Raw genomic sequence first — 57671 nt, 5'->3', positions numbered from 1 at the left:
TTCCCGGCGTAGCAGGATGTAGATCCGGAAATAGCCGTAGCGCATCCGCGCTGCCGCCAGATCATGAATCCGCAGCCTGAGCGGCGCCTGATCCGGCTTGTGCGACAGGTACCGCACCGACGAGCGATCGACGCCGAGCGCGAGGCAGCTGCGCCGCTCGCTCACCCCATGGGACGCCTGGACGTGCGCGACGATCTCGCGCCGCCGCCCAGGCGTCAGAGCTTTTTTGCCAGAACATCCTGCAGGATGTGCTTGTCGAGACTGAGGTCGGCGACCAACTGCTTGAGCTTGCGGTTCTCGTCCTCGAGTTGCTTCACCCGCCGCAACTCGCCAACGCCGAGCCCGCCATACACCTTCTTCCAGCGATAGAAGGTCTGCTCCGAAACACCCATCCGGCGGATGACCTCGGCGACAGGCGTACCCGTCTCCGCCTGCTTCAGCGCGAACGCAATCTGCTCTTCCGTGTAGCGCGTCTTCTTCATGTCCCAGCTCCTTGCTCACAGGCATCAAAGGGCCGGAAAACTCTCACTCAGCATGGATGAAAAAACAGGGAGGACGTCAAAACAAACTAAAGAACTGCCGACGCATCGCGACCCGCGACGACAACCGAGTGCTCCAGCGCAGACTGTCCGAAATATGTATACATTTTCGGACAAAGGCCATTCGATTAGTAAGTCAGATATGACTTTTAAATTGCGATATATCGTCAGATATGACTTACAGGCCTTGCGCTAACTCGGCTTCTTCGTGCTCGAAGGCAGGTTCAAAGGTGCGCACCTGCGCGCTCGTGATCCCGGCGTCGCGCAACGCGCCGCGCCAGTGTTGTGCGACTGTGTTTGCCAAATCCCGGATCAGCGCGCGTGCGTCCGGCGTCTCGATCTCGAAAAACTCGCAGGCATCTAGAGCAAGCGCGATCGATCGGTCATGGGCGCCGCCTTCGAAGATCGCCGTTTCGAGATGCGGATTGCGGTCGGGTGCCGGATTGACGTCGAACATTGGCGACAGACGCCATTGCCCACGGCCGGTATAGAGAAAGCCGTGATTCTTAAGGTGATCATCCTTGTTCGACACCAGGATGGTGAAGATCAGGCGGCGATAGAGTTCGATGAAATCCCGCTCCGGGTCGGCGGAGTGGCCGCGCATGAAATCGACGATCTCGGTATAGGAACCGAGCCGAACCGATTTGTCCGATCTTGTGCGCAGGCAGGCCGTTACGCTCCTCCAGGCGGCCCTATCCGATGCACTCGACCTCGACGCGCAGACGAAGCAGGCCCATTGGAATGTGCGGGGACCCCAATTCCTCCAATTGCACGAGCTGTTCGATAAGCTCCATGACGAGGTAGAAGGCTTCGTCGACCTCCTCGCCGAACGGATCACGACGCTCGGCCATACTGCCGACGGACGTGTCCAGACCACCGCTGCCTTGTCCACGCTCTATGTTTACCCGCTCGAAGCGCGTCACGGCGAAGCCCATCTCAGAGCGCTTTCAGCGAGCCTCGCGTCATTCGGTGCACGAATGCGCGCCGGGATTGCTGCAGCGGAATCCGAGGGCGACGCCGATACCGCCGACATTTTTTTTACCGAGATTTCGCGCGGCAGCGACAAGCAGCTCTGGCTGATCGAGGCCCATCTGCTGGACGACTGACTCCCACCCGTTCGGCCACCAGGCCGACGGAAGGTCCGGGTTGCAGTGCTCCGTCTCTGCCGAGGGCTACGATCCTCCCTTGCTGATCTGCGAGGCGCCAGATCCGGGCCGCGCGCGTGACGATCGGCGAAAGCAACCAGGTGGCGAGCATTGATGCCTGCACCACCCTTAGCCCCCTCCGCCCGCTCGAACGTGTCGGCAATAGCCGCGCAATCGTTGCTGGTTCGCAGGCCATGCGAGGCGCCATGCTAAAGACACCTGCGTTCGCTCAGCGCTGAGCCACCTTGCGGTCGAGGAAGTCGTGGATCAGCGGCGCCATCTCCGCAAGGCGATCCTCGAGCGCGAAATGGCCGCTCTCGAACAGATAGAATTCTGTATCGGGCAAGTCTCGCCGATAGGGATAAGCGGCCTCGGCCGGGAAAATCTTGTCGTTCCTGCCCCACAGGATGATCGTCGGTGGTTTGCGGTCCCTGAAGAACTTCTGGAATTGCGGGTAGAGCGAAACATTGGTGCGATAGTCGTAGAACAGGTCCATCTGGATTTCGCGGTTGCCGGGCCTGTCGAGCAGCGCCTGGTCATGGACCCAGTTGTCCGGACTGATGCGCGCCGCATCGCCCATGCCGTCGGTATATCGGAACTTCGTGACCTCGGGAGAGAACAGGCCGGCCAGTGCCATATGCGTCTCGGGCGTCCCCGCGGTCCAATAGGCCTTGATCGTGTGCCAAGCATCGCCCAATCCTTCTTCATAGGCATTGCCGTTCTGCACAATCAACGCGCTGACCCGCTCGGGATGCTTCAGTGCGAGCCGGCAGCCAACAGGCGCACCAAAGTCCATCAGATAGAGGGCGTAGCGCTTGGCGCGGAGGCGCTGGACCAGCGTATCAATCATGTCGGCATAATGGGCGAACGAATAGGTGAATTGGGTGTGATCCGGCGCGTCGCTCTGGCCGAAGCCGGGATAGTCCCGCGCGATGACCCGATATTTGTCTGCCAGATAGGGGATCAGGTTCCGGAACATATGCGAGGAGGTCGGAAAGCCGTGCAACAGCAGCACGACGGGGCCGTTGGCCGGCCCAGCTTCGCGGTAGAAGACTTTCACGCCGTCGTTCCGTCCGGTAGTGAACGACGACGGGCGCAGGTGTGGCCGTGGGGCCAACAATGCCTTGCGCGCGCGCTTGGTGCGCCAACGAGAGACTCAAAAGAATGGGCCCCAGAGCAGCAGCTATATTCTTCATAATTCCTCCTGAGCATCGCTCCATCGCGGTCCCGGATTTCTCAACCCGTGGGAATGCGGCTCCGGCGCGTCGCGGACTCCTATGCGGTCGGATGGAAAGCGGTTGCCTCCGGGAATGCAGATCGCGGTCAACTTGGGAAGCGACGGCACGGCCGCTTCAAATCTCGAGAGTTTCACCATCTGCAGGGATGAGCAGCCGCTGTTCGTATCCATCCCGTTTCGAGAAGGCGCGCAGATCGGCTCGGCTGAGGATGCAGTGGTTGAAGGCTTCCATGTGGCTGGCAATCAGCACGGCGTTGGGCGCGGCCCGATGCACGGCAAGGACGTCGGAAGGACCCATGATGATCGGATCGAGTCCGATCACCGTCGCCATGCCAGCGTTCAGTACGATGACATCGGGAGCGTAACGGGCAATGGCGCGCTCGACTTCAACGTTCCAGATCGTGTCGCCGGCAACATAAAGGGTCTTGTGAGCGGGATGGCTCATGACGAAGCCGCTGACGGGGCCAAGAATCTGCGGCAGTGCCTTCAACGTCGCGTCGGTGCCGTGCTGCCCGCCCGTGCGGCTTAGACTCACCCCGCGAAAATGGGTTTGTTCGGTTAGCACCCGCGCGTCGGAAAAGCCGGCCCCCTTGAGTTGGGTGGCGTCCTCGGCATTCTGAGCGAAAATGGGCAGCGACTTGTTGAGCTTGGCCTTCGCCACCTCGTCCCAATGGTCGGGATGCAGGTGTGTCACGATGACGGCGTCCACGTCGACGATCGGGGCGAGCGGCATGGGCAGCGGCACCAGCGGGTTGCGTCGCTGGCTGTTCGCCGTCCCTTCGAAACCCGGATAAGCGTCTTTGTCCGCCAGCACGGGATCGACGAGGAAACGAACTCCACCATAGTCAATGCGCAGGGTCGCGTTGCGTATCTGGATCAGGCTCGCGCTCCGGGTGGAACGCTCATGAGCGGCAATCGCCGGCGCGCTCCGGGCCGCCAAAGCCGAGGCAAGCACCGCTCCACCGCCCATCGTGAGCGCCTGGCGGCGCGTAAAAGCAATCCGAATGTGCGAAGCATCGGCCATCTAGCATCCCTTCAGCCCATATTCCGATCAGATCCACGAGATAAACAATCGTCAGCTGCGTTTCCGGGCGGTCGGCGCGGCGCCCCGCCCGGAACGTTGCGGCTATTGGTCGTCGGCGGCCGAAGCCTCGATGAAGGCGGCGACATCCTTGGGGTGGGAAAGCATCACGGCATGGCTGCTGTTGATCTCGGTCACCTTGGCCTTTGCCCGGGTCGCCATGAAGCGCTGCGTGGTCGGCGAGACCATATGGTCCTGCTTCGGCAGCATCCAGCGGACCGGCTTGTCCCGCCAGGCCGCGCTGGTGAGCTTGGTTTGCACTGCGGCGATGCCCCAGGGAACCTGGGCCACCGCCATGAAGCCGGTGATCGAGATATCGACATCAGCAGCGAAAGCGGTCGGGAATTTGGCGGGATCGACGATGATGAAACCGTCAGCCGGCGGCAGCAACGGCGGACCGGACTCGCCCGGCACCGGTCGGGTCGCCAGCTCGAACACGGATTCCCCGACATCAGGCGCGAGCGCCGCGATATAGGCGAGGCTCTTCACCTTGGGATCGGCGCCCGCCTCGGTGATGACGGCACCGCCATAGCTGTGCCCGACCAAGAGAACCGGCCTCGTCGCCTTAGCAATAACCTGGCGCGTTGCCTCGACATCGCCCTCCAGCGTGACTGTCGGGTTCTGGACGACCAGCACCTCATAGCCGTCGTGTGTCAGGATGTCGTAGACCTGCTTCCAGCCCGAGGCATCCACGAAAGCGCCATGCACAAGCACGATCGAAACGGGCTTGTCGGCAGCACGGGCGTCGGCTGGTACGGTTGTCGAAGTGGCCATGGCTAGCAAGACTCCAAAAAGGGTGCGTTTCATTGCGTGTCTCCAAGGTTTTAGGGGTGCGCGCCCCCCGGCCCGGGAGAGGGCGGAGGAGGCGGGGGACGCGCGCGTCGCTCGCGATCGCGGATCGCTTGCGTGCGAGGGGGCAGGTCGCGACGCGTTGGCGATCCCGGGCGGCGACGAGGGCTTTTGCGATCGGATGATCCGAACGCGTCTTTCCGCTTGGCGATCAGTTCCCGACCTTCGATGACATGGACGTCGAAGCAACGGCCGTTTCAGGCCCCCAACAACTGCCCGGCGCTTCGACGCGGGATGCGTCGGCACCCCGAACCAGTATTTCGCCTCTGCTCATGCCGTCCTCCGTCGACTTAATTTACGCAGCCCTTTTACCCCGAGAACAGCCAGGCGTTGGTCAACCGTGGTAAGTTTCGGTGAAGTCGGGTGGCGGTGGTCGTGTTCACCAGCCCCGCAACATCGCTTCGTTCAGCAAGGTAAAAGGCGGTCAATTCCCGTGAGGTTCCTGGAAGGTTATCGACGCGGGCACTTGCAGTCTTAAGTTCTAGTAACCAGTTCTTGAGGCTTCGGCGCATTTTGAAATGGAACGGATTGATGACGGCGACGCGCATCCTACTGTTTCGGTCGTTCGAACCGCTGTCGCATGCCTCAAACTCGCTTGCTCCACTGCCAATTTGGTTGCGCAGCCTGGGCCGAACTCCGGGGATGTTCACCTGTTGTTCGTTGACCGCCCGACGCGGGTCGGCAACCTCTCCCAAAAACGCCAGGACCGCTTCTGCGGCCGATGGACCGGCGATCCGGTTGGGCTTGCGGCAGCACAAAGATATCCATTGGACTGTGGACGATGGTGTGCTGCGCAGGATGTGGCGGATGGCGCAAACGCCGGATGGCTTTCTCTGGTTCGCAGCCAACGGAGGGTTGAGCCGCTTTGGCGGTGTGACGTGTGAGCGCGTGCCGCCACCCGGCCCCGCCGGGCTTGCCCATGGCCGGAACGGCCGCAAGGTACTCAGCGTTCCTATCCCGCGTCACATCCAATTCCGCTGTCATTTGAAAGGTGGACGACCAAAGGGTGCGTTGCGGTACGCCACGCTCCGCCGACGACGCGAAGCTGGAACCCCGTCGATACGTGGCTCGCATTGTAGCCGCGAACAGCGATGGCAGGCGGAACCACACTGGTGCCAACTTGTCTTTCGAGACTCTCCAGACCTTGTTTGATAGCTGGCCTTCTTGCCTCCTCTGCGGAGTCGCACTGATCGGCCTGTCATGGCTTGCATATGCCTTGCGGCTGCGCTCAGTAGCCAGCCGGATGCGCGCGCGTATGAACGAACGCATCGCTGAACGTGCCCGTATCGCTCGCGAACTGCACGACGCCCTGCTCCAGTCGGTGCAGGCGCTGACGCTGCGCTTTCAGCTTGCGGTCGATTATCTCCCGAAGGACGAGCCTGCACGGCCTGTGCTTGAAGCTGCGATCGACCAGGCTGATCAGCTCATCGCCGAAGGACGCGATCGGATTCGCGACTTACGCACCTTCGAAGAAGGCGACATGGAGAAGGTTCTCTGTGACATCGTCGCTCGGCAGGCTTTTACCGCCCCTGTCGAGATGTCCGTGACCAGTTCGGGCGCAACCCGGCCCCTCGACCCACTTGTGTTCGACGAGATCATACGAATCACCCATGAAGCGATTTCCGATGTCCGGCGCCACGCGAATGTCACCAAGCTGGTCGTCGAGATCGGATATGGCAGGTCTTTCACGATAAAGGTGGCAGACGATGGTGCGGGCATCGAACCGGAAATATTGTCTCGGGGCGCGCGCACGGGCCATTACGGTCTGCCCAACATGCGTGAGCGAGCCATCAAATTGGGGGGCGACCTCATAATTCATCGAGGTACCGGTGGAGATACGGAACTTTTGCTGACAATCCCGGGCCGGATCGCCTATGATGAAGGCAGGTTTGGTCTCTTTGCCGGGTTCCGGACAACAAAATGACGCTGGCTGCCCCTGCCCCAATCCGCGTGCTCATCGTCGACGACCATCAGATGGTCCGCGACGGGATTGCCGCTTTGCTCAATCGCCAGCAGGACATGGCGGCCGTGGGCGAGGCCGCTGACGGCTTGGAGGCAGTCCACCAGTTTCGCGCCTTGTCACCCGACGTGACCCTCATGGATTTGCAGATGCGCGAAATGGGCGGCGTCGAAGCGATCAAAGCGATCCGTGGTCTTGCCCCGGGTGCCCGCATCCTTGTCCTCACGACCTATCCGGGTGATGCTCAGGCCGTCCGCGCCATGCGAGCCGGAGCCGCCGGCTATCTGCTCAAAAACTGCATTCGGCGGGAATTGATCGACGCCATCCGCTCAGTCCACACCGGACGCCACGCGATCAGCCCCGACATTGCGCACGACCTCGCCGCCCACGCTCTCGACGAACCGCTGACGGATCGCGAAGTCGCGGTCCTTCGTCTCGTCGCCGAAGGGCATGCCAACAAGCAGATCGGCCGCGTGCTCCACCTGTCGACCGATACCATCAAGGCACATCTAAAAACGATCTTCGCAAAGCTCGGAGTAGACGACCGCACACACGCGGTCACTGTCGCGACCCGCCGCGGCTTCTTCGAGCGCTAGGTGCAATATCCTTCGCCGAACGTCCGAACCGGGCATATGAAACGGTAGCCGCGGCCGATGACTGTCGCGATGTAGAGCGCTTCGGCATGCCGCTCGCCCAGCGCGCGGCGCAGCGCAGCCATATTCGTCTTCAAATTGCTTTCATCGACAAAAAGCGAGGGCCAGACTAGGTTGATCAGCTCTCGCTTGCCAACCACCTGGCCCGGACGTCCGACGAGGACAGTCAAGATGTCGAAGGCGCGCCCCCCGATCCGTACAGCCCGTCCGTCATGGGCCAGCAATTGGCGCTCCGGTTGCAGAATGAAAGGACCAAAGGCAAACGATCTAGGCTGAGGGGCTTGTTTTTCCGATATATTCACGAGTGGGACAGGTGCGTCTGGCGGTCCTGACACGGACGCGGGCGTGACATGAGGTATCATCGGTAGCGGCCTTTCTGATTGATCGGACACTATTGCCGAGGCAGCACAACCTGCCGTTATCACCGCTTCCGCAATTCGCTTCGTCCGATCAGAACCTATCTTGCTTGCTCCGGTGACGCATCGCTCACTCGGGTGCCAATCACTACCCGATGGGGTAACGGCCGAGGGTAGGCGAAGGTGGCGCGATCGACCGAGAAACTCTGCAAGCGCTCTTTGCCGGAATTCACGGGCCTTAACTCATGTCCCGATCGTGAAGGCTTTATGCTCGCGCCCCGCGAACCTGCTCCATCTCGGACTCGTCATCGTGGGCTCAATTATGGCTTTGCAGGGCAAATGGGCGTGGATCAGGTCCGAGGCGGCGCTCCTTACGGCGCAACGACAATTGCCGGTTTCGATGGCGGCCGCGCACCAGGTGCGGACGAACTCGACGGGGCCGAATATCTCGGCCGCCGGGTTGCGAGTGTCACGTCCCGGCTCTTCGCCTAACAGGAGGGTTAGCCATGAATGACCAAGTCAAGACCATCGCCATCCTGACTGCCCTCCCCGGCAAGGCTGAGGATCTGCGCGCGCTCCTCGAGGGCATGATTGCACCCAGCCGTGCCGAACCGGGCAATCTGCGCTACGATCTCTGGGGCGATCGTGCCGATCCTGAAAAGTTCGTTCTGGACGAGCTTTACACCGATGCAACGGCCCTTGCAGAGCATCGCGCTTCTGCCCATTTCCAGGCCTATCTCGGCCAGGTGAATGCCCTAGCGGAGCGGCTGGCGCTAAGCCTCGACGCGCTAGCAGTGCGCTGAAAGGCGAGAGGACATCTTCCCGTCGTGCCTGGTTCCGACGGCGTGGCTCGGCAATATGTTTCGCGCGATCCCGCAGGAGGAGGCGCTCGCCACGGTGGAGGCCGCCTGGAAGGTGCGCATAGGCTGGTTCGATGACGCGGCATTCTATGGCGCCGGTTGTCAGGACGAGCGTGGGGCTGGCGCCGAAGAAAGAGCCGCCAAGCGCTGCGGGAACGATTGGCCCGACTCAAGGCTAAAGGGGCGGAGTTGCGCGCGAGACTTGCTTGCTGCGAGGCGCCTCTCGCGCCGGCACCGGGCTTCGACCCTTTGGCCATTGAGCTCCCGAAGATTCACCACGTTTCACCGGCCCTGATCGGCCGATGATGTTATCAGCATTTTCAACATGATTTGAAGAAGCGCCGCTGGTCGCAACCAGAACCGCTCAGTGCGAGCGGCAATAGTTTTCGAGCCTGCAGGTTGCGCGACAGCAGGGTCATGGTGGCACTGCGGCGACGCCCAGGCCAGGCCGACCGCTTCGCGGCAGGTCTTTCCCGAAGATTTCAAGGAGAACTCCGATGACCAAACATGTCCTCTTCATCGTGACCAACGCGGCCGTGATCGGCCCCTTCAATCGGAAGACGGGCTTCTTCTTCGCCGAAGTGGCGCATCCCTTTGATGTGCTCGACGAGGCCGGTATCGCGGTGGAATTTGCGTCTCCAGCGGGAGGGTGGACACCTTTTGATGCCTATGACGAGAGCGATCCGGCCCAGAAGGCTTTCTTTGAAAGCAAGGCTTTCCGTCGGCTTAACCGAAGCCGCAAGCTCGCAGCGGTCGATGCCGCCGACTATGACGCTATCTTGCTTCCCGGCGGTCTGGGGCCCATGGTTGACATTCAGCGGAATGCCGATGTCCAGCATGCTATCGTCCGTGCCTGGACCACCAACAAGCTGGTGACGGCCGTCTGCCACGGGCCGTGCGGCCTGCTGGGCGTCGACGTAGGTGACGGCAAGCCGTTCGTCCATGGGAAGAAGCTGACCGGCTTTTCGAAGGCTGAGGAATATGACTATGCCCGCGAAGACGTGCCTTACGAGTTGGAAGACGCGCTGAGGGCGGAAGGCGCCGTCTACTCGTCCGTCGCCAACTGGCAGCCGCACGTCGTCGTTGATGGCCGACTGATCACGGGCCAAAATCCGGCCTCCGCGACCCAGCTCGGCAAGGAACTTGTCGCCGCACTCAAATGAGGCGCGTGAACTGAGGCCGCGTCAATCGGGAAACGCCACCACGGCCGGACCTCTTCGAAAAATTGCGGGGCGCCAATCTCGTCCTGTTTCAAAGGCGGAAGCCTCGCCACCGTCCGGGCGAGATGATGGCCCGTCTGCTCGCCACATGAGCGACCTGTGAATTGGCATCCTAAGTGCTGAGATCGGAGCCCGGCTATTGCGCAATCGGCGCCAGGGCTATTCCGCTGGTCGACGCCGGACGACGGATCCGGGGAACGGTACAGAATGAAAGGTCCAGACAATGGCACTTAAGGAAATCCTGCCCGGAAAGCTCGGTTTCGGCGCGGCGCCGCTCGGCAACATGTTCCGCGCGATCCCGGAAGAGGAAGCGCTCGCGACGGTCCAGGCCGCCTGGAACGATGGCATCCGTTATTTCGACAATGCGCCCTTCTATGGTGCGGGCCTCGCCGAAATCCGCATGGGCGAGGCGCTCGCCGGGAAGGCGCGCGAGGATTATGTGATCAGCACAAAGGTCGGCCGCGTCATTCTCGACGAGATCGAGGAGAGTCCGCGCGACAATGGCGAGAAAGGCGATGTGTTCGCCAACGGCCGACCGAACAAGGTGATCAACGACTATAGCGAGGACGGGACCTATCGCTCGATCGAGGAGAGTCTGAAGCGGCTCAAGACCGATCATATCGACATCGCCTTCGTCCACGATGTCGCCCAGGATTTCTATGGTGACGAATGGCTGAGCGTCTTCGAGACGGCACGGCGGGGCGCGTTCCGTGCCCTCGACCGAATGCGGGACGAAGGCGTGATCAAGGCTTGGGGGCTGGGCGTCAATCGGGTCGAGCCGATCGAGCTGCTGCTCGACCTCGACGAGCCGCGTCCGGATGGCTTCCTGCTCGCCGGCCGGTACACGCTGCTCGACCATGATCGCGCGCTTCAGCGCGTGATGCCAAAGGTCGCCGAGCGCGGGCTCGGGATCGTTGTCGGCGGTCCTTACAGTTCCGGCGCGCTCGTGGGCGGCCCGAACTTCGAATATGCGCCCGCGACACCGGCGATACTTGCCAAGGTCGCGGCGATCAAGGCGATCGCCGACCGATACGGCATCAGCATGAAGGCTGCGGGGCTTCAATTTTCCCTCGCCAATCCCGCGGTCGCAGCGGTGATTCCGGGCGCCAGCCGTCCCAGCCGCATCGCCGAGGATAGTGCGGCGCTGGCAGAACAGGTCCCCGCAGGCTTCTGGCGCGAATTGCGGGCGGGAGGCCTGGTCAACCCAGCCGCCCCGCTCCCCATCGCGGACTGACGGTCGCGTCAGCCGGAACATTCGCTCACGGCCGATGCAGGCGCTTCGGCCGAAGGGCGGCTCGCGTCGAAAAGATCGACGCGTCTCGAACGGACAGGAGAAAGACCGTGCATGACCCTGAAGGAAACAAAGCTGCAAGCCTTGGCCGCCGCGAGCTCTTGTCGACGGCTGGCGCCGCAATGGTCGCCGGCGCCGTCGCAGCCGGACCGGCGCCAGCGGCCTCAGCCCCATCGCGGGGCGTTGACGGCATGTCGTCGGCCGCGCGTAACAGTGGTCCGCTCGGCGCGCGTCTGCAGGGTGTCCAGCATTTCGGGCTGACCGTGCAGAACATGGAACGCGCCTATGAATTCTACACGCAGGTGCTGGGTGGCACCGAGGTCTTCCGGCATGGCGATTTCCAGGGCGACCCGGTCCACAACACGCTGCTCGCCGATCAGGACATCCGCGCCAACGAATTGCACGTCGACCCGCAGACGATCGGCGTGCCCAATCTGCGCGACGGCGACCAGCGGTTGGACGTGCGCTTCATCCAGTTCGACAATGTCGTCGTCGAGTTGCTGCAATATCGCAATTCGGACGAGCCCATGGGTGGCCCCAACAGTTTCGCGCCGCCGCTCGCGAACATGAGCCCGGCCTATCCGCGCATGATGCACATCTGCTTCTATCTGCGCGACGATGTCGACTTCAACAAGTTCATCGCCGATCTGGAAGCGGAATCCGCGCGGCGCGGAATGGACCAGGTCCGGGCCAATCGCACGATCCGGGTCCGCACCGATGCGGAGCGCAAGGCGGCGCCCCAGAGCGCCAACACCAACAAGGTGACCGAGGCGCCATCGGACGGTTGGGAACTGATCTACTGCAAGGGCCCCGAGGGCGAGCAGCTCGAGTTCGTCAAGGCACTCGGACCGGTCAAGCAGCGCTTCGCCAACGCACTCGCCAAACGACAGCAGGCGCTCGCCGGCGCCCAATGATGCCCCTCTGCAGAGGAGATTGACGATGACCATCAAGATCATGCCGATCGGCTTGGCGGCTTGTATCGCGGCGATGACCGCGAACCCGCTGACGGCGCGCGAGGCTGTGGGCATCCCCTATGCCGACATTCCCGCCGGCGCCTATTCGATCGTCGCGCAAGTGCGCGCCAAGCCGGGCAAGGAAGCCGAACTGCGCGCAGCCACGCTGCCGTTGGTCGCGCTGGTGCGCAGCGACCCCAAGGACCTCGTCTATTTCCTGCAGGAGGACCGGGCGGCGCCGGGTCACTTCATCTTCTACGAGATCTTCGCCAGCGTGGCGGATTTCGAGGCTCACAATGCGATGCCCTATGTGAAGGACTGGTTCGCCAAGCTGCCCCAGCTCACCGAGGGCGGGGTCGACGTGATGCGCATGGAGGTTCTGGGGCACGGCCAGCACTGATGCCCTGCGCGACTGGGGCTCCCCTTGGGCCCGGTCACGCCTCCTCTCACCCCTCCTCGAGGAAACGCTGCATGCGCGGCACCGTGAAATCAAGAAATGCCCGGACGCGCGCAGGCAGCAATTGCGCACCCCGGAACAGGGCGTGGATGTCGTCGACCTCGCCGCCTTCCATATCGGCGAGAATCTCGACGAGCTCGCCTGAAGCAATGGCTGTGCGCAAATGATAGTCCGCGGTTCGGACAATCCCGATCCCGGCGATGGCCATGCGGCGCAGTGTCTCGCCATTGTTCGCGAGAAGGTTGCCGCTCAGCATGCGCTCGACGATCCGGCCGCCCTCGCGCATCGGCCAGACCGGCATGGCGCGGCGGAAGTTGAAGCCGAGACAATTGTGATGGGCGAGGTCCTCCGGCACCTGAGGCTTGCCATGGCGGGCGAGATAGGCTGGCGAGGCGACGATGCGGCGACGGGTCTCGCCGATCCGGCGGGCCATCAGATTGGAATCGGCGAGCTTGCCGACGCGGATCGCGACATCCGTGCGATCAAGATAGAGATCGACGAGATCGTCCGACAGCGAAAGGTCGACCGTGATTCCCGGAAAGGTGCGAAGAAACTCAGGCAGGATCGGCTCGAGCGCCGCTGTGCCGAACGTCACGGAGGCGGTGACGCGAATCATCCCTTCTGCTTCCGCCCCGCCTTGCGCGATCTGCTGCTCGGTCTCGTCGAGCGAGGCGAGCAGTGCGAGACTGCGTTCATAGTAGAATTGCCCTTCGGGCGTGAGCGCCAGCCGGCGCGTTGAGCGTTCGACCAGGCGGACGCCGAGCCGCGCTTCCAGCCGGGCGATCAGCTTCGACACGGTGGAGGGCGTCATCAGCATGAGCCGCGCCGCTTCGGAGAAGCTGCCCGCCTCCACCACGCGCACGAACACCAGCATCTCGCCCGCACGATTGTCCATCTCGCACCTGTGCCTTGCGTTCTCAGATCGACGGCGAGCTTAACGGCGCGGCGCGTCAATGTCGTCCCATCTGTGAAGCTAGCGATCAAATCCGGTGGGCCCATGCCGTGAAAAAGCCGGACCTGCCAGGACACACAGTTCAGGTCTTCAATCGAGTTACGCGACATGCCGGCACCCTCTTGTCGACAAGCAAAAGAGGCTCCCATCGGCTTATGAACCGGTGTCAGCTTGAGCGGCTCGGATAGGTGGCCCGATCGCGTCGGCTTTGACTGTTCCTCGCACAGACGCGCGGTGCGGAGGCGTCAGCTCACAACAGAACATTGATCCCTCGTCGGAGACGCCGGTTCGTGCTCGACGGCTTGAACGCGATCGTGCAACATCGGGCGTCAACACCATGGGGCTCGGGCATGGCTGTTTTCGAGACGTATTCTGAAGTGATCCCCCACGCGCTCCGGCAGCGCGGCGTCGTCGCTGTATGCGTCTCCTAAATGCAATCCTGTTGTGGGCGATGGTTCTCGTCGCCGAAGCGCCCATCCATGCCCAAACCCCTGTCCCGGCGCTGACCGGGTACCGGCATGATAGTTGGACCAGCTTTTCTGGCGCACCGAGCTCCATCAGCCAGATCATCGAGGCGCCGGACGGTTGGCTGTGGCTCGCTTCGTCCAAAGGGCTCTTCCGCTTTGACGGCGCCTCGTTCGAACGGATCGAGGCGCCTCGCGGATCGACGATGGAGAACGCGCCGGCTACTGCGCTGTTGGTGACGCGCAGCGGCGAGCTGTGGATTGGCTATGGGGCGAACGGCGGGATTGCGGTGTTCCGCAAGGGGGCGCTGCAGGTTTTGCCGATGCTGCACCGGCCGTACGCAGTCGTCGACATGGTGCAGACCCGCGACGGGGCGATCTGGGCGATGTCGCATCCGTCGGATTACCCCGACAGCCGGTTGCAGCGCTATGCAAACGGCCACTGGGAGGAACATGCCGACAGGCGTCTGCGGCTTGTCGATGGCGCGCCATGGAACATGTGCATCAGCGCAGATGGCACTCTCTGGGCTCAATTGGGCCATGTCGGGGGGATGCGCTTGGTGCCGCTGCGGCCAGGTGCCAAGCAGTTCGAGGGCAGCTTCGTCGGGTGGAAGGGTATCCGCTGCTATCGCGATCAACGCGGCGCGATCTGGAGAGCCGGGCGGACTATCCAACAGGTGGTCAACAGCGACGGCTCAGTTCCCTCCGTTCCGCCCACTCTCGGCACGACATTGCCCGACTCTGTGGGCAGCTTTGCTTTCGATGGACTGGGCAACTTCTGGGGAGCGTCGCTCGCGGGCAAAGGCCTGTATCACATTTCAGCGCAACGGCCGGGGATAAGTGGCGAGCGGATCGTGAGGCGTTTTGCTGGTGCGGATGGGTTGAGCTCTGACGTCGTCACGTCGATCTATGTCGATCGCAGCCAGAATATTTGGGTCGGCACGGAGGCTGGGCTAGATCGCTTCCGACCGGCGGCCGTGATACAGGAAGCAGCGCTGCCCGGGGAACCATCAGCAGGCATGGGGCTGACGCTGTTGGCAGGGCGAGCCGTTGTCGGCACGAACGCGGGCCTTTTTGATGTTCTTCCGGGAAATGTACGCCGGACCTTTGTCGAGGAGAATTGGGGGCAGTGCCCGGCATGGTCCGGAGGGATCTGGCTGCTATTCCCGACGCGCGTCGTCCATTTGCGGGGAGTCCAACAGACCGTGTTTGCCAGGCCGAAGGACTGGATTCTCACATCGGAGTGCGTGGAGGATCGGCTTGGTCGGCTATGGGTCGGCGACATCCAGGGCAAGCTCTACTGGCACGATGCCGCAGGTTGGCACCGACCTGCTCGCGACCTGCCCAAGCTGTACCAGTGGGACATGGTCCGCACCCCACAGGGTAATCTCGCCTATGTGACCAAGAACGCCCTCGTTCGCCTCGTCGGAGATCGGGTAATCACGACCTCGCTCGTCCGCTACGCGCCCGGAGCACTTTCACTGATCTCTGCTGGGCAAAGGGATCTGTTCGTCAGCGGGTCGAAAGCCCTTCTCCGCTACAGGGACGGGAAGTTGTCTCGAATAGACGGAGCTCGGGTCTCTTGGGTTACCTCGCTCCGGGGCATCGCCGAGACACCGCAGGGGGACGTGTGGTTTATGGATGCGAACAGCCTTTCGCGGGTCAACGGTGCCGAGCTCGATCGCGCCTTCGCCGGGTCCGCGGCACCATTGACGCGAACCCTGCTCGACGCGCGCGACGGCGTGCGTCCGATGCAGGAGTATAATTTTCGCGGGATGCAGCTTGCAGCGGACGCCACCGGTCGCTTGTGGCAGCTCAACCGTGCGGGCCTCGCTTATGTCGATCCGTCAGGTCTGGAGGTGCGCAAACGAGCGCCGCCCGTGTTCATCACTTCTATAGAAGCGGCCTCGCTCCGCGTGCGTGACCCTTCGTCCACAACGCTCTCGCCCGGAACGACCAGCATTCACTTCGGTTACACCGCGCTCAACTTCGCTTCTCCCGAGCGTATTCGTTTCCGTTACCGGTTAGCGGACGTCGACCCCTCCTGGTCCGAGCCTACCGATCGACGGATCGCTTCCTTCGAGAATATGGGGCCTGGTCGCTATCGGTTCTTCGTTATCGCCTCGGAAGACCAGAAAACCTGGTCCCCGCCTGCCACGCTGTATTTTGAAGTCAAGCCGACCTTCGTGCAGAGCTGGCCGTTCAAGCTTCTCTGTGGAGTCGTCCTCCTGATACTGGGATGGCAGGCCTACTCGATGCGATTGAGGGCTGTGGCTAACCGCATCCGCGAGAGACTGTCGGAGCGTAGCGACGAACGGGAGCGGATCGCGCGCGAGCTGCACGACACACTGCTGCAATCGGTGCAGATGTTGACTCTGCGGTTCCAGCTCGCGGTGGACAGTCTCCCCCAAAAGGCGCCGGAACGGCAGACGCTGGAAGATGCGATCGACGGCGCTGACAACGTCATTGCGGAAGCCAGAGACCGGGTCCGCAATCTGCGCACCAAACAGAATGCTGATGTCTGCGAGGTAATCGAGAGTATCCTGTCTCGACAGGGCTTCGATTCCGCGGTGCGAATCGAGGTCGCGACCGAGGGAAAACAAGTGCGTCTGAAACCACACGTCATGGAGGAGGTGGCGCGCATTGCGAGCGAGGCGATTTTCAACATCTGGCGGCATGCCGACGCCGGGCAGATCACGGTGTCGATTAGCCACGGCCGAGAATTCAGCCTCACCATCGGGGACGACGGGCGAGGGATCGATCAGAACACGATCGATCGCGGCGTTCTCGACGGTCACTATGGGCTCGCAGGCATGAATGAACGTGCGCGGAAGCTCCATGGACGTTTGCACGTGCGGCGACGTGAAGAAAGCGGTACCGAGATCCAGCTTATCGTTCCCGGAAGAATCGCTTATGAAACCGAGGGTTCGATGATTTCTCACCTCCGAGGCCTGTGGCAATGGATCGCAAGATCCGGGTCATGGTCGACCACGAGCATCCGGTGATTCGCGATGAGCTCGGCGCGCTGCTGCGGCTGCAGGACGACATGATGCGGACCGGCTCGGGCATGCTGCAGGCCGGCGTCTAAATCAATCTAATGAGCGATGCCCTGCGCGCCAAGTGAGGGCCGTAAGAGAGCAACCTCGACACATGCAAGGAGCCGGCGACAGGTTGTGGTATATCAAGTGCCGACTTCGAGTTCGGTTTGTCCAAACTCTTCCCCGACTGTGATGCGGTTGGGAGCGACCGCTTTCACGACAACCGGCCAGTCCATGAAAACGGATCGAACGAACGGTTTCTGTGAAGGGATTCGGGCGCTTGCGTACGAAAGCCTCCAGTGCAGGAACCCGCGGTCCCATGTGCAGGTCTATGGATAAAAGGGCTTTGGGGTTGTTCTGGCGGGTAAGCGCTGCCGCGCTGGGAGTGCGGCATTCTGCCGGATAAACGGGGTTTCGTAGGGTGTCAGATTGCTGGCGACGTTGGTTTTGGTGGCCGGCGTGCCCTGCGCCGGGCTCGATTCCGGCATGAGCATTCAGTGGGTCATCGGCCAGGACGCCATGGGCGCGACCGTCCTGTGGGACGAGCCATGCCGGATCATGGCGCATTCCCTCGGATTGGCGACACCGATGATGGCGGCGCGCGTGGCTGGCAGCAGCGGGTGAAGGCCTCGATGATCGTCATGTGTCCGCCGCAGCATGGACAGGGTGGGCGATGGTCGGGCGGGCCGTCTGGTTCAGGCTCCTCGATCGGCTCAGCGGCTCCGAGCAGCCTGCGAGCCAGCCATGGTGTCCTTGTGCGCTGAACTGGCGAGCGGGCCATGGTGCCGGATACGGTGGAAGCCGCGTGGCAGAAAGTGGATCAAGAAGCGACGAATGAACTCGTCGGTCGCTAGCGTCATGACCTGCTGGCGCTCGGCACCATCGCGACGGTGATCCTTGTAGCGGAGCGTTACGCCGGTCTCGTCAACGGCGATGAGCCGCCGGTTCGAGATCGCGACACGGTGCATGTAGCGCGAGAGATAGGCCAGCACCGCCTGCGGCCCGGTGAAAGGCGGCTTGGCATAGACCACCCTGCGCTTCTTCCGGATCGGCGACCGATGCCGCAGGAAGGCCTTACGTGTCGCGAGGCCCGCCAGGTACATTAATTCGAGCACTCGATTGGACGGACTATATTGGGCCAGGCCGTGCAAAAAACGGCCTCACAGGAGCTGGTCGGTAGTTTTAAAGCAACGCGCTGAAGGTTGAGCGTTGGCGCTCAGGTCTGGATTGCTGCGATCAGCCGCTGGACGCCGAGGATGGCGATCAGCCGTTTGAAGTATAGGCCAAGATATGGAGGCTGGCCTCCGTTCTGACGTGCTTGAGTGTTTGGAAGTGCGTTGGGGAGTGTCCGATTTTTTGTGTAAGCGCCACGACGGGTCATGATTTTCGCGCTCTCAGCTAGCTGAGAGCGCGAAGCGCTCACCGAACAGGACGGCAAACTGCCCCATGGCAGCGGCCCATTCAATCGGCCGTTTCCAATGCACGCCGGCATTCCGGATTGCGAGGAACAGCAGCTTGGTCGCCGCCTCGTCGCTCGGGAAGCTGCCCTTGGTCTTGATGATCTTGCGCAACGACCGATTGAGGCTCTCGACCGCATTGGTAACCGGTATGAGGATCGGTGGTGCCGATGTTCCTGCTGCGCTCGTGAGGGTCGTGGCATATGGTGCGACCATCCGGGACAGAGGCACCGGGAGCACGAAGGTGCGGGCAAGCCGATGCACACAATGAGCTGCGAGCTCGCGTTAGTAGCTGGCCGCCTCTGCGACTCGCCCGGTTGCGCCGAGAGCGCGGATCCGTAGGTGTCGTGTCGCCCGCCGCTCCCGTCACCATGGCTGACAGGAGGCGCTCAGCCCTTGTCGGCAATGGCATCCAAAGCCTCGACCCCCATGGCGTCCTTGGCTTTCGCCGCCATGGGGGAGAGTTGCCCGCGGTCATATCCAATATTCGAAAGCTCGTGCGCGACAATGAGGTGATGCTCGGCATCGACGGCCGCCTGAAGATTGTAGCCGACGATGCTCGTGCCGCGCCCCGCACTCGCCATGGCGCGGGCGTCCGGATCGGTCAGCGATACCTGCTGGTCCGGTGCATTCCGGACTTCTTCTTCGCGCGCTGCCAGGTCGCGCATCTGCGCGCGCAACCGGGCAATCTTCTCCGTCAATCGCTTCGCTTTCGGCTTGGCAATGTCGCTTTCTTCGCGATCGGCACGATCAAGCGCTTCGAGATACCGATCGATATTGTCCTGCACCTGCTTCATCCGCGAGGCGACCTTGCCGGCGGTGTAATTCTTGTCGCGGTTGTTGACCGCCTTCATCTTGCTGCCGTCGATCGCGACAACCGCCCGCGTGAACAGCCCCAATTGCCGGCACAAGACGATGGACTGGCTGCACACAGACTGGATCGCAGCGCCATTCGCCTGCCGGAAGTTAGCGATCGTTTTGAGGTCGGGCGCCAATCGCCCAGTCAACCACATCAATTCCACGTTGCGCTGTGCTTCACGCTCGAGCCGCCGGCTCGACTGGATCCGGTTCAGATAGCCATAGAGGTAGATCTTGAGCATTGTCGCCGGATGATAGGCGGGGCGTCCCCTCTCAGCCGGCGTCATTCCGGCGAACTCAAGCGCCTTCAGCTCGAGCGCATCAATGAACGCCTCGACCGCCCGAACCGGGTTATCTGCCGACACGTAATCATCGAGCGATGCAGGCAGCAGATAGTCCTGCCGACGGTCTTCCCCGTGAACGAAACGGCCCATGCCAAAGCCCCCGTAACGCCGGAGAACCATATCAGATGCCGGCGTTTTTACACAGCCTCGGGACTTAGCCGCAGTTCGATGGTAACGTTTCGCATGACTGGTTCTGGGAAACTGGACGATTGCGCCGAGATGAAAGCCTCCTCGTCCATCACTGAGTTCGACGCCATCCGGTTTACTCCGCATGTCGCGCGATTCGAAGAATCCATAGAAATGCAAGCCCCAAGGAAGATGAGGGCCGCAACATGGATTCCGCAAAGTGATCTTGGACATCGGCTCGATAACCGAAAAGCCCGCGGCGAATCTCGCGTTCCTGCGATCAGATCTGCACAAGACTTATCAGACCGGTGATACCGTGGTCCTGCGCTCCGAGGCGTCGAACTCTCGATCCCCCGCAGCGAGATGCTCGTTCTTTTAGGCCCATCGGGAAGCGGCAAATCGACATTGCTCAGCATCCTGGGCGGCCTCGACCATCCCACGTCGGCGCGCTGTTCTATGGCGACCTGGAACTCACCGCACTTGATGACCGCGAGCTTACCCGATATCGCCGTGCCGAGGTGGGCTTCATCTTCCAATTCTATAACCTGACCCCAACCCTGACAGCGGAAGAGAATGTCCGGCTGGTCACCGACATTGTCGAGCGCCCTATGGCACCGGCCGAAGCCCTCGATCTGGTCGGGCTGGCAGAGCGGCGCGGACACTATCCCGCGCAGCTTTCGGGCGAGGAGCAGCAGCGGGTCGCCGTGGCGCGGGCCATCGCCAAACGGCCCGGCGTTCTGCTCTGCGACGAGCCGACCGGCGCGCTCGACAGCAGCACCGGCGTACGCGTGCTCCAGACGCTGGAGCGCGCGCATACCGAGCTCGGCACGACCGTGATCATCATCACTCACAACATCAGCATCGCGGCGATGGCACACCGGGTCCTTCATTTCAGCGATGGGCGAATTGCCCGGGTCGCATCCAGTCGATCCCGGGACGATCAGCTGGTGAAGCGCTCGACCCCAAGCTGCTGCGCGACACTTGGCGCATGCGCGGCCAGGCATTCGCGGTAGCGCTGGTGCTCGCCGCAGCAATCGCCACTTTTATGCTGTCCGTGGGTGTTCATCGCTCGCTGAGCGCCACGCGCGATGCATATTACGCTCAAGGCCCATATTGGGCTGCAACTTCAGCAGCTTACGAGGATCTTCTCGAAACTGCCGGGACACACTTTGATCCGATCGCGGGCCGAAATCAACCCCTTTGAACCGGATTGAGCTCACTGTGCAGGGAGCCAATCCTCGCTCCGCAACCCGTCCACGCGGCTGAACTCACCGAGATTTCCTGTGACAACGATGAGGCCTCTGCTTCTTGCATGACCGGCAATCAGCACGTCGTAGCCGCCTATCGGCCTGCCCTCGCGCTCAAGGGTCGCACGAATGTCGCCGGCATGGGCGGCAGCATCATCGTCAAAATCAAGCACCGCGAGCCGGTTTGCGAACCGTTCGACCTCTGTTCGGTTCTCCACGGGTCGGGCGGATGTGGCCGCCCCGTGCAGAAGCTCGGTCAGCACAATCGTGGAGATGCTCAGCCCGTCCGCTTCGGCATTAAACCGAGCCCGAACACTTTGGGGGCGGTCGCGGAGCACCCGAATGCACAGGTTGGTATCCAGCATGTACCGTAGCATCAGAAGCTCTCACGCTCCTGTACTCGCGGCTCGTCACGGTCACCCAGATCAATGCCCCGCGCAGCAAAAAAATCGTCCCACGCTCGATCTGCGGGGACAATGACGCGACGCATTCCGTCCCGCAGGATTGTCACCTCGCGGACACCGGCGGGAAAGGCGACATCCTTGGGAAGGCGAACCGCCTGGGATCGGTTTGACTGGAACACCGTCGTACGCGCCACTACATGGACCCTCCGTCCAGGCTCAATGTATATTCATTGCGGGATATGTCAATGGGATATGCCAAGTGGCTCAACGGCGCCTCACAGCAATTTTGTTAAGCCTGAGTTCTATCTCCTCGCTTTGCGCCCCCGCCTCCCGCATTTGCGCTCGAGCCTACCGGAGCCAGCGTTACGCGCGTTGCAGCAGATATATGCCGGTCAGGCCGCTCGTAACGTTGACCAGCATGGCAATCAACGCCAGCCAGGCCAGTAGCGCGTTGAAATGGATGCCGGTATGCACGAGGACGAGCAGCGATTCCGCCCATCCCATGCGTTCGTGCAGCCTCAAATAGCTGATGGGGTTGCCGCTGCGGATGATCTTGCGCTTGCGCAGCGAATGGCCGAATGAGCCCAGGATAAGCAATACGCCCGGAATGCCGAGCCAGCGGCCGATCCAGACGGCATCGGCCAGATGCAGCACGGCATCGACCAGGAGTGCTGCGCCCAAGAGAAGGGCCAGCGAGGCATAGAAGGGCAGGATCTCCCGAGCGAGGAGACTGCCTTTCATCGTTTAGAGGCTTGCTATGACGCGCGCGAGCTTCTCGCGCACCGCCTGGGCCGCCTCCTTCAGTCGCGGATTGTCGATCGCCTGCATTGAGGCGACGGGATCGACGGCTGCGACTTCGATCTTCCCCGGGAAAGGTTGCTGGACGACGACGTTGCACGGCAGCATCGTGCCGACCTTGTCCTCGAGCGGCAGCGCCTCATAGGCGAACGTCGGATTGCAGGCGCCGAGGATGACGTAAGGGCGAAAATCCTTGTCCAGTTTCGCCTTCATCGTCTCGCGCACATCGATCCGGGTCAGCACGCCGAAGCCTTCGTCCTTGAGCGTGGCTTCGACCCGAGCGACGGCTGCCTCGAAGCTCACATCGAGTGCGGTAGCGATGTAGCAGGTCATCGACCGGCCTTTCCCCATCAATGTTCACACTGAGCCGGCGTTTCAGGGTCGCCGAGCAAGCCGCCTCACGATCACGACCTCTCCCCGCGGCGTCTATCATCTTAATATATCCTGGCATCGCGCCGGACTATTTTGTTTGATGCTGGTCAAGCCGCGCGCCGGGCTGCGGGAACTGGTACGTCATTGAGGAGATCTTCGATGAACAGACTGACCAGCGCGGCGCGCGAGCCGACGCCCGCCTTGGCATAGGCGCGCGCCAGTTGCGCGCGAACCGTTCCCGTCGCGGTGCTCCGCAGCCGCGCAATCTGCGCGACATCACAGCCCTTGAGTGCGAAGAGCGCGACGTCGGCTTCGGCCGCGGTCAGTCTCCATTCGGCGAACTGCGCTTGGACCACTTCGCCGAGCGCGCCCGACGCCGCCGCCAGCGCGGAGTCGCGTCGCCGCGCATCCGCGAGCATCGTCCGGAGCCGCCGGGCGCCGAACGCGATGCCGGCAAATAGGGAGACGGCAATCGGTCCTTCGACGGCGATATGCGCAGAAATTCCATCTCGCTGGAGGTCCGCGAACGCGTCGGCCACGAAGAATGCAGCTGAAAGGGATTGCAGCGCCACGATTGCGGCGACGGTCCAGGTTTGACCGTCGCCGCTCTTACTACGGAAGGCGTGCACTCTCATGCGCGTTTCGCCCCTGTGGGCCAGGGCAGCATGGCGGTGAGGATCTGCCGGCCGCTGCGGCGCGCTTCGAAGATGACGCCCGCAAGGTGCAGCGCGATGAGCAGATAGAGCAGATTCACCGCGATCTCGTGAATCTCGGTTAGCGGGCTTTCGTCGCGCTCGCCCCTTTCTTCGGTTTCGCCGCCTTCTTCCCTTTCGGCCGCGACGGGTGCGGCGGCCTGAACACCGGTCTCCGCATGCTCCTTGCCCTCGAGATTGGTCCATGGCGCGGCCGATGGAGGTGCCATGGCGATGCCGGTCGCGATGATGGCCGTCAGACAGCTCCAGATCGCGTAGACCATCAGCGCGCCGAGCGGGTTGTGAGAAGCATGTGTCGTGTGTGTCCCGGACGCGATCTCGCGGACATGCGCAATGGCGCGCGACGGGTTCGGCGGGAACGCTGAAAAGCGCGCCTCGGGAGGCCCGATCAGTCCCCACAGGAGCCGCAGCGCGAGCAGTGCTGCGAGGCCGTAGCCGACCCAGATGTGGAACGCCGAGCCTTCCTCGACGACCAGCGCGTTCACGATGACGGCTACTACTATTCCCCAATGGGTGATGCGCACCAGCGGATCCCAGCGCCACATGGGCAGCGACGCCTCAGTCGTGTTCGCGGTCATGGTCATGCTCCCGATCCGCAGGCGAGTCTCGGCGCTCCGAAGCTGATCGGCCTCGACCTCGCTCGTCCCAATGTCCTGCGGCTTCGGCGACCGATCTCCCTTCGGCCCTGGTCCCCTCGGAGCGCGCAGACCGCGCCCCATTTGGGCGCTGGGCCGCCGTGGCGCCTTGAAGCGCCGGTGCAGCTAGAAGGCAGGCCGTGATTATCCATTTCCAGCGCATGGCGAATATCCTTCTTGTGACATTTTCCATTTGGCCGTTGGTAACGGTTCCCGCTATGCGCCCATTGCTTATCCGCGTCCGCATAAGCGCCTGCGCATGTCGGCAAAGGGTGGCCCGCCTCGCCATTGCCGGCGCTACACTGCAGTCCCGACGAGCTTGCCGATCCCCGCCGTCAACGCCATCGCCAGCGCTCCCCAGAAGGTTACGCGCATGACCGAGCGGAACGGCGCCGCATCACCCGCCTTGGCACCGAGCGCGCCAAGAAGAGCGAGGCAGAGGAGCGAGACGCCGATCACCAGTGGAATAAGCGAGTTGGCCTGCGCAAGCGCGACCACCAGCAACGGCGCGGCAGCGCCGACGCTGAAGGTCGCGGCCGAAGTAAATGCCGCCTGGAGCGGCCGAGCGGTCGACAGGTCCGAGATGCCGAGCTCGTCACGGGCGTGCGTGCTGATCGCGTCTTTTGCCATCAACTGGTCAGCGACTTGATGAGCGAGATCGGGAGTGAGACCGCGGGCGACATAGATGCCTGACAGTTCCTCACGCTCGAATTCGGGCTGATTGCGAAGTTCGCCGCTTTCCCTGGCGAGGTTCGCCTGTTCGCTATCGGCCTGGGAACTCACCGATACATATTCGCCCGCGGCCATCGACATTGCGCCCGCGACAAGGGCGGCGATACCGGCAAGCAAAATCTCCGCCTTGCCGGCCGAAGATGCCGCGATGCCGACGATCAGGCTGCCGGTCGAGACGATGCCGTCATTGGCGCCGAGCACCGCGGCGCGCAGCCAGCCGATTCGCTCGACGGTGTGGTGTTCGGCATGAAGATGCAGACGAGACATGTTGGTTACGTCGCACTATTCGTACGATGAGGCATTAGGTAGATTACCGATCCACTCGGCAGAGCAGCGCCGGCACCTACCGCCACCGACATCGACCCTTCAATATTGCGGCCGTGTAGTCTTGGCATTGCTCGGCGGAAGCGCGGGTAAGGTGACCCGCGGAGTATCGCCGGTAAGCGCCGTGAGAAATGCCGCGATCTTGGCGGTCTCGTCTGCCGTGAGATCGACGCCGAGTTGCGCCTTGCCCATGACGGAAATCGCTTCGTTGAGGTCCCACACCTGACCGCTATGGAAGTAGGGCGCCGTCAAGGCGACATTTCGCAACGCCGGTACCCTGAACGAATAGCGATCAGCCTCGTCCTTGGTGACGGCGAAGCGACCCAAGTCGGCAGGCGGCAGAATCTTGTCTCCCGGCGGAGACTGGACGCCGAACTTGGCATACATGCCGCCACCCACATTGACGCCGTTGTGGCAGCTCGAGCAGCCTTTCTCGATGAACAGCCGCAGACCGGCCTTCTGCTGGGCGTCGATCGCGTGATTGTCGCCGCGCAGATATTTTTCGAAGGGAGCGTTGGGCGTGACGAGGGACGTTCAGTGTTTCACAGACGCGCGCGAGGTAGCTCCCGGAAGCTCCGAAGCGCTCCGCGAGCTTTGTCATCGGCTCGGCCCAGACAAGGCCGTACCATTCTTCACGCGAAATCATCCTGGGTAGCCGCTCACTTATCGTCTTCAGCGCGCACATACCCTGCCGCCCACCGTCCGCGCATCCCGCCACTTAGAGCGACAAAAATGCCAAAATCCTGCAGGAGTCCTGCGCTGGCCTGTTCACCCCAACGGCGCTGCGTATCGGCATCACCCGGCACAATGTTGAAAACGACTTGCCCGCGCTTCTCCGACACGTTTCGGAGGGCCGGGTGCTCCAATCAAAGGGCCAAGCCTCCACGATGCTTCTCGATGGCATCGATCAGCCTGGCAGGCAGCGGCAGGTTCGCCTTCTGCGCCGCCCATTCGGTGTCGAACCGCTCGACCGTCTCCCGTGCCGCCTTGAGTACCGGCGTTGCGGCGATCCGCGCCTTGTCCGCGAGACGGACGAGCGTGTCCTCGTTGAAGTCGCTCCATTCCTTCGACCGGCGGAATTTGAGCGCGGATTGTTCGCCGGGAAGATAGGGAACCGTCGACAGGAGGTCATAGGCCGGTGACAGGATCGGGCGTTTGCCGTCGGGATAGATGAGCGACCAGTTCTTGAGGTGCATGTCACCATTTCCGACCAGCACGCTGAACGTCAGCCGGCGAGTGAACTGGTCGATGCTCTGGTCATCGGTCGCGTCGGCGAGCACCGCAAGGATGTTACGGTAGCTGGCTTTCTCATATTTGTCGTCCGGATAGACGCCGAACACCTGGGCGAAATCCTCGATATGGATCCGCCCTTCGGGCGAGCGATCGAAGCGGCGGATGGCGAACGCGCTGTCGCCCAGCTGCTCAATGCCCTCGGGTAAGCCCTCTACCGCGGCGAGAGAGAGGAGCTCGATCTCGGGGACGTCGATGCCGACCAGCCGCGCGAGCGTCATGATCGAATATTCGTTCTCCGGAACGTTGGCGAAATTGGTCGAGGGCAGTTTGACGATCCATTCGCAGCCGTCGCCGCTGACGGCGATGGTCAGGCCACCTTTCTTGCCCTGGTTCTTGAGCGCGGAAAATTTGAGCTGCACGCCGGCGAGCGAGAAGCGGAAGCGCTCGGGGATCGCCGCCGCGACTTCGGACACCTGGGCAATATTCTCAGGCGCCGCTTCGGTCGGAACCGCGCGGACCGCCCCCGGCAGGTCGCCGCCCAGCGCAGCGAGAAGCTGGAACTCGCGTACCGCCTTTACGCCAGCGCGGCGTGCGAGATATTCCTTGAGTGCGCCTTCCGGCAGCAGGTTCGAGAAGAACGGCTCCAGCCGGACTCGGTGTGCGCGCGGCTCGTTGATCAGCGCACCATAGGCGTCGCGATAGCCCAAGCTTAGTGTCGGCCGCTCCGCGTCACCAACATAATCCTCGGCGAAGCTGAAGATGGTCCGCTCGCCGTCGAGCGCGACGATCGTACCTACCTTGCGAGTGCCAAGATGGATGTCGAGGGCGCGCGTTTCAGTCATTATCGTCCTCGTCATCGAGACGATAGGCGGGGCGCGCGGACCGCGTCGCGCCAAGCGGCGGCCGGTGGACCTGCGCGTTGCGCAAGGTCCGCAGGCTCCGGTTCGCCCGGTCGAGCAGTTCAGCCAGCTTCTCTCTGTCGATGCCGTCCGCGGCAAGTTTCAGTCTTGCTTGCTCTGCAGGCGCGATGGCGCGTTGCAACGCTTTCAGCGTCTCTGCGTCATAGGGAAGTAGCTTCAGCTCCCTGATCGTCGGTAGCAGCTTCTGCGCGGCGGCAAGGTCGGGATACAAGGCGCGAATATGCTCGAGCGTTCGCTCCTGCTGCGCGAGTGTCGCTAGTGCACGACTTTCGGTGCTGGCGTCGGCTTCGCTCTCGATGGCGCGAACCGCACCCTCGACAGCAGCAAGCGCTTGGCGGGGCAGCAACTGGACATCGAGATCGACGGCACGCGCAAGCTCGACCAGGCTCGACAGGCGAATGTCGACGCGGCCTTGCTCGATCTTCGATATATGCGCCTGAGGCACCCCGGTGCGTTCGGCAAGGCTCCTTTGGCTGAGGCCCTTGCGCACGCGCGCATCGAGCAACTTCTGCCCGAACTCCTCAAGGATGGGAATCACGATGTGGTTTTCCATATCACCAGACAATTCTGATACAGAAATGTACATCACCAATCCGCTCTACGCAAGATACGAAGAGCTATCATATATCAGATGAGCAGAACGATGTGTTTTTACACATCGCAAACGCGGGGTAGACGCCTCGAAGCGGAAACTCCTCAAATGCGCCAGAGATCGCGCGCTTCCATGGCGAGGACGTCGGGGCGCTCGTCGAGCCAGAACAGGCGACCGCCTTCCACAAGCCGCACGCCACGCGATCCAGGCAGCATACGGTCGAGCCAACTTGCCTAGGAGACCGGGAATAGCGGGTCGCTGGTGCCCCACAGCATTTTTGAGGGAGCCTCGAAGCGGCCGAGCGCTCCTCGAAGGGCGACGAGCGGGTTGGGCTCGAAGGCGGCAAGATAGCGGTTGAGCTGGTCGTGCCGCCTTTGCGACGCGACCAGCGGTCTCAAGCTGTATTCGATGGCTTCGTCGGAGAAGCTCGCCGGGTCCGAATAGGCATTCCCGCCGATGCCGTTCGCTGACCTGGCATAGTCACGATCATCCAGGTGCCGCTCGATCTTCTTGTCGTATGTGCCGTTCCGTCCCTGCTGGATCGAATTGCGCATCTGAGCCGGCGGACTGTTCTCATTGACATCGCGGTCAGTCAGGATCACCGATCGGATCCGGTGCGGGTAGAGCGCCATCATGATTTGCGCGATCGTGCCGCCGCTGTCATTGGCGACCAGGTCGACTTCCGAGATCGAGAGGCGATCGAGCAGGCTCGCGAGCATCCTGGCCTGCGCGCCGGGTGTGAGATCCTGATCGTCCGAGACCTCAGTATAGCCCAGGCCCATAAGGTCGGGGGCGAGGCATCGCCGCCGGTCTCCGAGACGCCCCAGCGCATGACGCCACTGGAAGCCGCTAAGCGGAAACCCGTGGATGAAGAGCGCCGCCGGCCCGCGACCATGATCGATATAGGCGATCCGGCCAAACCAAGTATGCGCATGGCGTCTCAGGCGGTGATACGCGGCGGCATCCAGCGCTGTGCCGCCCTCGGGCTTGCCGAGGCTTGATGCCCGGCGGGGGAGCAGTAGCCCTCCCATCAGAGCGATCGCGGCATGGCTGAAATCTCTGCGATTCATGGAAAGCTCCTGCGGTGCTAAGTTGAGACGTGGATCTGCTACCGTCCAGCCCAGCACGCTGGCCGATACCGGCTGACGATCATGCCGCATCGGAAAGATGCCACCTCGATCAGCCTCAACGGCTGGAACCCCGAGATCTCGAAGATGCCGACGCCGTCGCCGAGCACCGCGGGGTTGACGTAAAGCTGGATCTCGTCGACGAGCCCCGCTGCAATGAGCGCCGAGGCGAACCCGGCGCCGCCGAACACGCCGATGTCTTAACCTGGTCGCGACTTGAGAGCGCAAACTTCCCGCTCGAGTTCGCCGCTCACCACGGTGGTGCGGGGCCACGTCACGTGCTGCAGCCTGTCGCTCGACACGAACTTGTCAGCATCGGTTATGCGCCTTGCGAACGCATAGAACGGCTCGACGGGATAGCGCGACGCCGCCTTCTCCCAGTGGTCGAGATAGCCCTCCTCCAGCGTCTTGCGGTTCAGGAGGATCGCGTCCAGGCGCTCGAAGTGAGCATTGAAGCTGGCCCTCAACTCCTCGTCCCAGCCGTTGTTCTCGCCCCAGTCCCAGAGCTGCCAAGGCGACCCATCGAGCGATCCGACGAAGCCATCAGCGGACATTTGCATCTGGAGAACGAGACGGCGCATGCGACCTCCTGGATGGTTCGAATTCTGCTCACGATCGTGCGAACGGTTCACATTCCAACTCGCTCGCTCATCGGCGCCAAGATTGCCCGTGCGGCTGGGTCCGGCGGTCAGTCCTCGATGATGGAACTTGTGCCGTCCCGCGCCATTCGGGCGAGGCTTTCCTTCATCACCCGAACTTGCTGGGGAGGATGGCCGACCCAGCTATCGACCTCGCCCGTGATCCGCAGCGGATCGACTGATCGGTAGGACGCGGTCTTGTTGCCGTGAAACCGCTGATCGGTGAGGTTCGGATCGTCGTCGAACGGTCCGGTCGGCTCGACGATGTAGATGCGACCGCGTCCATCCCCTCTGGCAAGTTCGGCGCCCCAGGTCGTTGGCGGCCGAACTCGAGGTCGCGAAACGCACCGCGCCCAGCTTTTCGGCAGGGTCGCTTTCCGCGATCCCCTGGGCGACGGCATAGACGAATACGGCTGAAATGCGCTGCCGAACGCGTTTGGCGGTCTCGATGGCACCCCGCGTCTCGATCTCTCGCAGAACGCCCAGGATCAAGGGCGGGGTAAGCTGCGCGATCGGCAAGGAGCCGATCGTCGGAAAGACATCGCGCTCGAGGCCGCGGATCACGTCGCTCGCATGGATCGTCGCCCATTGCGCCTTGGCGTTTCCGTACCATTCGCGAGCCACGTGCTCAAACGCCTGGCGTCCGGCTTCCAGATTCGCCTCGATCTTCAGCCGTTTTGCGACATTCGGATCGTGCCCTTCGCACAGAATGGAATAGGCCTCGTCGCGCTTCTCGCGAGCATCTGCGAGTGACCCGAGCGGATAGGCGCCGAAGGCCATCGTCTTGTTAGCGATGCTCTACCAAGGCACGCCGAGAAGGTAGCCGCTTTTGGGTGCCGCCATCCATTCGGTATCGACAAAGTGGCTGATTATATCGGCGATATCAGAATCATATGTTGTTTTATACCGATTGCGCATGCTCAATAGGAAGGATATTCCGTACGCTTCGAACGTCATTTGGAGTGGCCAGTGGAACGAAAAGAGCAAAATGGGGAGTTAACTCGGCAAGAGCGTGCGATCCTCACTCATCTCCAAGAAGATTGCCGACAGACGACAGCCGCGCTCGCCGAGAAGGTCCATATGTCGACGACTCCTTGCTGGCGAGCTGTGCGCAGGCTCGAGGAAGCCGGCATCATCGACGCCTACCGCGCTTCGGTGCAACCATCCAAGCTCGGCTATTCCGTCAATGCTGTGGTGATCGTGCAGGTCGATAGTCACAGGGATGAACATGCCCTGGAATTCGAAGAGGCCGTTCAACGCGAGGAGCGGATCGTGGAATGCCTCGTGGTTTCTGGGCCGGCGGATTATCAGCTCCGCGTGGTCGCCGACGACATTGAGGAATTTTCGCGGTTTTCCCGTCGGACTATCGCCCGCATGCCCCACGTCCGTGAAGTGAGGACGTCATTCGTCCTCAAGGAAGTCAAGTCGTTCAAAGGATACCCGATTCCCGTGCGCTAGGATCCTCTCTCTGCCTCGAGATGGATGATCGTGACGAACCGCAGGCGTCGAAGCCTTGCCCTACTTTCGATCGATCAAGCTGTCGCGTCGGGTCTCGCTCATCGTGAGATAGACGATCAGCGACAACCCGATCATTATGCTGACGTACATAAAAAAGGCATCTTCCCAGCCCCAATTCTTCAATTGCAGCGCAACATATTCCGCGGTTCCGCCGAATACCGCATTGGCGATGGCATAGGGCAGCGCGACGCCGAGCGTCCTGATATGGACGGGAAAAAGTTCAGCCTTCACGATCGCGTTGATCGCGGTGTAGCCGCTCACGACGAACAGCGCAGCTGTAACGAGCAGGAATGCGGCGAGCGGGTCGCGCGTCTGCCCAAGGAAATCGAACAATGGGATGGTGCCTAGGGCGCCGAACAGACCGAAGAAGGACATGACCGGCCAACGTCCGATCCTGTCCGAAAGCGCGCCGAACAACGGCTGCAGGCACATGAAAACGAACAACGCCGCCGTCATAATCGAACTGGACTGGTTCCGACTAAACCCGGCAGAATTGACCAGATATTTCTGCATGTAGGTGCTGTATGTGTAGAAGGCGAGCGTGCCTCCCGCGGTCAAGGCAATGACGAGCGCGGCCTGACCTGGGTGCTGCCGCAAGAGCAACGAAATGCTCGAGTTGGGCGTTCCCGCCGATCGCGCGGCATCGGCAAACTGCTCCGTTTCCGCAAGGCGCCTGCGCAGCACGAGAACAATGAGCGCCAGTACGGCGCCAATAGCGAAGGGAATACGCCAGCCCCAGTGCTCAAGAGCGGATTCCTCCATGGTATTTTGGAGGAAGAGAAGCACGATCAACGCGACGAGTTGCCCCATGATAAGGGTTACATACTGAAGGCTGGACCAGAACCCGCGGTGCCGAGATTCCGCCATTTCGGAGAGATAAGTCGCGCTGGCGCCATATTCGCCACCGACGGAAAATCCCTGGAGGAGCCGGGCGAAGACCAGAATGGCGGGCGCAAAGACCCCTGCCTTCGCATGGCTTGGGGCAACTGCGATCGCCGCGGAGCCCGCGCTCATGAGTAGCACCGAGAGAGTCAGCCCAGACTTTCGGCCGTTCCGGTCCGCATATATCCCCATAAGCCATGCACCGATGGGGCGAATTAGAAAGCCCGCGGCAAACACCGCTCCCGTGGAGAGGAGCTGTGCCGTCTTGTCACCTTGAGGAAAAAAGACAGGCGCGAAGTAAAGCGCGAACGCGGAATAGACGTACCAGTCATACCACTCGACGAGATTTCCGGCGGAGCCGCCGAGGATCGAGCGCAAACGCGGTGAATTGGCTGTCATGGCGGTCTTGCCGGGCGTGATCATGGGCGCGGCGCTGGCCCTGTGCCACCACCACCATGGGACATGTCAGCGATGCATTCGACTTCGACTTGTGCGCCATGGGCAAGGCTCAGTCCCCCCATCGCGCTTCGAGCGGGCAGGCGGCCCTCCGTGAAATAGCGCTGATAAGTCGCATTGAATCGCGGCCAGTCCTGTATATCCGCGAGCATCACCGTGCATTTGACGACATCTTCGAATCTGCCGCCATGCCTTTCCAGGGCGACGCCGAGCTTATCCATCGCCATCCGGGCTGCGGCGTCAAAGCCCTCGCCATGCGGATCCTGGCCCTGGGGCACGATTCCTGTCTGGCCGGAGAGAAAAAGCAGGTTGCCGGCTGAAACACCGTCGCGAAACGGCGGAGCGGCCGGTGCTTGGGCCGTAGCCGCGACGGACAATCCCGACGCGACCATGGCACACCACAACGCCAGGATAGCCGACACCTTCGATCGGCCCGGCGCGAAGCGGAAACGATCGTGCTCGCTGCCCATCAAAGGGTGGGCGCTCCTCGGAAGCGGCGACCTCGCTGACGGATACATATGCGTCACTTGCGACCTCATCGATAGATCGAGCGGACTGGCCGCTCCACCTGCGATCATATCGAGCGTATCAGGGCAAAATTGTTTGGATCGCCTGCCCTTCCTTCCCAGCAGGCAAAATATCCCGCCCATTCCCCGATTGTGCGGGCATATTTTCCGCGGAGTCACTTGCCCCGTCATCCGGACAGATGCATTCTACCGTGGCCCCGCCAACGGCGATGGCTCCTTGGCCTGTGGAAAGGCCCACCCCCAGCGACGGGTTTGACGAAATAAATATCCCGCAGAAGCGGTACACGCATTCGCAACAGGCCAAATTTTCTATAGGCTTGCCGTAAGCTGGCGCGCATCTGGAAAAATGAAACCCGGATGGCCTCAAGCGACAGGGCGGTGTCATTGCGGGCGCGAGAACGATCGAACGCCATCAGATTGGAAGAAAAATGCCAGTCGAACCAACCGAAGCGCAAAAGCCATCCATTTGTTCGATACTGTACGGCGCCTTGCTCGTCGTTTTGCTGCTTCTGCCGCTCTACGGGCTGCGCGCGCAGGTCGACACGCCGCATAGGACTACGGGTAGCGTCACGTTATCGACAGGCCGGAAGCTGGCTTACACCGTCGAGATGGGGCGGATCCCGATCCGCGACGGCGCGTCGGACGAGATCAAGGCGTATATGTTCTTCGTCGCATACCGGGTTGCGTCGAGGGAACCACGCCCGATAACCTTTCTCTGGAATGGCGGCCCCGGAAGTCCCTCGGCGATCCTGCATCTCCAGTCGATTGGTCCGCGGCGGATCGACGCGAATGGAAAGGTCGTCGATTTTCAGGACACCGCGCTCGCCTCGACCGACCTTATATTCGTCGACGCGCCGGGAACGGGTTTCAGCCGGATAGCCAAACCGGAATTCGCGGGTCAACTCTATCAGACTCGCGGCGATGTGGCGGCTTTTACCGATTTTGTCAGGGCGTGGCGCCTGCTGTTCGCGGCGGAAGCTTCTCCGCTCTATCTGGTGGGAGAGAGTTGGGGCGGGTTCCGGGCGGCGGCGGTTGCCCACGCGCTGGAACAACGAAACATCCATGTCGGCGGCATAGTGGTGATTTCGGGTCGGGTCGGTCTGCCTAACGCGATGCCTGATCCCACGCTGCGGGCGCTGTATAATGTGCAACGCGCGGTGATCGCGCAGCATTACGGCAAGTTGGCGCCTGACCTGATGGCGAAGGATCCGGCGGCGTTGCAGGCAGCGGTTCGCGACTGGACGATGTCTGTCTATGTGCCGGCGCTGCAGAATCTCCAGAGCCTCGATGGCGCGCACCGTGCGGAAATCGCACGACAACTGGCGCACTATGTCGGGTTGCGGGAAGAGGATGTGAACCGCGATACGCTCATGGTCACCTCCACCCAGTTCCTGAAGGGGCTGCTGGCGAATGAGCACAAGACGCTCGCGACATTCGACATGACCCAGACGGCGGACAAGGACCTCGAAGGCGACCCGATCGCAGCCGAGCGCTACCTTCGCAAGACTCTCGGATATGTCACCGACCTCAGCTATATGAACTGGACGGAATTGAGCGGCTTTACGCCGGACGGCGGACCTGTTCAGAGCCCGAATGCCGTCTGGGATTATCACGAAGGCTTCTTCCAGATACCCATGCGCAATGACGAGATCGATAAAGAGAATGAGCGGCTGATCGCCAATGGTGAGCCGCCGCGGGGAGCGGATACGCCCGAGGCCGCAAAGGCGATGGCGCTCGATCCCAACATGAAGATGCTGATCGTCGATGGGCTGTACGATTCCATCTCAAGCTGCGCGAGCAAGCAGGAAATCGTCAGGCGGCAGGTGCCCGCCTTGCAACAGCGCATCCAGACGCGCTGCTATGCAAGCGGCCACATGGTCTATTACGAGGCCCTCAGCCGCGCGCAGTTCAGCGCGGACCTTCAGGCGTTCGTCAAATAAGTGGACAGCCGCGATCGTCAGACATGCACGGCTTCCAGGAAAAGTTCGATGTCGTCGCCGTCGTTGAAGACAGACGGCGAAACACGAATATAGTCCGCGTTATCGCCGATGCTGACGGCAATTCTCCGCGACCGGCATCTTTCGACAATCCGCTGATCGATGTCGCGCCTCGCAAATGCGGCGATAGGTGAATTCTGCTCCGGCGGCGTCAACGCGACATAGCCGAGATCACGCATCGCCGCCTGAAGCCTGCTTGTGAGCGGGCGACGATGAGCCGCGATCCTATCCACCCCGATGGCGAGGATATAGCTGATCGACGCCCGCAGACACCAGACTGCGGAGTGGCTCCAGGTGGAAACCTCGAACAGGCTCGCCGCACTGTCCGGCAACATCTGCCAGCTTCCTTCCGGCGGCCCCGGAGGATCGTTCGGAAACGCGTGATATTGGTAGTCTTTGAGTTGCAGCCAACCGGTCTGTACGCGGCGAAGATGCGGCAGCGCCTCCGGCCGAACATAGAGGAAGGCGGCGCCCCGATCCGCCTGGAGCCATTTGTGGCCGCCGCAACAGGCAAAATCGACGCCACTTGCCTTCACATCGATCGGTACTGCACCGGCCGCCTGGATGATGTCGGCATATATGAGCGCACCTCGATGGTGCGCGATGTCGCACAACTGCTTCAGATCGTGCATGAAACCGGAATGGCTCGCGACCAGCGAGACCGCGACGAGCCGGGTACCCGCCGTTATCGCGGCTTCCACGTCGGCCGGCATCATCCGATTTCCGCGCGGCGCGACCACCGCGACGTCGACGCCGTCCTTTCGCATCTCGCCATATTTCGCCAGCGAAGCCCAGTAGTGGAAGGCGTCGGTGACAATCCTGTCGCCTTTGCCGATTCCCATCGATGCGCCGATCAGATTTTCGCCGATCATGGTGCTGGGCACGATCGCGATATCGGTCGGCGCGGCATTGATCAGCCTGGCGAAAAGCGCCGCCGCCTGATCGCGCACTTCCGTCGTGTGCCAGGAATGCTCGGGCTCACCGAACCGTACGGATATGTAGTTTTGCATCGCCCGCAGTACAGGCAGGCTGAGCGGATGACCCGATGCGCTGTCGAGGTACACGCCGCCAAGATTGAAATCCGATTTGAGCGGTAATGCGCGCCCTTGGGCAAGTGCAGCGCCTGCGTTGGCACCGGAAAGCAGCGACGCTGCCAGAGTCGAACCTATCAGCGATCGTCTCGAAATATTCATCGGCTATTTCCTTGCACAGGACGTCGATCCACCGATCGTGAGCAGGCACCGAATACGGTTCGAGCACCGTGTCATTTCCCCAAAAATCCTTGGCCTCGCGGCGAAGGGTTTCACATGGAGCGCGGCGTAGATCTCGTCGGGGAAATAATGATAGCGGCCTTTGACGACCAATGTCGGGCGGCGCACCGCCGATATGTCCTGGGTTGGGTCTCCTTCGACCAAAAACATATCTGCAATTTTGCCGACTGCGATCGAGCCGTGATCCCTGTCCCGCTCCATATAGCGTGCCATGGCGAAAGTGGCGTTGCCCAGCGTTTCGGCGGGCGTCATGCCTGCGGCGACATATAGTTCGAGTTCGCGGTCAAAAGCGAAACCTTCGCCGTCGTCGGTGCCCGGTAGAAGGCGGATGCCGTTCTTGTGAAGTAACCGGATCATATCGATGATCTTGGCGAACGCCTTTTTGTATCGCGCATCCTCCTCCGCCGAATGGATCGGCATCCAGGTCTGGCGAACCTTCCTCCGCAGCCCGATGGGAAAATGGTCGATGACTGCAGCGAAGGTAGGTGGGGTTTCCCCGGCCCGGCTCATCATGAGCTGTTCCCTGATGGAAAGCGTGGTGTCCAAGGGGATATCCTTGCGGCGCATGTGGTCGATGGTCGCCATGACATTCGGCGAGGAAAGGTCGAGATCGGCGGCGCGCTCCATCGCTGTGGCACGCAGAGCGGTGCGCGCATCCTCCTGTGGCTTGAGCAGCCATCCAAGCATGAGCTGGTTGGAATGGGTGATCTCGTCATAGCCCGCGTCGATCATCTGATCGGGCGTGGCAAAGGCCGGCATGTGACCCGTCACACCCATATGCAGCGAATGCGCGAGCGCCGCGACGGGCTTGACCCATTCCGCGTGAAATGAATTGTACAACTTGATCTGCCAGTAGCCGTGCGCTTTGTACCAGCGGACGGCCTCCAGGGCGGAGGCAAGGTCGTCAACGAGGATGCCGCCGCTGGCCGAATAGGGGCTCTTGCCCTCTATGAAGCCATTATAGACGATATCGGGACCAGCCAGTGCGCCCGTCCTGATGTCCGCTACGGTTTTCAGCAGCCGGCTGTTGTCGTTCCCCATATCGCGCACGGTGGTTATGCCGGCGGCAAGGTACAGAAGACCGAAGTCTTCCGCATAGTGCGCGTGCATATCGTTGAGACCCGGCACCAGCACGCCGCCATTGCCCTCCACGACGATTTCAGCCGCTGGGTCCAGCGGCCTGTCCGTGCTGGGCAGCACGGCGGCGATCCGCCCGTCTTTCACCACGACGTCCGACAGATCGGAAAGACGCCGCGCCGCACCGTCGAAAATGCGGACATTGTGGATGCGTATGGGCCGTTCGACGATATGTCCCAGTCGCTTCTGGAGTTGCTCAAGCCGCGCGTGGTTCAGAGCGTCGAATGTCGTCCGCAGCAGCGGCGCCTGTGCCTCCCATCCCGTGCGGAGCGAGAGGATCTGATCGGCAAGCGTCGCAAAGACGCGGCCCCGGCGATCGAAGGCGATATAATCAGGCGCTGTATCGCGGCCGTCAATGCGGTAAAATGTGATTAGCTCGCTTCGCCCGCTGTTCGCGAGGCGTAGTTGCCGAAGCTCGGTGATGCGGAGCTCGCCATCCGGGATGGTCGCCAGCATGTGGCTCTTGCTGGCAAGCAGAGCGCGCCCGTAAACCGCAAGGCTGTAAGGGCTGGAATCCTTGGCAAGATACAGGCGGCCCCGCGCATCGGCCACCCGGCCGCTGTCAGCTTGACTCTGCCAGCTTGCTGCATTGCCGCGGCTGGAAAACCATTCCTCGACCTTGCCGCCGAAGTCCGATGTTCCTCTGATCGAATATTCGATAGGCAGCTTTCCGGTACCATAGACGATATGCTCAATATGTTGCGGTCCGCGACCGTTTTGATCAATTACGAAGTCCACTTCGGCGTTGCAGTCGGCGGTATGGGCGATGACGCGACCTGCCGGCATCTCTTCGGAAAAAATCGTGAGCTCTTCGGAGAAACGTTCGCAGGCCAGCGCTGCCACAGCCTGCCCGCTCGTGATCAGCACGGCAAACGCAAAACAGACCAGATTTCGCGTCAACATGATGTTCGTCGCCTCCTGACAATTCCCTCGCGCCGCATCGGTGGCGTGAGGGAATTGTCCTATACAGTGAGATTAACCTACAACTTGACTGACAACGAAGCTCCGATCGTCCTTGGCGTGATGACCGAGACCGCAATAGGATCCCTCGCACGGGAGCGGAGCGGCCTGCCACTCACGAATCCGCGGCTGTCGCCGACATTTCGAACGAAGAGCGTGGCGGTTACATTGCCGACATCGGCTCCGATCCGAAGATCCGCCGTGGTGAAGGACGGGAGGTTGAACCGTGTCTGGGTGCTGTTGGCAACAAAATCGCTCAGGCGCTGGCCGGTATAGAGCAGGTTCCCGGCCAGGAAGACCGACGTCTTCGCGCCCACGGGCATCCGATATTCGCCGCCCAGCGTCGCCGTCCACTTCGCGGAGAACGGCAGACGGTCTCCTTTGAACCCGTAGAAAGTGCCGGCTGGAGCGTCTTCGTTCATGACGGCATGGCTGTAGGTCAAGGAGCTCGAAAGATACAGCCCATCGAGCGGCTGGGCGCTGAGCGATGCCTCGACACCCTCGCTTTTCGCCTTGCCCGCATTCGTCAGATACGAATTGCCGGCGTTATCTCTTTGCGTGATCTGAATATTGGACCAGTCGATATAATAGGTCGCAAGCGTCCCCGAGAGACGACCGTTGTCTGTCTGACCTTTCATGCCGATTTCGTAATTCACCAGATCGTCGGACCGGAATGTCGGCGCGATGGTCGCCGGCAGGCCCGCATTCGCCCCGCCGGCACGAAAGCCGGAGGCCACGCGCGCGTAGATCATCAGATTCGTGGAGAAATGGTATCGCGGGCTCACGCTGAACGTGAACGGATTTTCCTTGGCTCGTGCGTCCGCCTGGAAAATAGGACCAGTATTATCCGTGTCGAATTCTGAGCTTTTGAAAAGGCTGTGACTGTAACGGCCACCAGCCTGGATATCGAATTGCTCGGATGCCTTCCAGGTCAGTGTCGCGTACGCCGCATATTCCCGATACGAGCTATGCGTGTTGGACTGATAAATGCTTGGTGAGACGATAGCGCCTGTGGCCTGATCCGCAGCGAATTCGTCTTGGAAGAGGAAGGACTTTTCATCGCCATAATAGACACCGGCGATATAACTGATTGGCTTGTCATCGCTGGACGTGATGCGGAATTCCTGGGTGAATTTCTTAGTGCTTACGTTGTTCACGAAATATGCGCCGGGGTTGGGCAGTCCGGTAACGTCTGCAGCATAACCGCCATCGACGAGCGTGAAATCCGAGGGATTCGCAAGTTTCGTGCGCGTATAGGCGGACAGCGAAGATAGGGTGACGTCACCGACTTCCTTGTCCAGGATCAGATCGTAGAACTGGACACGGGAGTGAAAACCGTCGGTTCCCGGCAGCCGGACGTGCTGGAGGTCGCCATAGAGTGGTTGCCCCGTGATGGTCGTGTCCATCTGTGAGGACATGTCTTGATCTTGTTTTTGATAGATCGCGCTGAGACAAATCTTGAACGTATCTGACAATTGACCCAGAATCGCGACGCGTCCGCCCAAGGCGCGCAAGTCATCCTGATTTTTCACGCCCTGACTAGGATCGGAAATATAGCCCGGATCCTTGCGATAGAAGGCGCTTAGACTGACAGCCAGCTTGTCATGGACCAACGGCGCGTTGACTGCACCGCGAACCGAATAACCGGTTCCACCGCCGCCGGTCACGCCGCTGAGCCCCGTCTGGAGCGCGCCGTTTATGTCGGTCAGCGATGGCGACATGGTCTGGAACTTGACCAATCCGCCCATGCTGCTCGCACCATATAATGTCCCCTGCGGTCCCCGCAGAACCTCGACGCTTTGCAATATGAAAGGATCGAGATCGGGAATGACCGACGAGCCGCCGCCAAAGACGGTGCTCGAGCCAAAGGGGATGTCGTCAATGGTGATACCAACCAAGGGGTTGCCGCCATTGCCGGAGGTCACGCCGCGAATGTTGATCTGCGTTCGGCCCGCCTGGCGCGTATTGATCTGCACTCCGGGTACCGCGATCAAATAGTCCTTGGCCTGAACTACGTTGCCATTGACCAGCACCTGAGCGGGAATTGTCGTTACGGCCATAGGAACGTCCAGCAGCCGCTCCTGGCGCTTTTGCGCCGTCACGACAATGTCACCATCCGAGTTTACCGCGTCGATGGCCGGCAGAGTTTCCGCCTGGGCTGCCTGGGCAGCGTTGAGCGCAAAAACGCTGACACAGAGAAAAAGGCCTATATTGATAGCGGCCCTGCTTTTGCGATTGGCCCGTGAATTGAACGAAGTAGCGTCCGATGTTATGAGCATTTGGCCCCCCCCTTGTGACTCTTCGACGCTAACACCGGCTTGAGGAGATATTCTGCCTCATGCTGCCCGCATGATCGCGGCAACGGAAAAAACATCCCCGCAAGCAGGGATGATGAAATTCTATTCCTTCGTAGTGGCAAGTCGTTGCCCGAACGAGCCCGGAATCGTTGGAACGACACTTGCGATTCTAATCGCATCGGCCGGGGCAAGTCTTATCCCGCTCTTCACCGCCAGATGCTTCTGGAAGCTGTCACGAAAGCTGCGCATAGGCATGCGCCGCATCGCGAACATCCGCTCCTCGTCCGTCAGCGGATGCCCAGCAAAACCGGATCACTGCCGTCGAAACGCGTCGTCCGATCCATCCTCTTTGCGAAACGGTGGTGACGGAGTCGCCGGCCTTTAGACCCAGCCGATCGGCGGCCGCGCGATGGATCCGGAGCCCGCCATCGACCTCGGCGACGGTGGCGTAGGTGGTGCGGAAGGAGGCGAGATGGCGGCGGCGGCGATAACCCTCAGACCGCCGTCGACGCTCTCGACGATGCCGACGACGACGGCGTCACGCGCGTCGCGCAGCGTGGCGATACTATCGGTCGGTGCCGTCATCGTCGGCCCGCCATCGAAAATGTCGATGTAGCGATCGTAGACGAAGCCTTCAGTCTGCAGCATCCGCTGGGCCGCCCGTCCCGACGGATGCGGCACGCCGAGCGCCGCCGCCGCGCTTTCGGGCAGCATCGCGGTGTAGATCGGATGCTTGGGCATTAGATCGGCGATGAACTGAAGGCCGCGCACCGCTTTATATTCGTCGGCCTCGCGGAACGTCATGCCGAAGAAGCGGCCGACGACGCCGTCCCAGAAAGGTGAGCTGCCGGCCTCGTCGATCACCCCGCGCAATTGGGCCATCGTACGATCCGCGAAGCGGGCGCGATGGACGCGGATGAACAGATAGCGGCTCCGCGCCAGCAACGCGCCGCTGCCTGAAGACCGCACATCAGGTCGAAGGAACAGCCCGCCGACCTCGCTGCAGCCATTGTGATCGGTGACGAGGGTGAGCATTTCGACCCGGATCGAGCGGCCGAGTTCGCCGCTATAATGGGTGAAATTGTCCGTACGGAAACTGTAATGCGGCCAAGCGCTGCCGATCTGTGAGAATATCTGGCACGTCCCCTGTGCCCGGCCGGTCCGGGTATCTTCGAGCAGGAACATGAACATGTCCTCGCCCAGACGGTCGTCGCCGCGCGCGAAGGCCGCCGCCGCGCTCTCCAGCTTCGATCGCAGCTTGCCGCGATCAGCGGGCACGTTGGTGAAGCCCCCGCCCGTGGTCTTGGCCATCTCGTAGATCGATTGCAGATCGGCGGGTTCCGCCGCGCGCCAGACCGACGTCATACGCGCGGCCTGTCGCCACTCGTCGCGCGATTGCCGTCCGCGGTCGGTGCTTCGAAGCTCGCGACCGGGCAGGCACAATAATCGGCGGCATAATAAGCGCTCGGCCGGTGGTTGCCGGACTCGTCCAGGCCGCCGAAGGGCGTACTGCCGGCCGCGCCCGTCGTTGGCCGGTTGCAGTTCACCACCCCGGCGCGCGCCTCGACCAGAAAGCGTTGCCACAACGCGTCGTCGACAGTGACCAGCCCCGCCGACAGGCCGAAGCGCGTGGCATTGGCGTGGCGGATCGCCGCATCTACATCGGCGACGCGCCGCACCCGCAGCACCGGCGCAAAAATCTCCTCGTCCGGCGTAGCCTGGCTGTCGATACCGGTGACGTCGAGCAGGGCCGGCTGGACGAAGGCGGGATTCCGCCCGGCAACCGGCGCCAACGGCCGGATTACGTCGGCGCCGAGCGCGATCAGGCGGTCGACCTGCGCGCGTGCGCCTTCGGCGGCTCGTGCCGACACCAGGGGACCGAGATAAGGCTCGGGCGTCTCATTCCAGGCGCCGATCGGCAGTTGATCGATCAACGCGGCGACCGCCTTGACCACCGCCGCGCCGAACGGGCCATCGGGCAGAATCAGGCGTCGCGCGCAACTGCAACGCTGCCCGCTCGTCGCATAGGCCGACTGGACGAAGATCGCCGCGACCTCGGCGACATCGCCGTGCCAGGCGATCAGCGGATTGTTGCCGCCCAGTTCCAGCGCCAGGATCACCTCGGGGCGGTCTGCGAACAGGCGACGGAAATGCCGCCCGGTCGCCGCCGAGCCCGTGAACAACAGCCGGTCGATCTCCGATCCGACCAGCGCCTCCCCGGTCTCGCGCGCGCCCTGGACGAGATGGAACACGCCGTCGGGAAGCCCGGCCTCGTTCCATGCGTCGGCCATCGCCGCGCCCACCGCCGGGGTCAGTTCGGAGGGTTTGAAGACGATCACATTGCCGGCGAGGAGCGCCGGTACGATATGGCCGTTCGGCAGATGGCCCGGGAAATTATAGGGGCCGAGCACGGCCGTCACGCCATGCGGGCGATGGCGGAGGATGCTCTCGCCGAACGGCATCGCGGCGCGCCGCTCGCCGGCCCGCTCTGCCTGAGCGATGATCGACAGTTCGACCTTACCGATCATGGCCGCGACTTCCTGGCGGCATTCCCAGAGCGGCTTGCCGGTTTCGCGCGCAATCAATTCGGCCAGCGCCTCGGGCCGGACCGACAGGACCTCGCCATAAGCCCGGACCACCGCGAAGCGCACCTCGACCAGCGTCGCCCGCCAGCCTGCCAAGGCAGCGCGCGCGGCAGCGACCTCCGCCTCGACCTCGGCTGCGGAGGCCGGCGGACCGGACCAAATGATCTCGTCGGTCGCCGGACAGGTCGAGACGAACGCCTTCGTCGTTGCTTCCTTTTCATGCTCGCCGGCCCGCTGCCCTCGACGAAGGCGTAAGCGCAGATCTCCAGCGGCTTCTTCGCTTCGAACGCGATCGTGACGCGGGTCTTCATGTTGCCTCTAAATGTCATTAATCCCTCGCGGAGCTTGGCTTGCGTCGAGGCACCGCGCGCTAGGCCGAGCGACGAAGGCGGCCCCACAGGCTATTGTCCGACAGGATTTCAGCCGCCGCGTTGTGACCGGGAGCGCCCGTCACACCGCCGCCGGGATGTGCGCCGGCGCCGCACATGTAGAGCCCCTTCAGCGGCCCGCGGTAAGCGCCATGTCCCAAAATCGGCCGAGCCGACCAAAGCTGGTCGAGGCTCATGGCGCCATGCATGATATCGCCGGCGGTAAGTCCGAACTTCCGTTCGAGATCGAGCGGCGAATGAATTTGGCGCGCGATGACGGATGCCTTGAACCCCGGCGCCCATGTCTCGACCGTGTCGATTATGAGGTCAGCCGCGGTTTCACGCTGGTCGTCCCAATTGCGGCCGTCGGGCAGTTGCGGTGCGAATTGCTGGCAGAAAAGGCTGGCCACATGTGCGCCCGCAGGCGCGAGGCTGTCATCCACGGTGGTCGGTATCAGCATCTCGACGATAGGCGCCTTGGAGAAACCGGTCTGCTTCGCGTCGGTAAATGCGCGATCCATATAGTCGAGGGTGGGAGCAATGATGATGCCGCTCTGATGGTGCTCCCCCGGCTCAGGCAGACAGGAAAACCGGGGCAGCTCGGAGAGCGCCACGTTCATCCGGAAGGTCCCGGATCCTGCCTTGAAGCCTCTCACGCGACGACGAAACTCGGACGGCAAGTCCTCCGGTGCAATCAATTTGTCATAAAGCAGTCGAGGACCGACGTTCGCAATGATCGCGGCGCCGAATATCTCGCTACCATCCTCAAGGCGAGCACCAACCGCGCGGGTGCCATCGACCAGCACCCGATCCACCGCGGCCGAGGTGGAAATCTCGACACCCAGATCCTCACAAGCGGCCCGCATCGCCTGGGTGATCGCCCCCATTCCGCCGATGGCATGGCCCCACGCACCCTTTTTGCCATTCACTTCGCCGAAGACGTGGTGAAGCAGGACATAAGCCGATCCCGGCGTATCGGGACTGGCATAGTTTCCCACCACCGCATCGAAGCCGAATGCGGCTTTCACGGCTTCGCTTTCGAACCAACCGTCGAGGAACGTCCGCGCCGATTTGGTGAAAAGATCCAGCACGTCGCGTTGCTGGGAAAGGCTCAGCTTGGCCAGACCCCGCCCCTGCCTGGCCGCGGAGATCAGCGTGCCGATTCCGTCCCCAATATTGGGCGGAGTACGAAGCGCCAGATCCCGCAACACTTCCGCGACGGTTTCCAGCGACGCATAATAATCGGCAAGAACATGGGCATCATTGCAGGAAAATTTGCTGAATTCAGCTTTCGTGCGATCGAGCCCGCCGCCGAGCTTGAGGAAGCGGCCATCCTCCTGCGGGAGAAAGTTGGAGATTGGTCGTTCAACGATCCTGAGCCCGCGTGCCGCGAGCTTCATGTCGCGGATCACTTTCGGCTGCAGCAGGCTGACGGTATAGCTGGCCACCGAATTACGGAAGCCGGGATGAAATTCCTCGGTAACGGCGGCTCCGCCCACGATGTCGCGGCGCTCCAGCACACGAACCGTCATGCCTGCGCGCGCGAGATAGAAGGCACAGACGAGGCCGTTATGGCCGCCGCCGATGATGACGGCGTCATATTTCTTGATCATGATTTTTGTCCTGGCTCACAGTCAAAGATGACCACCCAAACGCCGACCATGGCTCCAGAATAGAGCGTTGCCGACCGCCTGCCGTCGCCTGTCAATGAGGTGTCGGCTGCAAGTTAATCAGGTTACGCAAGGCGATTCTTTCTGTTTGGCACCCATCGCGAGGCTTTCCAGCACGATGTTCCACCAAATGCCGGCAACCGGGATTTTCTTTCCTTCATGCCAATCTGCGCGTCGACTTAAGGGGAATCATGGTCCGAACGAGGCCGGCTCATCTGGAAGAGGTCGGTCTGCCGCGCATACCAGTTTGAACCGTGCATCCGTGCCACCAACCGAAGCGCAGGGGTATCGACATGCCGCGCGCCTTCGATCAGGAATCGATCGTCGATATGGGCGACGGCAACCTTGCCGATCACGAGCAACTGCCGGGGAGAAGTCCAGATTTCCTGCAGGGCGGTGCATTCAAAGCTTACCGGCGCGCCGGCAATTCTGGGAGCAGCCACGCGAACCGACGGGACTGTCGCTATATCGGCTCGCTCGAGTTCATTTTGCCCAGAAGGCATCTCGGCCGCTGTCGCGTTCATTGCTTCGGCCTGCTCTTCGGTCACCAGATTGACGACGAACTCACCTGTCACAACGATATTGCCGGCCGTATCCTTGAGCATGTCATTGTCGCGCGGCATGAAGCCCAGCGCGATGATCGGCGGATCGTCCCCCATCATGTTGAAAAAACTGAAAGGGGCGGCATTAGGCACGCCAGAGGCGGAGAGCGTCGTCACCCATGCGATCGGGCGGGGTGTGATGGTCGCGGTGAGCAGTTGATAGCGGCGTTTGCGTGGCAGCGCCTCCAGGTCGAATATCATGCTCCGTTACATGTCTCGATCGCCAGCCGGGGCCGCTCGTCGACCTTGAGTGTGAAGATATCCGGTCGCGCATAATGCCCCGTCACGTCGAAGTCGTAGCGCGCCCGCACCACATCGTCCGTGTCGATGTCCGCGAACAGGATGGCATCCTCGTCGAACACAGGGCCCGCGAGCACCTCCCCGAGCGGACCGATGATCGCGCTGCCCCCGCGCATCAGAACGACATCGCCGTCGTCGCCTGATGCACATTCATAATCGGCGGGGTAGGCGGATCGCCGAATATGCTGGCACGCGCTGAAGACGAAGCATCGCCCTTCCATCCCGATATGCCGCATCGACGGCAGCCAGCTGTCGCGATCATCCGCCGTGGGCGCGCAATAGAGGGTGACGCCTTTACCATACATCGCCAGCCTGAGGGCCGGCATGTAATTTTCCCAGCAGATCACCGCGCCTACGTTGCCGATGCCAGTCTCGACCACGGGCAAGGTCGAACCGTCGCCAAACCCCCAGATCAATCTTTCGGCGGCGGTGGGCATCAATTTGCGATGCTTGGCCAAGGTGCCCCGCGAGCCATCGATGATGAGCGCGGTGCAATAAAGCGTGGCGCGGGTCCGTTCGATGATTCCGATCACGACGACGACGCCATGCCTCTCCGCCGCTTGCCGGATTTCAGCGACCTCTGGCCCATCAACAGACACGGACGCCGCATGATAGGCGCGGAACGCCTCACGTCCTTCCGCGGACCGCTGCCCCACCACCGTTCCGAAGTCCGCGCCCTTGGGATAGCCTCCGATGAAAGCTTCCGGGAAGACAATCAGCCGGGCTCCTCCGGATGCGGCTTCATCGATGAGACGAGCGGCCTTCTCCGATGTGGCAATACTATCGAATGGCACCGCACCGGCCTGCACCACCGCTGCGCGAAATGTCTCGTTTCCAAGCACCGCCCGTCCTTTCAGAATACGCTGTTCGCCTCATGCATGCAGCCTCGTGCGCAGCGACCAAAGTTCCGGGAAGAAGCGGAGCTCGGTGACGTGGCGAAGCCACCCGACACCTGCGGATCCGCCCGTGCCCGGCTTGAGGCCCAATATGCGCTGGACGGAAACAAAGTGCCGCCAACGATATTGCGTGAAGAGATCATCGATCGTGATCAACGCTTCGGCCACGCGGTAGAGATCATTCTCTGGCACAGGCTCCGCATAGACCTGCAACCATGCATCTTCCACGGCGCCACTTGGCTGGTAGGCCTGCGACCAATCGCGATCCAGCCGGTCCTGCGGAATGGCGAAGCCTCTGCGCGCCATCAGAGCCAACACATCGTCGTATAGGCTTGGTCCATTAAGCGCGGCTAGCATCTGCGGATAGACGTCCGGGTTGTTGGCGTGTGCGTCCGCCAATATTGCGGACTTGTTGCCCAGAATGAACTCCACATGTCGATAAGCGTAGGACTGCTGGCCCGAGGACGTCCCAAGATGATTGCGAAAGCCATTGAAATCCGCAGCCGTGATCGTCGACAAAACGTCCCACGTCTTGATGACCAGCTCCACCTCGCGCGTGGCGCGCGGAACGAGATCGAGCATACCGACCACGTCATCTTCCCGAATGCGCGCCTGCATGTTGAAAAACTCATAGTGAACGGCGCGAAACAGCAACTCCTTGACCTGAGTCATCAGGATGAAGGGCAGCTCGGCATAGGCATCACTGCGCATATGCTGGAGGCTGTGGAGTAGGTCGTTACGGTGATAGTCTATATAAGGGTTGCTCTCACCCGCGAACTCGACAAGCGGCTCGCCGACCGTCTGGGACACCATCTTCTCACGGCTCTCGTCCGTGGTAACGCCGATGTCACGCACCAATGAAAGCTCCAGACTCCGCGATCGGATATCGGGTAGTATTCGCTTGCGGTTCACGACGATGACACCTTTCAGAACGCGCCGAAGCACCTTGCCGGCAAAGCTAGTCGCATCATGGCGCGAGTTGGTGCCTCATTGATCAGGTTTTTGGCGGTCATTTGCAAAATACGCTCGAAAGCCTCCCATGAGGAGGAGGATTTTTCCCTGACTGCCGGAAGCGAAAGCGTCGTGATCGGGCGATAAGCTTGGGGATGGCGTCATCCAATGATGCTGCCCATGTGAAATTGTGTACCGGATTGCGGCGTCACGGGGAAAATGTCCACCGGGATCGGCGGCAGCATAGCCCAGAAAGAAATCATCGCTCGCATCGCCCCCCTATCCTGTCTGCGATGGCAGGCGAAGCGCACGGGCGCGGCGCGGAGGGTGCAAATGAATACGCGCTTCGATTCTTATCGTGAAACCACACCCGGCCGGGCCAATGTGGGCGATAGCCCGGACCTGCTCGCTTATTATGGGCGCTTGTCCGAACTAGGTGCTGGCGCGCTATGGACGGTCGCTAACAAGATCGAACCCTGGCAGCCGGTTCCGCATTCGGCTCCGATGATTTGGCGCTATCTAGATTTGCGCGAAGCCGTGCTGCGGGCACTGAAGCTCGTTTCGCCGGAAGAGGCTGGTCGCAGGGTCATCTATCTGGCCAACCCGAACCGTCAGGATGTGGCTGCTGCGGTGGGCTGGCTTTATTCGGGTCTGCAAGTGATGGCGCCCGGCGAATGCGCTTCCAGCCATCGTCATTCGGCGTCGGCGTTGCGCTTCATCATGGAAGGCAGCGGTGCGTTCACCAACGTCGATGGCCATAAGATGACGCTCGGACGCAACGACTTCGTTCTCACACCCAATGGCACATGGCACGAGCATGGTGTCGCCGAGAACGGCACGAACTGCATCTGGCAGGACGGGCTCGACATTCCGCTCGTCAATGCGCTGGAAGCCGGCTTCTATGAAGTCCATCCCGACCTGCGGCAGGCCATATCCTATCCGATCGACGAGAGCAGTTCGATGTGGGGATCGCCGGGCCTCCGCCCCGCCGGGGCTGATTGGCAAAGGCGCTATTCGCCGCTCCTGAAATATGAGTGGGAGCCGACGTACGAGGCGCTGTGCCGCTATGCCGCAGTGTATGACGGATCCCCGTTCGACGCCATCCATATGGACTATGTAAATCCTGCGACCGGCGGCCCGGTCATGACAACGATGGGGGCCTCGATCCAGATGCTGCGCCCTGGCGAACGCACCAGGGCCCATCGCGAGGTCGGGAATTTCGTCTATCAATGTGCGAAGGGCTCGGGCTGGTCGATCATCAACGGCCAGCGATACGACTGGTCCGAACGGGACATCTTCGTTGTCCCTTCCTGGACGTATCATGAGCATGGCAATTCCTCGCAGACCGAGGATACCTGCCTGTTCTCTTTTCACGACCTCCCCGCAATGCGCGCCCTTGGTCTGTACCGCCAGGAAGCTCTTGGCGAAAATGGCGGTCACCAGCCCATAACCTGAAATCGAGGAAAGTTTATGCGTCTCGTGTCCTATCGTGCGACGATCGAAAGTGCCGCGTGTCTCGGTGCCCTTGTTGATGACCTCGTTATCGACATGGGGCGGCTGGGCGAGAAGGCGGGTGAACCGCTGCCCGCCACGATGCTGGACTTCATCGACGCGGGGCCTGTCGCGATAGACGTCGCGGCGGCGTTGCTCGCGAAACGTGACTGGCCGCTGGGCGGTGCGCTGCCCGTGTCCAATGTGCGGCTGCTGGCGCCCATCCCGCGCCCTCGCAAGAACATATTCGGCATCGGCCTCAACTATCTCGATCATGTCGCGGAATCCGCCGAGGCGCTGGATACCTCACCCGACCTGCCGAAGCAGCCCGTCATTTTCTCGAAACCACCCACCACTGTCATCGGTCCGGGCCAGCCCATCCCTCATGACGCGGCCATCACCCGGCAGCTGGACTGGGAGGTGGAACTGGGCGTCGTGCTGGGCGTGACCGCACGCCGCGTGTCGCGCGCCGACGCGCTGCGGCACGTCTTTGGCTACACGGTGCTGATCGACATCAGCGCACGGGATTGCCGTCGCGCGGGTCAATGGATTTATTCCAAGGGACAGGATGGCTATGCACCCATGGGTCCCTGCATCGTCACGAAGGATGAGATTCCGGATCCGCAGCTTCTGGACATCTGGCTCAACGTAAATGGCGTCGAGAAGCAGCGGTCGAACACCAGCCACATGCTGTTCAAGGTCGATGAGCTGATCGCCGACATCAGCCAGGGGATAACGCTGGAACCGGGAGATATCATCGCCAGCGGCACCCCCGCCGGCGTCGGAGCCGGCCTTGATCCACAGGAATGGCTGTGGCCGGGTGACGTCATCGACTGCGGGGTTGAGAGCATCGGCACGCTCCGTCACAACGTCGTTGCGGCCTAGCCGCACAATTTTTTCACAAGGTCCAGCGACGGAAACGCCCTGTCGCTGCTATAACGGAAGTTGACCGCCCACTTATGCGGGCCGACCGCTTTGTCGTAAAGCTGCCGCGTAGAGAATTTCTGTCAGGCTACGCCGTGCATCAGCCGCTTCAGCAGCGGCGAGATGGCGATCAGAAGCACACCCGCCGCCACTGTCCAGAGCCCGCCGATCATGAAGCTGTGCAGATAATTCTGCAAGCTGAGCTGGGGATTGAGAACTTGTCCGCCGATCGTGGGGGTCGCCGCGGCCTCGGCGATCGCACCGGCTATATAGTCGGCGACGGACATTGACAGGAACCACACGCCCATCATCACCCCGACAAGGCGCGCCATCGCCAGCTTCGTTATCATCGACAAGCCAACGGGCGAGATGCAGAGCTCGGCGAGCGCGCCAAGAAAGTAACTGAGGACCAGCCACCAGACCGATACCCGATATTGTCCGTTGGCGAAGGATCCGCTCGCGGCGAGCAGCAGGAAACTGATGCCGACCAGGATTAGCGCGATGCCGAACTTCAGCTGGATGGACGGCTCCCAGCCGCGACGAGCCAATTTCAGCCAGAGCCAGCCGAGGAGAGGGGCGAACAGGATGATCGAGATCGGATTCACATTCTGCATCTGGGCCGCCGATACCGAAACCCCGAACAGCGTGAGCGTCGTATTTCGTTCGGCGAACAAGATCAGCGATGTCGCAGCCTGCTCGCTCAGCGTCCAGAAGGCGATGTTGAACACGATCAATATGATGGCGGCGAGCATCATCTGCGCTTCCATCCGTGTCCCTGACCGGAGGGCCCATAATGGCAGGCCGAACACGGCCAACAGGAATGTCAGGAACAGCAGCTTTGCCAGCAACGGGAGCGCCCAGAAATAACCGGCAAGGCCGGTGCCGACCGTCGCCTCCGAGGTGTGCATCACATTCGCGAACATGAAGGCCAGCAGCGCTACCGCCATCAACGATGCCAGCAGGATCGCGATTGTCCGGTTTGCGCCCTGGCCCTGGGGCGGCTCGCCATATCCCGCCAACTGGCCGCCATCGAAAGTCAACACCAGGTAGCTGATCAACATTCCGACGCCCACGACCATGAACCCGGCCCACCAGCCGAACCAGTCGACCACGATGGGGCATAATAGCTGGCTTCCGATCGAGCCGATATTGATCCCCCAATAGAAGATCGTGAAGCCCGCGTCGCGGCGGCGGTCGTCGGGTGGATAGAGCGTACCGACGATCGTCGAGATATTCGGCTTGAAGAAGCCGTTGCCTACCGCGGTGAAACTGAGGCCCACGAGCATCAGCAACAGGTGGAATTGCGATCGCTCCCCGTCGGCATGGAAACGGGCTTGCGGCACCGTCTGCGCGACCGCTCCATCGTGCGTTACCAGATCGACGGAGCCATCGAGGAGACCACGAATCCTCAAAATCTCTCCGTCTCGTAAGATCGTCTGCGTTTTCGCTCGCGGATGCATGAGCGAACCGCCATGGCTCTCGGTGACGTCGTAACGCGCGCCATCGATCGTGACGTAAGGCTTGGCGGGTTCGCCTCCGAAGCAGAGCAGAAAATAGCCGAGGGCCATCAATATGGCGCCACACTTCACCGATCGCTTGGACCCCAGATAACGATCGGCCAGCCAACCGCCGATCAGGGGAGTCATGTAGGCCAGACTGAAATAGGCACCGACGAGGCTGTTCGCCTCCGCTCCGATAAGAAAGTGGTAGCTGAGATAGAGCACCAGCAGCGCACGCATCCCATAGGCCGCAAAGCGTTCCCAAGCCTCGATGGAGAATAGCCGGGCCAACTGCCTCGGATGGCCGAGCCACAGCTTTCCCTCTGCTCTACCGGCAGTGCTCATTGACGTTCCTTCGGTGGTTGGGTGCGGCGCAGCGGCGAATTGGCGAGATGGTCAGCGGGCTCTGGCTACGCCGTCAGATCATCGCCCTGGCTTCTCGGACCGCACGATTCGCTTCGTTCATCGCGTTCATCATGTTCATCCGACCGCTGAGTTCGGAATGCGCAAAGTGGATGCGCCCGAAAGGTTTCCGCAAAATATCGCGCGGGCTATCGGACCCATCTTGACTGTAAAGGAAGCCCGGCGGAGGAGCGGAGAAGCAATGCCCCCAACGATTGAGGATCACCCCGGCGATGTCCCGGCGGGCATCGAAACCATAGGCACCGAACATCGCCGTCATCTGCTCCCGAATCTGGCGCTCGAAATCAGCATAGGGGGTGGAGAGAATTCTCTGCCGCGCGAGCGAACCCTGAATCTCCGGGGCCTGGCCGGGATATAGGAAGGGAATATAGAATGTGAGAACGATGGGACTGTCAGGCGTTAGCGCAGCCTGCCCGGAATGCAGGACCATGTTACGGCGGACGACGACGTGCCAGCCTAGGCCCTCGAACCAGCGAGCGGCCGAAATGCCCAGTTTGTCGAAGAACCGCCAGTTTCGGATGGCGACATTGACGGTCAGTTCGGGGCCATAGTTCATTCTGGCATAGGCATTGGCATGCGCTTCACCCAAATCGCGCACCACGCGACGGCATACCCATCCGCCGATGGCCATAATGACCGTCTTGGCCCGGACTCGGTGCAGCTTGCCGCCATTGACATAGGTGATCAGCACCGAACCCGCCGTGCGTGGGTCGCCGTCATGTTCCACGCGAACAACGGTGGAGTTCAGCTTCAGCCGGACAGACTGGCCGGGCCGATCCAGCGCGGCGAAATCGAGATTTCCTGTGACAATAGTATCGAGGCTCTCTGGTCCGGGCAGGCTTCCCGGAATCGTCTTGCGCAGCATTGCCCGCAGAATCGCCGCATTTCCTCCGGGGAATGAGATATCCTTGACTTCATCACCGCTTTGGCCCGCCGGCGCGGGAGGTTCCGTCAAAGGGAAGCCAAGCAAGCTCACCGCCGCCGCGGAGACTGCGTCGGCAGCCACACCGAACTGGCCGCATGCGAAAGCGGGTGTGACCCATCGCTCGACAACCTCACCGTAACCGGCTTTCCGCAAGAGCTGGGCATAGGTCATGGAATCGAGCCACCGATCGACGTCCTTGACGCCTGTCAGGACATCGCGGCGGCCATTGAAGAAGTCGTCCATCTGGACCTGGTCATCAGCGCTCCAGGGCGTGTTCGCAAATTTCGCCGCCGCGGGATTTTTGACCCAGCCTTTTTCTCCGAAGAAATACCCGACGGAATATGGCTTCTCATCCAGCATCGGTCCGAAATGGTCATGCGGGAGATTGTACCGCTCGGCGCCTCCGGCCAACGGCTCCAGATCGTAGCTCTCCGGCAAGCCGAGGTCATCCCAGTATCTGGCCGCGATCTCGACGCGCGTACCTTTCCAATCTCGGCCGCTGGGCAGGATCGAGCCATTCGATCCTTGAGGCGCAACGAGGCGATGGCCGTCGACCTCGAACATGTTCTCTTTCGCCTCACCCCCCGGCATGGCATGGTTTTCGAGGATCAATACGCTCTGACCCGGCTTCAATGTCCGCTTGAGTTCATATGCCGATGTAAGCCCGCTGAAGCCGCCTCCCACGACGACCGCGTCGACTTCTTCCTCGATCGACACCGTCGGCAGTTCATCATAAGCTCCGTCCCGCATGGCATGCGCGGCATTCATGACGGCTTCTGTATTTCCATTCGCCCAGGCATAATCCCCAAGGCCGCCAAAACCGTTCCAGGCCGATCCGGAGGGTGAAAATGCGCCGGCGTTGGCGGCCTGCAAGGGGGCTCCGCTCCCAACTGCCAACGCTGCGCCGACCCCCACCAGTGCGCCATTGACGAAATCCCGTCTCGAGATTGGGCAGGTCATACCGAGCAAGTCGTCGCCGCGCTTTTTACCGCTCAATTATCGTCTCCTGAGACCGAAACCGGAGGAGCCGCCACCCGTTTAACCCGTCCGATCCAGTGCCTGCTTTCCACAGGCTGCTGACGTGCGTGGGCCAAGTCAGACGGGAAAATCTGCTCATCCATTTTCCAATGATAAGCGGCACCATGCAATGTTACATTTCCTTTGCGCGTCATCACGAGGTGTCGGGAGCAAATCCTTACCAGCCTTGACCGGTGCGAGGAATATTTGACCATTTGCGGGGGTCGGAAGCCAGCGTTCGCAACGTGCAGAACTGCATCCTCACCTATTGAACCGATATTCCGCCGATGATGCACGCGCGGGATTAATTTTGCGGCGGGGGTAGGGAAAGGGCCTCCATAAGGTCAAAAAGTGGCCGTCTCAGATGCTAGCGATATGACATGGATGACCTGCTAGACGACCTGCTGTTTGCCTACGGCCCGGATCTGGAGCGCGAATATTCGCCGTCGTCGGTGGCTGCAGACTTCGCGGAATCCGTCGCTCGCTATCGCTCGCTGAGTGACGAGGCTCTCCGCTCGTTTTCCTGGCAGCACATGGCCTACGGACCCGGAGTGGACGAAGTCGTCGTGCTTGCGGGAGATATTCGGTCAGCCCGCCACGTCCACCTTTTCATTCATGGTGGCTATTGGCAGGAGTTATCGTGGAAGGACGCTTTGTTCCCAGCGCGCGGCTTCACAAGCGAGGGCATTACCTATGGTGCGATCAATTACAGCCTTGCGCCGTTGGTAACGCTCGATCAAATCTTGGATCAATGCTGCCGCGCTATTCTCGCGGTCACACGCGCGACTCAACAAGCCGGATTAAAAGCCCGAATCAGTCTTTCGGGGAGTTCTGCCGGCGCTCATCTGGCCGCGATGATGGCCCTGAGCGACTGGTCGTCCGTCGGTCTCGCTGTAAACCCGGTTTCGGCCCTGATTCTTATGAGCGGCATCTATGCATTGCGGCCGCTGACTCACACATCGATTAATGCGGCCCTCGGCTTGAGGATCTCTGATGCCGACCGTCTGAGCCCGCTCCTTTTGCCAGCTCGGGCTACGTGTCCCACACTCATCGCTTGGGGCCAATTTGAGACCGCGGCATTCAAAAGCCAAAGCAAGCTGTTTGCCACTCATTGGGAGACAAGTGGCAATTATATTACCGCCCTAGAAATATCAGGAAAATCTCATTTTGATATCGTTTTCGATTTATCTGACGAGGGTACGGAACTGGGAAGACATACGTTCCAACTTCTACGGGAGGATTACAAACAGTCATGAAATCATATAATCGGCGTTATTGCATCTCAGCTCCAGCACAGGAACGTCTTATTATTATCCGGGCGGGAGCGATTAATTTCTGCAGATGCCTGCCCTTTACGACCGGAGAAGCATGATGACGCCACCGTCCATGTTCGACAACTTGGCCGCTCTTGACGCCGCAGACTCTTTGAGAGGTAAGCGGGCGCTCTTCCATATACCCGACGGCCTGACGTATCTCGATGGCAATTCCCTGGGATGCTTACCGCTCTCCGCGCAAAAGCGTGGCAACCAAGTCATCGGTGGCGAATGGGGGGATGGACTGATCCGCTCATGGCTGGCGGCGGACTGGCTGACCCTCTCGCAGCGCGTCGGCGATCGGATTGGCCGTCTGATCGGCTCCGCAGCGGGCCAGATAGTCGCGGGCGATTCGACCTCGATCAATCTTCACAAGATGCTGCATTCAGCTCTGGATCTTCGACCCAATAGATCGACGATATTGACCGATCAGGGCAATTTTCCAACAGATCTGTACATTATCGACGGCGTTGCAAAGCAACGCGGAAAATGGGTCAGGAAATTGCCGCCAAGTGAGATTCTTGCTTCGATAAATGAAACAGTTGCCGTCATCGTGCTCACGCATGTCGACTATAAGAGCGCGGCTATTTACGACATGGAGGAAATTACCGCCCAGGCTCATGCGAATGGTGCGCTCGTGATATGGGATCTGGCCCATACCGCCGGTGCCGTGCCTTGCGACCTTGATCGCTGCCAGGTTGATTTTGCTATCGGGTGCGGCTACAAATATCTGAATGGTGGGCCAGGTGCGCCCGCCTTTTTATATGTGGCGAGATCTCATCAGTCGCATGCGAGACAACCCTTGCAAGGATGGTTTGGTCATAAAACGCCATTCGATTTCTCATCGGCTTTTGACCCTGCTGCCGGCATCGTCCGATTTTTGTGCGGTACGCCGTCGGTGATCGCGCTCTCGGTTCTTGACGGCGCGCTGGACGTGTTCGAAGGCGTCGAAATGGCCGCTCTTCGCGAGAAAAGCGACAGCATGGTCGCTGAATTTCTAACCTTATATGATACCTATCTCGAGCCGGAAGGCTTCGTTTTGATCAGCGAGCGCGATTCGCGACGTCGGGGAAGCCACGTCGCTTTTAGCCATCGCAACGGATACGAGATCATGAGAGCACTAGCGGACCGGGGCGTGATCGGAGATTTTCGCGCGCCCGACGTGCTGCGCTTCGGTTTTGCACCGCTTTATAACCAATTTTCTGAGATCGGAGTGCTTGTCGCTTCGATACTCGAGATCATGCACTCAGGCGCGTGGAAACAACCCGATTATGCAGTCCGACAGGCAATCACCTGATAGCGATTGTGACGCTTTTGGTCGGGAATTCTCAAAGCCAAGCGACTTGCGAAATACGCAGAGGGATTTTCTTGCAGGATAAGGGCGGAAGAAGGGAATGGAGTAGATGCCCTCCTCGCTCCACCACCTGCTTCGTCGCAATCACCGAATGTCGTCCAAGTTGCCCCACAACTCGCGGTAGCGCTTGAGGGTCAAGTGCCGCCCGTACGGCGTATCTCGCCGTCGTACGGAGTTCCGGTGATGAGTACATATCTGACTCAGCCACGGCGAAAGTTCCGGACGTGCCGGCCTTCAAGCCCTCCGATCCCGGCGACGCCGGAAAGTATCATGGTCCGCTCGACTTCCTCGGTTAGAAGCGCCAGCACGCGATCGACCCCCTTTTCACCGGCTGCGGCGAGGCCGTAGAGATAGAGACGGCCAATCGCACAAGCCGTTGCGCCGAGAGCGATCGCCTTCACCACATCTGACCCGCGCCGTATGCCGCCATCGCAGATGACGTCGGGGCCATCGCCCAACGCATCCCGCACCGCTGCGATCTGATGAATGGGCGCTGGAACCCCATCGAGCTGCCTCCCCCCGTGATTGGAAACGATCACGCCGGACGCGCCCGAAGCTATCGACCTCTTTGCATCCGCAGGCGTCATGATTCCCTTGACAGCTAGAGGGCCGCTCCATTCGCTCGCAAGCCACTCCAGATCGCGCCAAGTGACGGTGCGATCGAACTGGCCGCCGATATAGTCGAACAGGCTTAACGGGGGGGGCGCGGGCGGCGCGGGGGCGGCGGGGGGGC

The 57671-nt window shown here is 61.4% G+C and carries 52 protein-coding genes and 6 pseudogenes (1 of these 58 running past the window's edge); 18 read left to right on the top strand and 40 right to left on the bottom strand.

Going from position 1 to position 57671, the window contains the following annotated elements; all coding sequences use genetic code 11:
• Both GQY20_RS14880 and GQY20_RS14875 read right to left on the bottom strand, forming a co-directional pair.
• Positions 1-482 (bottom strand): IS3 family transposase gene (locus tag GQY20_RS14880; RefSeq protein WP_408641116.1). Its coding sequence is split into 2 segments (ribosomal slippage): positions 1-227 and positions 227-482, totalling 1131 coding nucleotides; it reaches 648 nt to the left of the window's first position; the frame shifts between segments, so codons are not numbered across the junction.
• A 235-nt stretch (positions 483-717) separates the two neighbouring features.
• Positions 718-1203 carry a type II toxin-antitoxin system HipA family toxin gene (locus GQY20_RS14875; RefSeq protein ID WP_157218257.1) on the bottom strand — a complete coding sequence of 162 codons (486 nt, stop codon included), beginning with the start codon at positions 1201-1203 and terminating at the stop codon, positions 718-720.
• Between GQY20_RS14875 and dps the strand changes: the two genes are divergently transcribed.
• A complete protein-coding gene (gene dps / locus GQY20_RS14870) occupies positions 1196-1645 on the top strand; it encodes a DNA starvation/stationary phase protection protein Dps (protein ID WP_198350982.1) in 450 nt (149 codons plus the stop codon). The genes GQY20_RS14875 and dps overlap by 8 nt on opposite strands.
• A gap of 268 nt (positions 1646-1913) precedes the next feature.
• Here the strand turns inward: dps and GQY20_RS14865 are convergent.
• The 4 genes and pseudogenes from GQY20_RS14865 to GQY20_RS14850 all read right to left on the bottom strand — a co-directional run bounded on the left by GQY20_RS14865 (position 1914) and on the right by GQY20_RS14850 (position 5699).
• Positions 1914-2880: pseudogene (locus GQY20_RS14865) on the bottom strand (alpha/beta fold hydrolase).
• A 156-nt stretch (positions 2881-3036) separates the two neighbouring features.
• The gene (locus GQY20_RS14860; protein WP_157217915.1) at positions 3037-3945 is read right to left on the bottom strand and encodes an MBL fold metallo-hydrolase; all 909 of its coding nucleotides are present in this window, start codon (positions 3943-3945) and stop codon (positions 3037-3039) included.
• Positions 3946-4047: 102 nt separating this feature from the next.
• On the bottom strand, positions 4048-4776 hold the full coding sequence (locus tag GQY20_RS14855) for an alpha/beta hydrolase (protein ID WP_198350981.1): 729 nt from the start codon (positions 4774-4776) through the stop codon (positions 4048-4050).
• Positions 4777-5159: 383 nt separating this feature from the next.
• Positions 5160-5699, bottom strand: a complete 540-nt coding sequence (locus GQY20_RS14850) for a hypothetical protein (RefSeq protein ID WP_157217913.1) — start codon at positions 5697-5699, stop codon at positions 5160-5162.
• A gap of 407 nt (positions 5700-6106) precedes the next feature.
• On the opposite strand from GQY20_RS14850, the gene GQY20_RS14845 reads away from it, so the two are divergent.
• Together GQY20_RS14845 and GQY20_RS14840 are read left to right on the top strand one after the other, a co-directional pair.
• Positions 6107-6775 (top strand): sensor histidine kinase, encoded by a 669-nt coding sequence (locus GQY20_RS14845; RefSeq protein ID WP_157217912.1) that lies wholly within the window; start codon positions 6107-6109, stop codon positions 6773-6775.
• Positions 6772-7407, top strand: coding sequence for a response regulator transcription factor (locus GQY20_RS14840; protein ID WP_157217911.1), 636 nt, complete (start codon positions 6772-6774; stop codon positions 7405-7407). Before GQY20_RS14845 ends, GQY20_RS14840 begins: the two co-directional genes overlap by 4 nt.
• On the opposite strand, the gene GQY20_RS14835 is transcribed toward GQY20_RS14840, so the two are convergent.
• Positions 7404-7688, bottom strand: coding sequence for a winged helix-turn-helix domain-containing protein (locus tag GQY20_RS14835; protein WP_198350980.1), 285 nt, complete (start codon positions 7686-7688; stop codon positions 7404-7406). The two genes, GQY20_RS14840 and GQY20_RS14835, sit on opposite strands and share 4 nt — an antisense overlap.
• A gap of 638 nt (positions 7689-8326) precedes the next feature.
• Between GQY20_RS14835 and GQY20_RS14825 the strand changes: the two genes are divergently transcribed.
• The 5 genes from GQY20_RS14825 (at position 8327) to GQY20_RS14800 (ending at position 12544) form a co-directional block, all read left to right on the top strand.
• Positions 8327-8623: a putative quinol monooxygenase gene (locus GQY20_RS14825; RefSeq protein WP_157217909.1), complete on the top strand. Its 297-nt coding sequence runs from the start codon at positions 8327-8329 to the stop codon at positions 8621-8623.
• Positions 8624-9201: 578 nt separating this feature from the next.
• Positions 9202-9843: a type 1 glutamine amidotransferase domain-containing protein gene (locus GQY20_RS14815; RefSeq protein WP_198350979.1), complete on the top strand. Its 642-nt coding sequence runs from the start codon at positions 9202-9204 to the stop codon at positions 9841-9843.
• 280 nt (positions 9844-10123) lie between these two features.
• A complete protein-coding gene (locus GQY20_RS14810; RefSeq protein ID WP_157217907.1) occupies positions 10124-11134 on the top strand; it encodes an aldo/keto reductase in 1011 nt (336 codons plus the stop codon).
• Between the two features lie 248 nt (positions 11135-11382).
• Positions 11383-12105 carry a VOC family protein gene (locus tag GQY20_RS14805; protein WP_232476058.1) on the top strand — a complete coding sequence of 241 codons (723 nt, stop codon included), beginning with the start codon at positions 11383-11385 and terminating at the stop codon, positions 12103-12105.
• A 25-nt stretch (positions 12106-12130) separates the two neighbouring features.
• Positions 12131-12544: a putative quinol monooxygenase gene (locus tag GQY20_RS14800; protein WP_157217906.1), complete on the top strand. Its 414-nt coding sequence runs from the start codon at positions 12131-12133 to the stop codon at positions 12542-12544.
• Positions 12545-12590: 46 nt separating this feature from the next.
• Here the strand turns inward: GQY20_RS14800 and GQY20_RS14795 are convergent, their stop codons facing one another.
• Positions 12591-13496: a LysR family transcriptional regulator gene (locus GQY20_RS14795; RefSeq protein WP_157217905.1), complete on the bottom strand. Its 906-nt coding sequence runs from the start codon at positions 13494-13496 to the stop codon at positions 12591-12593.
• Positions 13497-14004: 508 nt separating this feature from the next.
• Here GQY20_RS14795 and GQY20_RS14790 point away from each other — a divergent pair.
• Both GQY20_RS14790 and GQY20_RS32165 read left to right on the top strand, forming a co-directional pair.
• On the top strand, positions 14005-17022 hold the full coding sequence (locus GQY20_RS14790; RefSeq protein WP_198350978.1) for a sensor histidine kinase: 3018 nt from the start codon (positions 14005-14007) through the stop codon (positions 17020-17022).
• A gap of 462 nt (positions 17023-17484) precedes the next feature.
• Entirely contained in the window at positions 17485-17679 is a 195-nt protein-coding gene (locus GQY20_RS32165) for a hypothetical protein (protein ID WP_198351025.1), read from the top strand.
• On the opposite strand, the pseudogene GQY20_RS14785 reads toward GQY20_RS32165, so the two are convergent.
• The 3 pseudogenes from GQY20_RS14785 to GQY20_RS14775 form a co-directional block, all read right to left on the bottom strand.
• Positions 17612-18152, bottom strand: a pseudogene (locus tag GQY20_RS14785) (transposase); the annotation flags it as partial. The gene GQY20_RS32165 and the pseudogene GQY20_RS14785 overlap by 68 nt on opposite strands.
• Positions 18153-18449: 297 nt before the next feature.
• A pseudogene (locus GQY20_RS14780) lies at positions 18450-18668 on the bottom strand (transposase); the annotation flags it as partial.
• 236 nt (positions 18669-18904) lie between these two features.
• Positions 18905-19804, bottom strand: a pseudogene (locus tag GQY20_RS14775) (transposase); the annotation flags it as partial.
• A 399-nt stretch (positions 19805-20203) separates the two neighbouring features.
• Here GQY20_RS14775 and GQY20_RS33030 point away from each other — a divergent pair.
• Both GQY20_RS33030 and GQY20_RS32160 read left to right on the top strand, forming a co-directional pair.
• Positions 20204-20389, top strand: coding sequence for an ATP-binding cassette domain-containing protein (locus tag GQY20_RS33030; RefSeq protein ID WP_408641115.1), 186 nt, complete (start codon positions 20204-20206; stop codon positions 20387-20389).
• The gene (locus GQY20_RS32160; RefSeq protein ID WP_198350977.1) at positions 20359-20853 is read left to right on the top strand and encodes an ABC transporter ATP-binding protein; all 495 of its coding nucleotides are present in this window, start codon (positions 20359-20361) and stop codon (positions 20851-20853) included. Before GQY20_RS33030 ends, GQY20_RS32160 begins: the two co-directional genes overlap by 31 nt.
• A 203-nt stretch (positions 20854-21056) precedes the next feature.
• Here the strand turns inward: GQY20_RS32160 and vapC are convergent, their stop codons facing one another.
• The 15 genes and pseudogenes from vapC to GQY20_RS33025 form a co-directional block, all read right to left on the bottom strand.
• Positions 21057-21452 carry a tRNA(fMet)-specific endonuclease VapC gene (gene vapC, locus GQY20_RS14765; protein WP_269769744.1) on the bottom strand — a complete coding sequence of 132 codons (396 nt, stop codon included), beginning with the start codon at positions 21450-21452 and terminating at the stop codon, positions 21057-21059.
• Positions 21453-21463: 11 nt separating this feature from the next.
• Positions 21464-21670 (bottom strand): type II toxin-antitoxin system VapB family antitoxin, encoded by a 207-nt coding sequence (gene vapB / locus GQY20_RS14760; RefSeq protein WP_269769760.1) that lies wholly within the window; start codon positions 21668-21670, stop codon positions 21464-21466.
• A 184-nt stretch (positions 21671-21854) separates the two neighbouring features.
• Entirely contained in the window at positions 21855-22232 is a 378-nt protein-coding gene (locus GQY20_RS14755) for a hypothetical protein (protein WP_157217900.1), read from the bottom strand.
• Between the two features lie 3 nt (positions 22233-22235).
• Complete coding sequence (locus tag GQY20_RS14750; protein ID WP_157217899.1) at positions 22236-22622, bottom strand: DUF302 domain-containing protein; 387 nt, start codon at positions 22620-22622, stop codon at positions 22236-22238.
• A gap of 146 nt (positions 22623-22768) precedes the next feature.
• Positions 22769-23296, bottom strand: coding sequence for a helix-turn-helix transcriptional regulator (locus GQY20_RS14745; RefSeq protein ID WP_157217898.1), 528 nt, complete (start codon positions 23294-23296; stop codon positions 22769-22771).
• Entirely contained in the window at positions 23293-23952 is a 660-nt protein-coding gene (locus GQY20_RS14740; RefSeq protein ID WP_157218255.1) for a cytochrome b/b6 domain-containing protein, read from the bottom strand. The genes GQY20_RS14745 and GQY20_RS14740 overlap by 4 nt, the downstream gene beginning before the upstream one ends.
• Before the next feature lie 354 nt (positions 23953-24306).
• A complete protein-coding gene (locus GQY20_RS14735; protein WP_157217897.1) occupies positions 24307-25008 on the bottom strand; it encodes a VIT1/CCC1 transporter family protein in 702 nt (233 codons plus the stop codon).
• Between the two features lie 99 nt (positions 25009-25107).
• Positions 25108-25515 carry a cytochrome-c peroxidase gene (locus tag GQY20_RS14730; protein ID WP_269769759.1) on the bottom strand — a complete coding sequence of 136 codons (408 nt, stop codon included), beginning with the start codon at positions 25513-25515 and terminating at the stop codon, positions 25108-25110.
• A gap of 416 nt (positions 25516-25931) precedes the next feature.
• Complete coding sequence (locus tag GQY20_RS14725) at positions 25932-27140, bottom strand: type II toxin-antitoxin system HipA family toxin (protein ID WP_157217896.1); 1209 nt, start codon at positions 27138-27140, stop codon at positions 25932-25934.
• Positions 27133-27804: a helix-turn-helix domain-containing protein gene (locus GQY20_RS14720; RefSeq protein WP_232476097.1), complete on the bottom strand. Its 672-nt coding sequence runs from the start codon at positions 27802-27804 to the stop codon at positions 27133-27135. Before GQY20_RS14720 ends, GQY20_RS14725 begins: the two co-directional genes overlap by 8 nt.
• 239 nt (positions 27805-28043) lie before the next feature.
• A complete protein-coding gene (locus GQY20_RS14715; RefSeq protein ID WP_157217895.1) occupies positions 28044-28970 on the bottom strand; it encodes an alpha/beta hydrolase in 927 nt (308 codons plus the stop codon).
• A complete protein-coding gene (locus GQY20_RS32930; protein WP_198350976.1) occupies positions 28919-29128 on the bottom strand; it encodes a dihydrofolate reductase family protein in 210 nt (69 codons plus the stop codon). The genes GQY20_RS14715 and GQY20_RS32930 overlap by 52 nt, the downstream gene beginning before the upstream one ends.
• Positions 29129-29137: 9 nt before the next feature.
• On the bottom strand, positions 29138-29518 hold the full coding sequence (locus GQY20_RS32925) for a dihydrofolate reductase family protein (protein WP_198350975.1): 381 nt from the start codon (positions 29516-29518) through the stop codon (positions 29138-29140).
• A 107-nt stretch (positions 29519-29625) separates the two neighbouring features.
• On the bottom strand, positions 29626-29976 hold the full coding sequence (locus tag GQY20_RS14705) for an NAD(+)--rifampin ADP-ribosyltransferase (protein WP_157218252.1): 351 nt from the start codon (positions 29974-29976) through the stop codon (positions 29626-29628).
• Positions 29942-30355, bottom strand: a pseudogene (locus GQY20_RS33025) (tyrosine-type recombinase/integrase); the annotation flags it as partial. The gene GQY20_RS14705 and the pseudogene GQY20_RS33025, both read right to left, overlap by 35 nt.
• A gap of 189 nt (positions 30356-30544) precedes the next feature.
• Between GQY20_RS33025 and GQY20_RS14700 the strand changes: the two are divergent.
• Positions 30545-31033 (top strand): Lrp/AsnC family transcriptional regulator, encoded by a 489-nt coding sequence (locus tag GQY20_RS14700; protein ID WP_198350974.1) that lies wholly within the window; start codon positions 30545-30547, stop codon positions 31031-31033.
• 60 nt (positions 31034-31093) lie between these two features.
• On the opposite strand, the gene GQY20_RS14695 is transcribed toward GQY20_RS14700, so the two are convergent.
• Both GQY20_RS14695 and GQY20_RS14690 read right to left on the bottom strand, forming a co-directional pair.
• Entirely contained in the window at positions 31094-32398 is a 1305-nt protein-coding gene (locus GQY20_RS14695) for an MFS transporter (RefSeq protein WP_157217893.1), read from the bottom strand.
• Positions 32395-32901, bottom strand: a complete 507-nt coding sequence (locus GQY20_RS14690) for a RidA family protein (RefSeq protein ID WP_332836094.1) — start codon at positions 32899-32901, stop codon at positions 32395-32397. The genes GQY20_RS14695 and GQY20_RS14690 overlap by 4 nt, the downstream gene beginning before the upstream one ends.
• 485 nt (positions 32902-33386) lie before the next feature.
• Between GQY20_RS14690 and GQY20_RS14685 the strand changes: the two genes are divergently transcribed.
• On the top strand, positions 33387-34898 hold the full coding sequence (locus tag GQY20_RS14685) for an alpha/beta fold hydrolase (RefSeq protein WP_157217892.1): 1512 nt from the start codon (positions 33387-33389) through the stop codon (positions 34896-34898).
• Between the two features lie 17 nt (positions 34899-34915).
• Here GQY20_RS14685 and GQY20_RS14680 read toward each other — a convergent pair whose 3' ends face one another.
• From GQY20_RS14680 to GQY20_RS14640, 9 genes and pseudogenes are all read right to left on the bottom strand, one after another.
• Entirely contained in the window at positions 34916-36148 is a 1233-nt protein-coding gene (locus GQY20_RS14680) for an aminotransferase class V-fold PLP-dependent enzyme (RefSeq protein ID WP_157217891.1), read from the bottom strand.
• Between the two features lie 3 nt (positions 36149-36151).
• The gene (locus tag GQY20_RS14675; RefSeq protein WP_157217890.1) at positions 36152-38266 is read right to left on the bottom strand and encodes an amidohydrolase family protein; all 2115 of its coding nucleotides are present in this window, start codon (positions 38264-38266) and stop codon (positions 36152-36154) included.
• Positions 38267-38343: 77 nt separating this feature from the next.
• Positions 38344-40602, bottom strand: a complete 2259-nt coding sequence (locus GQY20_RS14670) for a TonB-dependent receptor (protein ID WP_157217889.1) — start codon at positions 40600-40602, stop codon at positions 38344-38346.
• Between the two features lie 367 nt (positions 40603-40969).
• Positions 40970-41985, bottom strand: a pseudogene (locus tag GQY20_RS14665) (arginine N-succinyltransferase); the annotation flags it as partial.
• Positions 41982-43466, bottom strand: a complete 1485-nt coding sequence (gene astD / locus GQY20_RS14660; RefSeq protein ID WP_157218250.1) for a succinylglutamate-semialdehyde dehydrogenase — start codon at positions 43464-43466, stop codon at positions 41982-41984. The pseudogene GQY20_RS14665 and the gene astD, both read right to left, overlap by 4 nt.
• 109 nt (positions 43467-43575) lie before the next feature.
• Complete coding sequence (locus GQY20_RS14655; RefSeq protein WP_157217888.1) at positions 43576-45186, bottom strand: phytoene desaturase family protein; 1611 nt, start codon at positions 45184-45186, stop codon at positions 43576-43578.
• Positions 45187-45422: 236 nt separating this feature from the next.
• On the bottom strand, positions 45423-46046 hold the full coding sequence (locus GQY20_RS14650; RefSeq protein ID WP_157217887.1) for a flavin reductase family protein: 624 nt from the start codon (positions 46044-46046) through the stop codon (positions 45423-45425).
• The gene (locus GQY20_RS14645) at positions 46043-46987 is read right to left on the bottom strand and encodes a carbon-nitrogen hydrolase family protein (protein ID WP_157217886.1); all 945 of its coding nucleotides are present in this window, start codon (positions 46985-46987) and stop codon (positions 46043-46045) included. The genes GQY20_RS14650 and GQY20_RS14645 overlap by 4 nt, the downstream gene beginning before the upstream one ends.
• A 30-nt stretch (positions 46988-47017) precedes the next feature.
• Entirely contained in the window at positions 47018-47896 is an 879-nt protein-coding gene (locus GQY20_RS14640; protein WP_198350972.1) for a tryptophan 2,3-dioxygenase, read from the bottom strand.
• A 429-nt stretch (positions 47897-48325) separates the two neighbouring features.
• Between GQY20_RS14640 and GQY20_RS14635 the strand changes: the two genes are divergently transcribed.
• Positions 48326-49447: a cupin domain-containing protein gene (locus tag GQY20_RS14635; protein ID WP_157218249.1), complete on the top strand. Its 1122-nt coding sequence runs from the start codon at positions 48326-48328 to the stop codon at positions 49445-49447.
• A 15-nt stretch (positions 49448-49462) separates the two neighbouring features.
• Positions 49463-50368, top strand: a complete 906-nt coding sequence (locus GQY20_RS14630) for a fumarylacetoacetate hydrolase family protein (RefSeq protein ID WP_157217884.1) — start codon at positions 49463-49465, stop codon at positions 50366-50368.
• A gap of 122 nt (positions 50369-50490) precedes the next feature.
• Here GQY20_RS14630 and GQY20_RS14625 read toward each other — a convergent pair whose 3' ends face one another.
• Both GQY20_RS14625 and GQY20_RS14620 read right to left on the bottom strand, forming a co-directional pair.
• Positions 50491-52251: a peptide MFS transporter gene (locus GQY20_RS14625; protein WP_157217883.1), complete on the bottom strand. Its 1761-nt coding sequence runs from the start codon at positions 52249-52251 to the stop codon at positions 50491-50493.
• Positions 52252-52324: 73 nt separating this feature from the next.
• Complete coding sequence (locus GQY20_RS14620) at positions 52325-54250, bottom strand: NAD(P)-binding protein (RefSeq protein ID WP_157217882.1); 1926 nt, start codon at positions 54248-54250, stop codon at positions 52325-52327.
• A gap of 401 nt (positions 54251-54651) precedes the next feature.
• Between GQY20_RS14620 and GQY20_RS14615 the strand changes: the two genes are divergently transcribed.
• Both GQY20_RS14615 and kynU read left to right on the top strand, forming a co-directional pair.
• Entirely contained in the window at positions 54652-55527 is an 876-nt protein-coding gene (locus GQY20_RS14615; RefSeq protein ID WP_157217881.1) for an alpha/beta hydrolase, read from the top strand.
• Between the two features lie 115 nt (positions 55528-55642).
• Positions 55643-56881 (top strand): kynureninase, encoded by a 1239-nt coding sequence (gene kynU / locus GQY20_RS14610; RefSeq protein WP_198350971.1) that lies wholly within the window; start codon positions 55643-55645, stop codon positions 56879-56881.
• Between the two features lie 257 nt (positions 56882-57138).
• On the opposite strand, the gene GQY20_RS14605 is transcribed toward kynU, so the two are convergent.
• A partial coding sequence (locus GQY20_RS14605; RefSeq protein ID WP_198350970.1) for an alpha-hydroxy acid oxidase occupies positions 57139-57671 on the bottom strand: 533 nt, incomplete at its 5' end.

It is taken from the genome of Flavisphingomonas formosensis (assembly GCF_009755815.1).
Taxonomy (GTDB): Bacteria; Pseudomonadota; Alphaproteobacteria; order Sphingomonadales; family Sphingomonadaceae; genus Flavisphingomonas; species Flavisphingomonas formosensis.
Note: the sequence above shows the minus strand (reverse complement) of the source record. Positions and strands in the feature narration are given on the sequence as shown.

Bases quoted from the DNA above. Each gene is read 5' to 3' on its own strand.
- GQY20_RS14860 (WP_157217915.1), bottom strand. From the start codon at position 3,945: ATGGCCGATGCTTCGCACATTCGGATTGCTTTTACGCGCCGCCAGGCG.
- GQY20_RS14855 (WP_198350981.1), bottom strand. From the start codon at position 4,776: ATGGCCACTTCGACAACCGTACCAGCCGACGCCCGTGCTGCCGACAAG.
- GQY20_RS14845 (WP_157217912.1), top strand. From the start codon at position 6,107: ATGAACGAACGCATCGCTGAACGTGCCCGTATCGCTCGCGAACTGCAC.
- GQY20_RS14840 (WP_157217911.1), top strand. From the start codon at position 6,772: ATGACGCTGGCTGCCCCTGCCCCAATCCGCGTGCTCATCGTCGACGAC.
- GQY20_RS14825 (WP_157217909.1), top strand. From the start codon at position 8,327: ATGAATGACCAAGTCAAGACCATCGCCATCCTGACTGCCCTCCCCGGC.
- GQY20_RS14810 (WP_157217907.1), top strand. From the start codon at position 10,124: ATGGCACTTAAGGAAATCCTGCCCGGAAAGCTCGGTTTCGGCGCGGCG.
- GQY20_RS14805 (WP_232476058.1), top strand. From the start codon at position 11,383: ATGTCGTCGGCCGCGCGTAACAGTGGTCCGCTCGGCGCGCGTCTGCAG.
- GQY20_RS14800 (WP_157217906.1), top strand. From the start codon at position 12,131: ATGACCATCAAGATCATGCCGATCGGCTTGGCGGCTTGTATCGCGGCG.
- GQY20_RS14795 (WP_157217905.1), bottom strand. From the start codon at position 13,496: ATGGACAATCGTGCGGGCGAGATGCTGGTGTTCGTGCGCGTGGTGGAG.
- GQY20_RS14790 (WP_198350978.1), top strand. From the start codon at position 14,005: ATGGTTCTCGTCGCCGAAGCGCCCATCCATGCCCAAACCCCTGTCCCG.
- GQY20_RS33030 (WP_408641115.1), top strand. From the start codon at position 20,204: ATGCTCGTTCTTTTAGGCCCATCGGGAAGCGGCAAATCGACATTGCTC.
- vapC (WP_269769744.1), bottom strand. From the start codon at position 21,452: ATGCTGGATACCAACCTGTGCATTCGGGTGCTCCGCGACCGCCCCCAA.
- GQY20_RS14755 (WP_157217900.1), bottom strand. From the start codon at position 22,232: ATGAAAGGCAGTCTCCTCGCTCGGGAGATCCTGCCCTTCTATGCCTCG.
- GQY20_RS14750 (WP_157217899.1), bottom strand. From the start codon at position 22,622: ATGACCTGCTACATCGCTACCGCACTCGATGTGAGCTTCGAGGCAGCC.
- GQY20_RS14745 (WP_157217898.1), bottom strand. From the start codon at position 23,296: ATGAGAGTGCACGCCTTCCGTAGTAAGAGCGGCGACGGTCAAACCTGG.
- GQY20_RS14740 (WP_157218255.1), bottom strand. From the start codon at position 23,952: ATGACCGCGAACACGACTGAGGCGTCGCTGCCCATGTGGCGCTGGGAT.
- GQY20_RS14735 (WP_157217897.1), bottom strand. From the start codon at position 25,008: ATGTCTCGTCTGCATCTTCATGCCGAACACCACACCGTCGAGCGAATC.
- GQY20_RS14725 (WP_157217896.1), bottom strand. From the start codon at position 27,140: ATGACTGAAACGCGCGCCCTCGACATCCATCTTGGCACTCGCAAGGTA.
- GQY20_RS14720 (WP_232476097.1), bottom strand. From the start codon at position 27,804: ATGTACATTTCTGTATCAGAATTGTCTGGTGATATGGAAAACCACATC.
- GQY20_RS14715 (WP_157217895.1), bottom strand. From the start codon at position 28,970: ATGCGGCATGATCGTCAGCCGGTATCGGCCAGCGTGCTGGGCTGGACG.
- GQY20_RS32925 (WP_198350975.1), bottom strand. From the start codon at position 29,518: ATGCGCCGTCTCGTTCTCCAGATGCAAATGTCCGCTGATGGCTTCGTC.
- GQY20_RS14705 (WP_157218252.1), bottom strand. From the start codon at position 29,976: ATGCCGTCGCCCAGGGGATCGCGGAAAGCGACCCTGCCGAAAAGCTGG.
- GQY20_RS14695 (WP_157217893.1), bottom strand. From the start codon at position 32,398: ATGATCACGCCCGGCAAGACCGCCATGACAGCCAATTCACCGCGTTTG.
- GQY20_RS14690 (WP_332836094.1), bottom strand. From the start codon at position 32,901: ATGGGCAGCGAGCACGATCGTTTCCGCTTCGCGCCGGGCCGATCGAAG.
- GQY20_RS14685 (WP_157217892.1), top strand. From the start codon at position 33,387: ATGCCAGTCGAACCAACCGAAGCGCAAAAGCCATCCATTTGTTCGATA.
- GQY20_RS14680 (WP_157217891.1), bottom strand. From the start codon at position 36,148: ATGAATATTTCGAGACGATCGCTGATAGGTTCGACTCTGGCAGCGTCG.
- GQY20_RS14675 (WP_157217890.1), bottom strand. From the start codon at position 38,266: ATGTTGACGCGAAATCTGGTCTGTTTTGCGTTTGCCGTGCTGATCACG.
- GQY20_RS14670 (WP_157217889.1), bottom strand. From the start codon at position 40,602: ATGCTCATAACATCGGACGCTACTTCGTTCAATTCACGGGCCAATCGC.
- GQY20_RS14655 (WP_157217888.1), bottom strand. From the start codon at position 45,186: ATGATCAAGAAATATGACGCCGTCATCATCGGCGGCGGCCATAACGGC.
- GQY20_RS14650 (WP_157217887.1), bottom strand. From the start codon at position 46,046: ATGATATTCGACCTGGAGGCGCTGCCACGCAAACGCCGCTATCAACTG.
- GQY20_RS14635 (WP_157218249.1), top strand. From the start codon at position 48,326: ATGAATACGCGCTTCGATTCTTATCGTGAAACCACACCCGGCCGGGCC.
- GQY20_RS14630 (WP_157217884.1), top strand. From the start codon at position 49,463: ATGCGTCTCGTGTCCTATCGTGCGACGATCGAAAGTGCCGCGTGTCTC.
- GQY20_RS14625 (WP_157217883.1), bottom strand. From the start codon at position 52,251: ATGAGCACTGCCGGTAGAGCAGAGGGAAAGCTGTGGCTCGGCCATCCG.
- GQY20_RS14615 (WP_157217881.1), top strand. From the start codon at position 54,652: ATGGATGACCTGCTAGACGACCTGCTGTTTGCCTACGGCCCGGATCTG.
- kynU (WP_198350971.1), top strand. From the start codon at position 55,643: ATGACGCCACCGTCCATGTTCGACAACTTGGCCGCTCTTGACGCCGCA.